55 protein-coding genes and 1 tRNA gene (1 of these 56 only partly in view) are annotated in these 55,539 nt (G+C 66.8%); 32 read left to right on the top strand and 24 right to left on the bottom strand.

Going from position 1 to position 55,539, the window contains the following annotated elements:
* Both motA and VH88_RS12385 read right to left on the bottom strand, forming a co-directional pair.
* Positions 1-704: the 5' portion of a flagellar motor stator protein MotA gene (gene motA / locus VH88_RS12390; RefSeq protein WP_039246359.1), read on the bottom strand. The gene continues 163 nt to the left of window position 1, outside the view; only the first 704 of its 867 coding nucleotides appear in the window; it begins with the start codon at positions 702-704; the stop codon falls past the left edge of the window.
* Positions 705-790: 86 nt separating this feature from the next.
* Entirely contained in the window at positions 791-2,590 is a 1,800-nt protein-coding gene (locus VH88_RS12385) for a long-chain-acyl-CoA synthetase (RefSeq protein ID WP_045811530.1), read from the bottom strand.
* A gap of 325 nt (positions 2,591-2,915) precedes the next feature.
* On the opposite strand from VH88_RS12385, the gene VH88_RS16050 reads away from it, so the two are divergent.
* Complete coding sequence (locus VH88_RS16050; RefSeq protein ID WP_156146822.1) at positions 2,916-3,479, top strand: hypothetical protein; 564 nt, start codon at positions 2,916-2,918, stop codon at positions 3,477-3,479.
* Positions 3,480-3,536: 57 nt separating this feature from the next.
* Here VH88_RS16050 and VH88_RS12375 read toward each other — a convergent pair whose 3' ends face one another.
* Positions 3,537-4,859, bottom strand: coding sequence for a sorbosone dehydrogenase family protein (locus VH88_RS12375; protein ID WP_045811529.1), 1,323 nt, complete (start codon positions 4,857-4,859; stop codon positions 3,537-3,539).
* A 12-nt stretch (positions 4,860-4,871) separates the two neighbouring features.
* Complete coding sequence (locus VH88_RS12370; RefSeq protein ID WP_052689597.1) at positions 4,872-5,423, bottom strand: lipocalin family protein; 552 nt, start codon at positions 5,421-5,423, stop codon at positions 4,872-4,874.
* 177 nt (positions 5,424-5,600) lie between these two features.
* On the opposite strand from VH88_RS12370, the gene cysD reads away from it, so the two are divergent.
* Genes cysD through VH88_RS12355 form a run of 3 tightly spaced genes read left to right on the top strand, consistent with a single transcriptional unit; the run spans position 5,601 to position 9,545 of the window.
* Entirely contained in the window at positions 5,601-6,542 is a 942-nt protein-coding gene (gene cysD / locus VH88_RS12365) for a sulfate adenylyltransferase subunit CysD (protein ID WP_045811528.1), read from the top strand.
* Positions 6,542-8,455, top strand: a complete 1,914-nt coding sequence (gene cysN, locus VH88_RS12360) for a sulfate adenylyltransferase subunit CysN (RefSeq protein WP_045811527.1) — start codon at positions 6,542-6,544, stop codon at positions 8,453-8,455. Before cysD ends, cysN begins: the two co-directional genes overlap by 1 nt.
* Positions 8,456-8,495: 40 nt before the next feature.
* A complete protein-coding gene (locus VH88_RS12355) occupies positions 8,496-9,545 on the top strand; it encodes a mechanosensitive ion channel family protein (RefSeq protein WP_052689596.1) in 1,050 nt (349 codons plus the stop codon).
* On the opposite strand, the gene VH88_RS12350 is transcribed toward VH88_RS12355, so the two are convergent.
* A complete protein-coding gene (locus VH88_RS12350; RefSeq protein WP_045811526.1) occupies positions 9,533-11,677 on the bottom strand; it encodes a malate synthase G in 2,145 nt (714 codons plus the stop codon). The two genes, VH88_RS12355 and VH88_RS12350, sit on opposite strands and share 13 nt — an antisense overlap.
* A gap of 228 nt (positions 11,678-11,905) precedes the next feature.
* Between VH88_RS12350 and VH88_RS12345 the strand changes: the two genes are divergently transcribed.
* Positions 11,906-12,280, top strand: coding sequence for a hypothetical protein (locus tag VH88_RS12345; protein WP_045811590.1), 375 nt, complete (start codon positions 11,906-11,908; stop codon positions 12,278-12,280).
* A gap of 18 nt (positions 12,281-12,298) precedes the next feature.
* On the opposite strand, the gene VH88_RS16300 is transcribed toward VH88_RS12345, so the two are convergent.
* Positions 12,299-12,445, bottom strand: coding sequence for a hypothetical protein (locus VH88_RS16300; RefSeq protein ID WP_167334160.1), 147 nt, complete (start codon positions 12,443-12,445; stop codon positions 12,299-12,301).
* A gap of 200 nt (positions 12,446-12,645) precedes the next feature.
* On the opposite strand from VH88_RS16300, the gene VH88_RS12340 reads away from it, so the two are divergent.
* From VH88_RS12340 to VH88_RS12325, 4 genes are all read left to right on the top strand, one after another.
* Complete coding sequence (locus VH88_RS12340) at positions 12,646-14,256, top strand: hypothetical protein (RefSeq protein WP_052689595.1); 1,611 nt, start codon at positions 12,646-12,648, stop codon at positions 14,254-14,256.
* 31 nt (positions 14,257-14,287) lie between these two features.
* On the top strand, positions 14,288-15,931 hold the full coding sequence (locus tag VH88_RS12335) for a peptide chain release factor 3 (protein ID WP_045811525.1): 1,644 nt from the start codon (positions 14,288-14,290) through the stop codon (positions 15,929-15,931).
* A gap of 54 nt (positions 15,932-15,985) precedes the next feature.
* Entirely contained in the window at positions 15,986-16,330 is a 345-nt protein-coding gene (locus tag VH88_RS12330; protein ID WP_045811588.1) for a hypothetical protein, read from the top strand.
* Between the two features lie 106 nt (positions 16,331-16,436).
* Positions 16,437-17,651 (top strand): hypothetical protein, encoded by a 1,215-nt coding sequence (locus VH88_RS12325; RefSeq protein ID WP_045811524.1) that lies wholly within the window; start codon positions 16,437-16,439, stop codon positions 17,649-17,651.
* A gap of 3 nt (positions 17,652-17,654) precedes the next feature.
* Here VH88_RS12325 and cysQ read toward each other — a convergent pair whose 3' ends face one another.
* On the bottom strand, positions 17,655-18,482 hold the full coding sequence (cysQ, locus tag VH88_RS12320) for a 3'(2'),5'-bisphosphate nucleotidase CysQ (protein WP_045811523.1): 828 nt from the start codon (positions 18,480-18,482) through the stop codon (positions 17,655-17,657).
* A gap of 96 nt (positions 18,483-18,578) precedes the next feature.
* Here cysQ and chpT point away from each other — a divergent pair, with 96 nt between their 5' ends.
* From chpT to VH88_RS12305, 3 genes are all read left to right on the top strand, one after another.
* Entirely contained in the window at positions 18,579-19,250 is a 672-nt protein-coding gene (gene chpT / locus VH88_RS12315) for a histidine phosphotransferase ChpT (protein WP_045811522.1), read from the top strand.
* A gap of 91 nt (positions 19,251-19,341) precedes the next feature.
* On the top strand, positions 19,342-19,719 hold the full coding sequence (locus tag VH88_RS12310; protein ID WP_017505646.1) for a response regulator: 378 nt from the start codon (positions 19,342-19,344) through the stop codon (positions 19,717-19,719).
* Positions 19,716-20,531, top strand: coding sequence for a protein-glutamate O-methyltransferase CheR (locus VH88_RS12305; RefSeq protein WP_045811521.1), 816 nt, complete (start codon positions 19,716-19,718; stop codon positions 20,529-20,531). Before VH88_RS12310 ends, VH88_RS12305 begins: the two co-directional genes overlap by 4 nt.
* A 21-nt stretch (positions 20,532-20,552) precedes the next feature.
* Here the strand turns inward: VH88_RS12305 and cckA are convergent, their stop codons facing one another.
* The 4 genes from cckA to fliQ are packed head-to-tail and all read right to left on the bottom strand — an operon-like array spanning position 20,553 to position 24,763.
* Positions 20,553-22,589, bottom strand: coding sequence for a cell cycle histidine kinase CckA (gene cckA, locus VH88_RS12300; protein WP_045811520.1), 2,037 nt, complete (start codon positions 22,587-22,589; stop codon positions 20,553-20,555).
* A gap of 51 nt (positions 22,590-22,640) precedes the next feature.
* Positions 22,641-23,717: a flagellar biosynthesis protein FlhB gene (gene flhB, locus VH88_RS12295; protein WP_045811519.1), complete on the bottom strand. Its 1,077-nt coding sequence runs from the start codon at positions 23,715-23,717 to the stop codon at positions 22,641-22,643.
* On the bottom strand, positions 23,710-24,483 hold the full coding sequence (gene fliR / locus VH88_RS12290) for a flagellar biosynthetic protein FliR (RefSeq protein WP_045811518.1): 774 nt from the start codon (positions 24,481-24,483) through the stop codon (positions 23,710-23,712). The genes flhB and fliR overlap by 8 nt, the downstream gene beginning before the upstream one ends.
* A gap of 16 nt (positions 24,484-24,499) precedes the next feature.
* Positions 24,500-24,763: a flagellar biosynthesis protein FliQ gene (gene fliQ / locus VH88_RS12285; protein ID WP_017505641.1), complete on the bottom strand. Its 264-nt coding sequence runs from the start codon at positions 24,761-24,763 to the stop codon at positions 24,500-24,502.
* A gap of 298 nt (positions 24,764-25,061) precedes the next feature.
* Here fliQ and folE point away from each other — a divergent pair, with 298 nt between their 5' ends.
* From folE to VH88_RS12265, 4 genes are all read left to right on the top strand, one after another.
* Positions 25,062-25,646 (top strand): GTP cyclohydrolase I FolE, encoded by a 585-nt coding sequence (folE, locus tag VH88_RS12280; protein ID WP_039246287.1) that lies wholly within the window; start codon positions 25,062-25,064, stop codon positions 25,644-25,646.
* A gap of 63 nt (positions 25,647-25,709) precedes the next feature.
* Positions 25,710-26,867, top strand: a complete 1,158-nt coding sequence (locus tag VH88_RS12275; protein ID WP_045811517.1) for an acyltransferase — start codon at positions 25,710-25,712, stop codon at positions 26,865-26,867.
* Positions 26,868-26,992: 125 nt separating this feature from the next.
* Positions 26,993-28,666, top strand: coding sequence for an MFS transporter (locus VH88_RS12270; protein ID WP_045811516.1), 1,674 nt, complete (start codon positions 26,993-26,995; stop codon positions 28,664-28,666).
* Between the two features lie 90 nt (positions 28,667-28,756).
* Positions 28,757-32,122 (top strand): hybrid sensor histidine kinase/response regulator, encoded by a 3,366-nt coding sequence (locus VH88_RS12265; protein ID WP_045811515.1) that lies wholly within the window; start codon positions 28,757-28,759, stop codon positions 32,120-32,122.
* Positions 32,123-32,133: 11 nt separating this feature from the next.
* On the opposite strand, the gene VH88_RS12260 is transcribed toward VH88_RS12265, so the two are convergent.
* On the bottom strand, positions 32,134-32,742 hold the full coding sequence (locus VH88_RS12260) for a response regulator transcription factor (protein ID WP_045811514.1): 609 nt from the start codon (positions 32,740-32,742) through the stop codon (positions 32,134-32,136).
* A gap of 161 nt (positions 32,743-32,903) precedes the next feature.
* Here VH88_RS12260 and VH88_RS12255 point away from each other — a divergent pair, with 161 nt between their 5' ends.
* The 4 genes from VH88_RS12255 to VH88_RS12240 all read left to right on the top strand — a co-directional run bounded on the left by VH88_RS12255 (position 32,904) and on the right by VH88_RS12240 (position 37,393).
* The gene (locus VH88_RS12255; RefSeq protein WP_052689594.1) at positions 32,904-34,256 is read left to right on the top strand and encodes a DcaP family trimeric outer membrane transporter; all 1,353 of its coding nucleotides are present in this window, start codon (positions 32,904-32,906) and stop codon (positions 34,254-34,256) included.
* Between the two features lie 4 nt (positions 34,257-34,260).
* A complete protein-coding gene (acs, locus tag VH88_RS12250; protein WP_045811513.1) occupies positions 34,261-36,216 on the top strand; it encodes an acetate--CoA ligase in 1,956 nt (651 codons plus the stop codon).
* A gap of 68 nt (positions 36,217-36,284) precedes the next feature.
* Complete coding sequence (locus tag VH88_RS12245; RefSeq protein ID WP_045811512.1) at positions 36,285-37,280, top strand: bile acid:sodium symporter family protein; 996 nt, start codon at positions 36,285-36,287, stop codon at positions 37,278-37,280.
* A gap of 39 nt (positions 37,281-37,319) precedes the next feature.
* A tRNA-Gly gene (locus VH88_RS12240) sits at positions 37,320-37,393 on the top strand.
* Positions 37,394-37,909: 516 nt separating this feature from the next.
* On the opposite strand, the gene VH88_RS12235 is transcribed toward VH88_RS12240, so the two are convergent.
* From VH88_RS12235 to VH88_RS12210, 6 genes are all read right to left on the bottom strand, one after another.
* Complete coding sequence (locus VH88_RS12235) at positions 37,910-38,296, bottom strand: copper resistance protein CopC (protein WP_231576680.1); 387 nt, start codon at positions 38,294-38,296, stop codon at positions 37,910-37,912.
* Positions 38,297-38,313: 17 nt separating this feature from the next.
* Complete coding sequence (locus tag VH88_RS12230) at positions 38,314-39,507, bottom strand: copper resistance protein B (RefSeq protein WP_045811511.1); 1,194 nt, start codon at positions 39,505-39,507, stop codon at positions 38,314-38,316.
* The gene (locus tag VH88_RS12225) at positions 39,504-41,315 is read right to left on the bottom strand and encodes a copper resistance system multicopper oxidase (RefSeq protein ID WP_045811510.1); all 1,812 of its coding nucleotides are present in this window, start codon (positions 41,313-41,315) and stop codon (positions 39,504-39,506) included. Before VH88_RS12225 ends, VH88_RS12230 begins: the two co-directional genes overlap by 4 nt.
* Positions 41,316-41,455: 140 nt before the next feature.
* Positions 41,456-42,004 carry an RNA polymerase sigma factor gene (locus VH88_RS12220; protein WP_045811509.1) on the bottom strand — a complete coding sequence of 183 codons (549 nt, stop codon included), beginning with the start codon at positions 42,002-42,004 and terminating at the stop codon, positions 41,456-41,458.
* 9 nt (positions 42,005-42,013) lie between these two features.
* The gene (locus VH88_RS12215; RefSeq protein WP_045811508.1) at positions 42,014-42,454 is read right to left on the bottom strand and encodes a Spy/CpxP family protein refolding chaperone; all 441 of its coding nucleotides are present in this window, start codon (positions 42,452-42,454) and stop codon (positions 42,014-42,016) included.
* Entirely contained in the window at positions 42,451-42,729 is a 279-nt protein-coding gene (locus VH88_RS12210) for a hypothetical protein (protein ID WP_045811507.1), read from the bottom strand. Before VH88_RS12210 ends, VH88_RS12215 begins: the two co-directional genes overlap by 4 nt.
* Before the next feature lie 128 nt (positions 42,730-42,857).
* Here VH88_RS12210 and VH88_RS12205 point away from each other — a divergent pair, with 128 nt between their 5' ends.
* From VH88_RS12205 to VH88_RS12195, 3 genes are read left to right on the top strand one after another with little or no spacing between them, the layout of a single operon-like run.
* Complete coding sequence (locus tag VH88_RS12205) at positions 42,858-44,009, top strand: acyltransferase (protein WP_231576679.1); 1,152 nt, start codon at positions 42,858-42,860, stop codon at positions 44,007-44,009.
* A complete protein-coding gene (locus VH88_RS12200; protein WP_082064483.1) occupies positions 44,006-44,482 on the top strand; it encodes a DUF411 domain-containing protein in 477 nt (158 codons plus the stop codon). The genes VH88_RS12205 and VH88_RS12200 overlap by 4 nt, the downstream gene beginning before the upstream one ends.
* Before the next feature lie 49 nt (positions 44,483-44,531).
* Positions 44,532-45,023 carry a nuclear transport factor 2 family protein gene (locus VH88_RS12195; protein ID WP_045811504.1) on the top strand — a complete coding sequence of 164 codons (492 nt, stop codon included), beginning with the start codon at positions 44,532-44,534 and terminating at the stop codon, positions 45,021-45,023.
* Between the two features lie 100 nt (positions 45,024-45,123).
* Here VH88_RS12195 and VH88_RS16295 read toward each other — a convergent pair whose 3' ends face one another.
* The 6 genes from VH88_RS16295 to VH88_RS12165 form a co-directional block, all read right to left on the bottom strand.
* Positions 45,124-45,270, bottom strand: a complete 147-nt coding sequence (locus tag VH88_RS16295; protein WP_164952583.1) for a hypothetical protein — start codon at positions 45,268-45,270, stop codon at positions 45,124-45,126.
* A 48-nt stretch (positions 45,271-45,318) separates the two neighbouring features.
* Complete coding sequence (locus tag VH88_RS12185) at positions 45,319-45,651, bottom strand: hypothetical protein (protein ID WP_045811502.1); 333 nt, start codon at positions 45,649-45,651, stop codon at positions 45,319-45,321.
* 62 nt (positions 45,652-45,713) lie between these two features.
* Positions 45,714-46,628, bottom strand: a complete 915-nt coding sequence (copD, locus tag VH88_RS12180; RefSeq protein ID WP_045811501.1) for a copper homeostasis membrane protein CopD — start codon at positions 46,626-46,628, stop codon at positions 45,714-45,716.
* 4 nt (positions 46,629-46,632) lie between these two features.
* Positions 46,633-46,995: a copper homeostasis periplasmic binding protein CopC gene (copC, locus tag VH88_RS12175; protein WP_045811500.1), complete on the bottom strand. Its 363-nt coding sequence runs from the start codon at positions 46,993-46,995 to the stop codon at positions 46,633-46,635.
* A gap of 117 nt (positions 46,996-47,112) precedes the next feature.
* Entirely contained in the window at positions 47,113-47,607 is a 495-nt protein-coding gene (locus VH88_RS12170) for a DUF305 domain-containing protein (protein WP_231576678.1), read from the bottom strand.
* 138 nt (positions 47,608-47,745) lie between these two features.
* Positions 47,746-50,109, bottom strand: a complete 2,364-nt coding sequence (locus VH88_RS12165) for a heavy metal translocating P-type ATPase (RefSeq protein WP_082064482.1) — start codon at positions 50,107-50,109, stop codon at positions 47,746-47,748.
* Between the two features lie 102 nt (positions 50,110-50,211).
* Here VH88_RS12165 and VH88_RS12160 point away from each other — a divergent pair, with 102 nt between their 5' ends.
* From VH88_RS12160 to VH88_RS16045, 9 genes are all read left to right on the top strand, one after another.
* On the top strand, positions 50,212-50,487 hold the full coding sequence (locus VH88_RS12160; protein ID WP_045811583.1) for a metal-sensitive transcriptional regulator: 276 nt from the start codon (positions 50,212-50,214) through the stop codon (positions 50,485-50,487).
* Positions 50,488-50,545: 58 nt separating this feature from the next.
* Positions 50,546-50,971, top strand: coding sequence for a DUF305 domain-containing protein (locus VH88_RS12155; RefSeq protein ID WP_052689593.1), 426 nt, complete (start codon positions 50,546-50,548; stop codon positions 50,969-50,971).
* Between the two features lie 242 nt (positions 50,972-51,213).
* On the top strand, positions 51,214-51,549 hold the full coding sequence (locus VH88_RS12150; RefSeq protein WP_045811498.1) for a helix-turn-helix transcriptional regulator: 336 nt from the start codon (positions 51,214-51,216) through the stop codon (positions 51,547-51,549).
* A 7-nt stretch (positions 51,550-51,556) separates the two neighbouring features.
* The gene (arsC, locus tag VH88_RS12145; protein ID WP_045811497.1) at positions 51,557-51,982 is read left to right on the top strand and encodes an arsenate reductase (glutaredoxin); all 426 of its coding nucleotides are present in this window, start codon (positions 51,557-51,559) and stop codon (positions 51,980-51,982) included.
* Complete coding sequence (gene arsB / locus VH88_RS12140; protein WP_045811496.1) at positions 51,979-53,064, top strand: ACR3 family arsenite efflux transporter; 1,086 nt, start codon at positions 51,979-51,981, stop codon at positions 53,062-53,064. The genes arsC and arsB overlap by 4 nt, the downstream gene beginning before the upstream one ends.
* Entirely contained in the window at positions 53,064-53,480 is a 417-nt protein-coding gene (locus VH88_RS12135; RefSeq protein ID WP_045811582.1) for a GNAT family N-acetyltransferase, read from the top strand. The genes arsB and VH88_RS12135 overlap by 1 nt, the downstream gene beginning before the upstream one ends.
* A complete protein-coding gene (gene arsH, locus VH88_RS12130; protein ID WP_231576677.1) occupies positions 53,480-54,307 on the top strand; it encodes an arsenical resistance protein ArsH in 828 nt (275 codons plus the stop codon). Before VH88_RS12135 ends, arsH begins: the two co-directional genes overlap by 1 nt.
* A 257-nt stretch (positions 54,308-54,564) precedes the next feature.
* Positions 54,565-55,332 (top strand): Hachiman antiphage defense system protein HamA, encoded by a 768-nt coding sequence (locus VH88_RS12125; protein WP_197071078.1) that lies wholly within the window; start codon positions 54,565-54,567, stop codon positions 55,330-55,332.
* Positions 55,322-55,519, top strand: a complete 198-nt coding sequence (locus VH88_RS16045; RefSeq protein WP_156146821.1) for a hypothetical protein — start codon at positions 55,322-55,324, stop codon at positions 55,517-55,519. The genes VH88_RS12125 and VH88_RS16045 overlap by 11 nt, the downstream gene beginning before the upstream one ends.
* Positions 55,520-55,539 lie beyond the last annotated feature (20 nt).

Below are 55,539 nucleotides of genomic sequence, written 5' to 3'. Positions count from 1 at the left end.
TCGTTGATGATCGCCGTCAGGCGCGCCGCGAACGGACCGACCAGACCATAGGCCAGGAACACGCCCATGAAGGTGCCGACCAAGGCGCCGCCGATCATTCCGCCCAACACCTCGGGCGGCTCGGTGATCGAACCCATGGTCTTGATGACGCCCAGCACGGCCGCGACGATGCCCAGCGCCGGCAGGCCGTCGGCCAGGTTCTGAAGCGCGTGGGCGTTTTCCAGATGCTCGTGGTGGTGCTTTTCGAGCTGCTTTTCCATCGCATCCTCGACCTGGTGCGGATCCTCCAGGTTCATCGTCATCATCCGCAGGGTGTCGCAGATGAAGTCGACGGCGAAATGGTCCTTCAGCACCTTGGGGTACTTCTGGAAGATGGTCGATTCCTTGGGCTTTTCGATGTGGCTTTCCAGCGCCACCACGCCCTTGGACTTCATCGTCTTGGTCAACTGGAACAGCAGCGACAGCAGGTCCTTATAGTCCTGCTTCTTCCACTTCGGCCCGGCGAAAGTCTTGCCCAGCCCGCCCATGGCCCCCTTGATCACCGGCATGGAGTTGGAGATCAGGAAGGCGGCGATGCCCGCTCCGCCGATCGCCATCAGCTCGTGCGGCGCGGCGTGCAGGATCACTTCGAACTTGCCGCCCGAAATGGCGTAGCTGCCGAAGACGAGGCCGAACAGCAGCACGATGCCGATGATCTGGAACATGGAGGCGAACAATCCTGACGCGAGAGGTCGGGACTATCGCCATTAATCATTAAGACGGCGTTTCGCGAACGCCGCCTTCCCAGTCGTTACAGCCGGGTTTCGCCCTTCAGAATGGCGTTGCGTCCGGCCGCCGTCAGCTTCTGATAGCCCGTCGCCCCGCCCCGCACATAGAGGGCGGCGCCGGTCTTGGACGGATCGAACCCGTCGACCACCAGATCGGCCTTGCGGTATTTGAAGGTGCCGGTCGTCTCCGCCGATTTGATCAGCCGCACAAACACCGGTTGGGCATAGGCGGGCAGTTTGGCCTCGACATGGTCGGCGAAGGCCTGGGCGTCGAACTTGCCTTCCACAACCAGGGCCGCCATGCCGGCCTTGCCGTCCTGGGCCGGCACAGGCACGCCATAGACGATGGCTTCGGTTACGCCCGGCGCGTCCATCAGCACCTGTTCGACCTCTGAGGTCGAGACGTTCTCGCCCTTCCAGCGGAAGGTGTCGCCCATCCGGTCGACGAAGTAGAAATAGCCTTCCTTGTCCTGCTTCATCAGGTCGCCGGTGCGGAACCAGCGGTCACCCTTCTTGAACACGTCGGTCAGGATCTTCTTCTGCGAGGCGGCCTTGTCGGCATAGCCCGAGAAGTCGTGGCGGATGTCGTTGCCGATCAGGCCGATGGCCTCGCCGACCTCGCCGACGCGCGCCAGGCGACACAGGCCGTCCAAGCCGCGGATCGGCTGTTCCGTCTCCACGTCGAACTCGACCAGGCGGATATTGATCTGCGACTTCAGGAAGCTCGGCACCCGACCGATCGCGCCCTGTTTGCCGTCGAAGTTGAACAGCGAGACATTGCCTTCGGTCGAGCCATAGAACTCCAGGATGTCAGGAATCTTGAACCGGCTCTGGAAGTCGGGCCAGACATCGGCGCGCAGGCCGTTGCCGAACGCCAGACGCAGCTTGTGCTTGGTCTCGTCCTCGTGCGGCGGGCAGTTGACCAGATAGCGGCACAGCTCGCCGATATAGACGAACATGGTCGCGCCCGACGAGCGCACGTCGGGCCAGAAGGTGCTGGCCGAGAACTTCTTGCGGATCACCAGCCGCGCGCCGTTCAGCAACGCCGCGCCCACCCCGACCAGGCCGCCGGTCGAGTGATACAGCGGCAGGACGTTGAAGATCCGGTCCTCGGGCGTCGAACGCGTGGCGCCGGCGAAGGCGCGCATATAGGTGCGGGCGCGCGAATGCGGGATGCGCGCCGCCTTGGGCAGACCAGTCGTGCCGGAGGTGTAGATATAAAGGGCTGTGTCGCGGTTGGTCAGGCCTTCGCGCGCCGATTTGGACGGCCGCACCGAAGACCCGCCGCGCACGGGCTTGTCCAGGCCGCGACGGTCGCTGGTCTCCAGATCTTCGGTCAGGCCCAGAACCCAGAGCGCCAAGTTGTGATCGACCAGAGGCCGCGCCTCCTCGATCTGACGCCAGCAATCCTCATCCGCGACGACGTTGAAGGCCTTGGAGATGGCCAGACAGTGGGCCAGCCCCTGCCCGTTCAGATTGGTGTTGATCAAGGCCGTGGCGATGCCGACCTTGGAGAAGCCGATCCACGCCGCCAGATACTCGATCCGGTTGGTCATCATCAGGGCGATGGTGTCGCTGCGACGCAGGCCCCGGTTCTTGGCCCAGTGGGCGAAGCGGTTGGCCATGGCGTCCAGGTCGCGATAGGTCAGGGTGCGCTGACCGTCGTCGATGGCGATGTTGTCGGCGAACTTGTCGACCGCTTCTTCGAAGTCGTCACAGAGCAGGACGTCACTGTCCAACTCGATCGGCTTGATGCGCTTCAACAGACGGAACAGGCCGCGCGCGAACCGGACATCCCTGCGGATATTGGCTACAAAACCCATGCGCGCCGTACTCCGGTCAATGCGTGTTCCACCCGGTCCGGTGATGGACGAAGGCGGCCGGTCGGGTCAACCGTAGGGTCCGCAATCCTTCGCGAACCTGACGAATTGCCGTCCGGCCGTGATCCATTTGTTCGGTTGACGCGGCGGAAATCCAGAGCGCCGCCCTGCTTTTTATTGCCGTATTGACGGCAAATGCGGCGGACGCACGCACGGTCTTCGCCGCATTCAGGGCGGAAACGGTGTTTCTTCGGGGCTCTTGCGCCTTACGCGGAACGGCGTTGCGGGACGGCGGGTTGGTTGATCGACGGCATGGAGGACAGAAACGATGTCTATGACCTATGCCAACGCCAATACCGAAGCCCGCGCTGAGGACACGACCTTCGTTCCGCGCTACGCCCGCACGACCAAGTCCAAGAAGTCGGTGAAGACTTGGATGATCCTGGCCCCGATCGGCGCGGTGGTGCTGCTGGGTAGCGGCGTCGCCATGATGATGGGCGGCGAACAGGCCGCTCCGGCCCAGCCCGCCGAGACCGCTGCACCGGCCATGCAGACCGCGCCCGCCGCGATGGCAACCGCCCAAGCGCCGGTCACGCCCGCCCCGGCCGAAGTCGCGCCCACGGCGGCTGCGGCTCCGACGCCCGCCGCCGCGCCTGCGCCGGTCGGTCGCCGCGCCGAACCCGTGGCCCGTCGCGCTGCGCCCGCCGTCGAACGGCCGGCCGCCGCCCGTGTCGAGACGCCGGCTACGCCTGCGGGTCCGCAACCCTACACTGCGCCGGCCGCTTCGACGTCGGGCACCAGCCGGTTGAACTCTGCGCCGGCCGCCTCGACCCCGGCTCCGGTCGTGACCACGCCCGCCGCTCCGGCGATCACGGTCCAGCCGCTGAACTGATCTCAGCAGAATGATGGAAAGCCTCGGCTTCGGCCGGGGCTTTTCTATGATCGAGGTTCAGGCGCCGCTGACGCGCCAGATGACATTGCCCACGTCGTCGGCCACCAGCAGCGCGCCTTGCCGGTCGACCTGCACCCCGACGGGCCGGCCCTGAGCCTGACCCCGGGCGTTGAGGAATCCGGTCAGAACATCCTGCGGCGGCCCGGCGGGACGCCCATCGACGAACGGCACGAAGATCACCTTGTAGCCGCTGCGCACGCTGCGATTCCACGACCCATGCTGGCCGACGAAAACGCCAGAGCGGAGGGCTGGCGGCAACAGGCTCGCGCCTTGTCCGAACGTCAGCCCCAGCGACGCCGTGTGCGCGCCCAGGGCGTAATCCGGCCGGATCGCGCGCGCGACCATCGCAGGATTGGCGGGCGGACGCGTATCGACCGTCTGACCGTAATAGCTCCACGGCCAGCCGTAGAAGGCGCCCGGCGTCACCGAAGTCATATAGTCGGGCACCAGATCGTCGCCGATTTCATCACGCTCGTTGACCGCCACCCACAGCTGGCCGGTCTGCGGGTTCCAGTCCATGCCGACCGGATTGCGCAGGCCCGAGGCATAGACGTGCCGTGCGCCCGTCGCGGGATCGATCTCCAGGATGGCGGCGCGGTCGACTTCCTCATCCAGGCCGTTTTCGCCGACGTTGGAGTTGGAGCCGACCCCGACATAAAGCCGCCGGCCGTCCGGGCTGGCGACAAGGCTCTTGGTCCAGTGGTGATTGCGGCCGGCGGGCAGGTCCGCGACCTTGGTCGCCACAGCGTCGATCCGCGTCTGGCCGCTCCGATACGGAAAGGCCACCACCGCATCGGCGTTGGCGACGTAGAGCCGATCGCCGACCAGAGCCATGCCGAACGGCGAGTTCAGCCCGACCAAGAAATCGGTCCTGATCTCCGCTGCGCCGTCGCCGTCCGCATCCCGCAGCAGGACGATCTTGTTGGGGCTCGGGACGCCGGCGCCGGCCTTGGCCATGACCTTGCCCATCACCCAGCCACGCAGACCGCCTTTCTTGTCTTCGGGCTTGGGCGGCGCATTCGACTCCGCGACCAGAATGTCGCCGTTGGGCAGGCGATAGAGCCAGCGCGGGTGGTTTAGGCCTGTCGCGAACGCCTGCACGCGCAAGCCCGCCGCCGCGACCGGCGTCGCGCCTTCGGGCCAGCTCGACGCCGGGGCGATGTTGACGGTGGGCAGCAAGCCCCGACGCGGCGCCGGCAGTTGCGGGTCCGGACCAAATCCCGCCGCGACGGGTAAGGCTGTCCCACCGGCGCAGGCTCCCAAACCGATCACCGTCGCGAGCAGTGTCGAGGCAAACAAGACCGTCCGTGGCGAGCGCATTGCCTTTGATCCTTACCGCGCCGGTTGGGCCGGGAACTCCAGACGGCTGACGTCGTATCCAAGGGCCCGCGCCCGTTCGGTCAAGGCGCGCACTTGCTGCTCGCTGGGCAGGTCGCGCGTATAGATGAACAGGCGATTGAAGGTCGGATCGGCCGAGATGAACCAGCTGTAGTCATCCGCCCGGTCCAGCACCCAATAGTCCCAGGTCACGAACCCGGCCAGATATCTCACCCTGAGTTTTGCGTTCATTCCGGGATCAAGGATCTCGCCTCGCCCGCCGATGGCCTTTTCCTTGCCGTCCGGCGTGCCGACCTGACAGGTGTCGCGCACATCGACGCGCGTGCCCTCCACCGGCGTATAGATCGACGCGCCGGCGACGCAGCCGTCGGTCAGCCGATCCGGCAGGCGCGCAATCTCGTGCCAGCGCCCGGACCACAGACGCTGCACGTCCACCGGCTTGGCCGGCTGCGGCGCGCGATATTCGGACGGAGAAGGCGCGGTCACGCACCCCGCCAGCGCGATCGCGGCGGCGGCGGATGCGGCGAGGGATTTCAGGCTGGACATGGGCGTTTCCGTTTTGATGCCATAAGCCGCTTTCCGCGACCCTGGTTCCTCTACGTCACAACGCTGTTCTTGGACCTCTTGCCCGTCAGATCGGAAATCTCACAGGACGTGGCAGTATCAATCGCTTGTCTTACGTCGCACATTGGCGTTGTCACCTCCGCTCGACGGAGACCCTCGGTGGATACTGCCATTCTGACTGCGAACCCAACCCTGTCCGCGCCGCGCCTGACGCACCTTCAGCGCCTGGAGGCCGAGAGCATCCACATCCTGCGCGAGGTGGCGGCCGAAGCGGAGCACCCGGTCATGCTGTATTCGATCGGCAAGGATTCAGCCGTCATGCTGCATCTGGCGAAGAAGGCCTTCTATCCGTCCAGGCCGCCCTTCCCGCTTCTGCACGTCGACACGACGTGGAAGTTCCGCGCCATGTACGCGATGCGGGAACAGGCGGCCGCCGATCTGGGCGTCGAACTGCTGGTCCACCAGAACCCCGACGCCCTCCAACGCGGCATCAATCCCTTCGATCACGGCTCGGCCCTGCATACGGACCTGTGGAAGACCGAAGGTCTGAAACAGGCCCTGAACCATTACGGCTTCGACGCGGCCTTCGGCGGCGCCCGTCGCGACGAGGAGAAGTCGCGCGCCAAGGAGCGGATCTTCTCGTTCCGCACCGCCGAACATCGCTGGGACCCCAAGAACCAGCGACCTGAACTCTGGCGGCTCTACAACACGCGCAAAAAGCCCGGTGAGAGCATCCGCGTCTTTCCGATCTCAAACTGGACCGAGTTGGACGTCTGGCAATACATCCACCTGGAGCGGATCCCCATCGTGCCGCTGTATCTAGCCGCCGAACGGCCGGTGGTTGAGCGGGACGGCGCCCTGATCATGGTCGATGACGACCGGTTCCGGCTGCGCCCCGGCGAGACGCCCCAGATGAAGTCGGTCCGCTTCCGCACCTTGGGCTGCTACCCCCTGACAGGGGCGGTCGAGAGCACGGCCGCGACCCTGCCCGAGGTCATCCAGGAAATGCTTCTGACCACCACCTCGGAGCGGCAGGGCCGGATGATCGACCACGACCAGTCCGCCTCGATGGAGAAGAAGAAGCAGGAGGGCTATTTCTGATGGCCCACCAATCGGATCTGATCGCCCACGACATCGACGCCTATCTGAACGCCCACCAGCACAAGAGCCTGCTGCGCTTCATCACCTGCGGCAGCGTGGACGACGGCAAGTCCACCCTGATCGGGCGGCTGCTCTACGATTCCAAGATGATCTTCGAGGATCAGATGGCGGCGCTGGAGGCGGACAGTCGCCGCGTGGGCACGCAAGGGGGCGACATCGACTTCGCCCTGCTGGTCGACGGCCTGGCCGCCGAGCGGGAACAGGGCATCACCATCGACGTCGCCTATCGCTTCTTCTCGACCGACAAGCGGAAGTTCATCGTCGCCGATACGCCGGGGCACGAACAGTACACCCGCAACATGGTCACCGGCGCCTCGACCGCCGACGCCGCCGTCATCCTGATCGATGCGCGGCGCGGGGTGCTGACCCAGACGCGGCGCCACGCCTATCTGGTCAGCCTGCTGGGCATCCGCCACGTCATCCTGGCGGTTAACAAGATGGACCTGATGGGCTGGTCCCAGTCCGTGTTCGACGCCATCGTCGCCGACTTCCGCGCCTTCGCCGGCCAGATCGGGCTTCAGGCCTTCGACGCCATCCCGATGTCGGCCCTGCGCGGCGACAACATCACCGAACCCAGCGCCCATTCGCCTTGGTACGCCGGCCCGCCGCTGATGAGCCTGCTGGAAGCGCTGGAGGTCGGCGACGCTCTTCAGGCCGACCCATTCCGCCTGCCGGTGCAGCGGGTCAACCGGCCCAACCTCGACTTCCGCGGCTTCTCCGGCCAGATCGCCTCCGGGACCGTGCGGCCCGGCGATCCGGTGCGCGTCCTGCCGGCCGGCAAAACCTCGACCGTCGTCCGCATCGTCACCGCCGACGGCGACTTGAGCTTGGCCGTCGCCGGCCAGTCGATCACCCTGACCCTGGCCGACGAGATCGATGTCTCGCGCGGCGACGTCCTGGCCAGCGCCGACGCCCCGCCAGAGGCCGCCGATCAGTTCGAGGCCACGGTGGTCTGGATGGACGACGAGCCCCTGCTGCCGGGCCGCCCTTACCTGCTCAAAATCGGCGCAAAGCTGGTCGGCGCCACGATCACCGAGCCCAAGCACAAGGTGAACGTCAACACCCTGGAACAGCAGCCGGCCAAGCGCCTGGAACTGAACGAAATCGGCGTTTGCAACCTGTCGCTGGACGCCCCCGTCGCCTTCACTCCCTATGCCCAGAACAAGGATTTGGGCGGCTTCATCCTGATCGACCGGATCTCAAACCGCACGGTCGGAGCGGGTTTGCTGCACTTCGCCCTGCGCCGCGCCCACAACATCCATTGGCAGGCCCTGTCGGTCGACAAGGACGCTCGAGCAGCCATCAAGAACCAGAAAGGCCGCGTCATCTGGCTGACCGGCCTGTCAGGCGCCGGCAAATCGACCATCGCCGATCTGGTGGAAAAGCGGCTGCACGCCGACGGTCGCCACACCTATCTGCTAGACGGCGACAACGTCCGCCACGGCCTGAACCGCGACCTGGGCTTTACGGAGGAAGACCGGGTCGAAAACATCCGCCGCGTCGCCGAGGTGTCGAAACTGATGGTGGACGCGGGCCTGATCGTCCTGGTCAGCTTCATCTCGCCCTTCCGCGCCGAACGCCGCCTGGCCCGTGACCTGCTGGGCGAAGGCGAGTTTGTCGAGGTCCATGTCGATACGCCCTTGGCGGTGGCCGAAGCACGCGACGTCAAGGGCCTGTACAAGAAAGCCCGCGCGGGAGAACTCAAGAACTTCACCGGCATCGACAGCCCCTATGAAGCGCCCGAACGCCCCGAGATCGTCGTGGACACCACCACCATGTCGCCCGAGGACGCCGCCGAGCGCATCGTCGCCTGGCTGGATGGGCGTTTCTCGACCGAGGACTTCGCCATCTAGGTTCGGAACCTTGACCGTTCGCCGGACGCTCTAGGAACTGATGACCAATCCGATCCAGAAGCTGGGCCTCGACACCATCGAGCAGTCGCAGATCGCCCGCATCGCCGGGATCAATCTGACGCTGGGCGGTCTGGTCAGCGCGGGCGTCATCCTGCTGATCGCCTTCGCCGCCCATTGGCTGGTGACACGATCGCTGCGCCGCGTGCGCGAGCGCTCGGACCGCAGCCGTCAGGCGATCTATCTGCTGGAGCGTCTGGCCGGCTACGGCATCATCGTCGTGGGGGTCATGTCAGCCCTGTCGGCGGCGGGGCTGAACCTGTCGTCCCTGACGGTCTTCGCCGGCGCGCTGGGCATCGGTGTCGGCCTGGGGCTACAGGGGGTGGTCAAGGAGTTCGTCTCAGACCTGTTCCTGATCTTCGACCGGATGGTGTCGGTCGGCGACTATATCGAGATCGAAGACATCGGCATTCGCGGCGCCATCATGGAGATCGGCCCGCGCGCCACCCGCGTCCGCACCAACGACAACGTCAATGTCCTGGTGGCCAACTCGCGCTTCATCGAACAGCCCGTCACCAACTGGACGATGAAGGGCGACACCCGCCGCATCCATGTCCCCTTCACCGTCGCCTATGGTTCGGACCGGGGACAGGTGCGCGACGCGGTTCTGGCCGCCGCCCGCGCCAGCCCCTTCACCCTGCCCGAGACGGAGGCCCGCAAGAGCCAGGTCTGGCTGGTGGCCTTCGGCGATCGGGGTCTGTCGTTCGAACTGGTGGTCTGGCCGACGCGCGACGCCGTCAAACGCCCGGCGGCCATGCACGCGGCCTACACTTGGCTGATCGCCGACGCCCTGGACGCAGCAGGCGTCGAGGTGCCGGTGCCCCAGACCGATCTTCGCCTGCGCACCGCCTTCGGCTTGGACGGCGAGGAGGCTTTGAAGCGCCTCGGCTACGGCGCCGGCTCACCGCCGCGACCGACCGGGCCGCAAAGTCCCGCCCGAACCGCCAACGACGCCGCCGACGACGTCATGGCCAACGATGAAGCGGAGATGCCGGAACCGCTCGCTCCGCCCAGGGCCCGTCAGACGGACTGAGCCGCCTTGGCCTTCAACCGCCAGGCATGCAGCAACGGCTCGGTATAGCCGTTCGGCTGATCGACGCCTTCGAACACCAGCGCCCGCGCCGCCTGATAGGCCAGACTGTTCTCCGGGTCCGCCGCCATCGGCCGATACAGCGGATCGCCCGCATTCTGACCATCGACCTTGGCCGCCATGCGCTGGAAGGCCGCCTCGACCTGATCGGCCGTACAGACCCCGTGCAGCAGCCAGTTGGCGATATGCTGCGAACTGATCCGCAGCGTCGCCCGGTCCTCCATCAGGCCGATGTCGTGGATGTCCGGCACCTTGGAACACCCCACCCCCTGATCGATCCAGCGCACGACATAGCCCAGTATGCCCTGGGCGTTGTTGTCCAGCTCGGCCGCCACCTCCTCCTCGGACCAGTTGGCGCCGTTCGCCAGCGGCGGGGTCAGCAAGGCCTCCAGCCCCGGCGTCTCGCGCCCGGCCACCTCCTTCTGGACCGCGAACACATCGACCGCATGATAGTGCAGCGCGTGCAGGGTCGCCGCCGTCGGCGAGGGGGTCCAGGCGGTGTTCGCGCCGGTCTTCGGATGGCCGATCTTCTGCTCCAGCATGTCCGCCATCCGGTCCGGCGCCGCCCACATCCCCTTGCCGATCTGGGCCTTGCCCGACAGGCCGCATTTCAGGCCGATGGCGACGTTTCTCGCCTCATAGGCCGCGATCCAGGCGCTGGACTTGATGTCGGCCTTTCGCACCACCGGCCCGGCCTGCATGGCCGTGTGAATCTCGTCGCCTGTGCGGTCCAGGAAGCCGGTGTTGATGAAGACGATCCGGTCCTTCACCGCCTGGATGCAGGCCGCCAGATTGGCTGAGGTCCGCCGCTCCTCGTCCATCACACCGACCTTGATCGCATGGCGCGGCAGGGCCAGCAGATCCTCGACCGCATCGAACAGCCGGTCGGTGAAGGCGGCCTCTTCCGGCCCGTGCATCTTGGGTTTTACGATATAGACCGAGCCCGTCGCGCTGTTGCCGAACCCGCCCAGACCCTTGAGGTCATACAGGGCGATCAGGCTGGTCACGATTGCGTCCATGATTCCCTCGGGCGCCTCAGACCCGTCCGCCAGACGAATGGCCGGGGTCGTCATCAGATGCCCGACATTGCGCACGAACAGCAGGCTGCGCCCCTTCAGGATCACCGAGGACCCGTCCGGCGTGGTCCACTGGCGATCCGGCTCTAGAGCGCGGGTCAGGGTCTCGCCGCCCTTCTTGAACGTCGCCGACAGGTCGCCGCGCATCAGACCCAGCCAGTTGCGATAGGCCTCGGCCTTGTCGGCCGCATCGACGGCCGCCACGGAATCCTCCAGATCGACGATGGTCGACAGGGCCGATTCCAGCACCACGTCCGCCAGACCGGCCGCATCGCTACGCCCCACCGGATGGCTGCGGTCGATCACCAGTTCGATGTGCAGTCCATTGTTGACCAGCAGGATCGAGGCGGGCGCGCTGGCCTCGCCCGTAAAGCCGACGAACTGTCCCGCATCCTTCAGCGCAGGCGACAACGCGCCGTCGATCACCGACCAGCCGGCGACATCCGTATGCGATCCCTCCGCCAGCGGCGCCGCCTCGTCCAGAAAGGCCTTGGCCCGCGCCACAACCCGCGCGCCGCGCGCCGCGTCATAGCCGCCGCCGGCCGGCAAGTCGCCCAAAGCATCCGTGCCGTAAAGCGCGTCATAAAGGCTGCCCCACCGCGCATTGGCGGCGTTCAGCAGAAAGCGGGCGTTCAGCACCGGCACGACCAGCTGCGGCCCGGCCATGCGCGCGATCTCGGCGTCCACGCCTTCAGTCCCGATCGTGAACGGCGCCGGCTCCTCGACCAGATAGCCGATCTCTTTCAGAAACGCCTGCGACGCCGCCACATCATAGGGCTGGCCCCGCCGCGCCCGATGCCAGTCGTCGATCTGCGCCTGCAAGGCGTCGCGTCGTTCCAGCAGCGCCCGGTTCTCGGGCGCGAACCGCTCGAAGATCGCCGCCGCTCCGCTCCAGAAGGCCGTCGCATCAAGCCCCAGCCCCGGCAGCACGTCCTGCTCGATCAGGGCGATCAATTCGCCCGCGACCTTCAGCCCGGCGCGATCTTCATGGGTCGTCATGACGGCCTCTCTCCGGCGCGACGCCGGCCTGTAACAATGCGTGATCAGGTAAGCCGAGGCCGGACACCGGCGCAAGGGTCACGTCGCGTCATCGCCGTCGCTTTTTGTCCAGGGCGACAGCCGGCTGGTCACAAACGCTTAACCGCGTCCGTGAACGGGACCGCAAGCGACGGCGCCTATTGTGAGCTTACGGACGAACTGGCGTCCGGTCAGTCGAGCGTCTCGCCCATGCTGTTTCTTCTGAACGACGTCGTGTTCGACCTGGACGAGGCCTGCCCGGTCACGCCCGCCGACGCGCGCCGGTTCGAGAAGCTGGGTCTGGACTATCTGCTGGAACTGGGCTGCGAACTGTTCGCCGAGGACCCACTGCTTCACCGCAACGATCCCGAACGCGCCCGTCGCTTGGCCTGGCTGATCGCCGAGCGCAGCCCCGACGTGAACGCCGCCCTGTTCGCGGCGCCGGCCGCCGCCTGCAATCCGGACCTGGTCGAGCCGCGCTTCTGCACCCTGCCCGAACAGGTGATGCGCCAGCTTCAGGCCAAGGGCCGTCGCCTCGACGCCGTCTCTGCCGACCGCGCCGTCTGGAACCGCCTGGCCGCCTGATCGCGACCTGAAACGCCGTCAGAGGACGGCGTTGAACACCACATGGACCAGCGTCGCCACGGCTACGATGAAGCCGAAGCCGACGACCAGCCCCACCGCCGGATGCAGCGGCGCCCGCTCACGCGGCGCATGGGCGATACGGTCTTGCGGATGGATGACAGCCATCGTCCTTGTCCTTTCCCTATGATCCCGGATCGATCCGGGAGGGGAGCGTCGGACTCTGACGGCCTGATCGTCTCCTCCAGAACCGAGCATGACTCCGATAGCCCTTCATGGCGAGGGGTTATTTGCTTTAGACCTATCCGCTGGACGGCGGCGCGTGGAAGTTGCACCCTTGCGCCCAAGAGATGTTCGGGACTGATTGTATGCGTTTGAGTGTTGTAACCAGCGCCATTGCGGCGCTGGGGTCTTTCGTTTTGGCCGCAACGGCCCTGCCGGCGCGGGCGGACTGGCTGCGGGCTGAAAGCGAACGCTTCATCGTCTATAGCGACGGCGGCGAGCGCGCCCTGCGCGATTACGTTCAGAAACTCGAGATTTTCGATCGTGTCATGCAGGTCCGACACGGCGGCTCGATGTCGGATGAGCCGCAGCGCAAGATGCCGATCTATCTCGTCGGCGGTCGCCGAGGTCTGACGCGTGTGCACCCGCAGAGCGGTGAAAACACGATGGGCACCTACTTCCCGACAGAAGAGGATATCTTTGCGGTCGCCATCAGGGGCGACGGCGACGGCGGGATGTCAGGCGACGACATCCTGATGCATGAATACGCCCACCATTTCATGCTGGGCAACTTCCCTGGGTCCTACCCGGCGTGGTTCGTCGAAGGCTTTGCCGAATACTATATGACCGCGGACATCGACGTCCGAGATCGGAAAGTTCAACTCGGCCAGTTCAACCAGAACCGCGCCTACTGGATCATGGCCGAAACCTGGATCCCGCTCGATGTCCTGCTGACCAAGCGTCCGGGTGAAGTTCGATCCGAGAGTCAAAAAGCGACCTACTATCCGATCGCCTGGCTGCTGACCCACTGGTTCATCAGCGATCCTGCGCGCCTGGAGCAGTTGGAAGACTATCTGAAGCGCGTTTCGGGCGGCGAGGATTCTGTGCCTGCAATGGAGGCCGCAACCGGAATGTCGTTGCGTGACCTTCAGGTCGCGCTTCGACGCTACACCCGTGGTCGCCTGATGGGCAGGACGCTCAGCGGCCAGTTTCCAACGGCCGACATCGTCGTCACGCGACTGTCGCCCGCCGCCGACGATCTTCTGCTCATCAATCAACGGCTCAAGATCGGCGTCCCCGACGAAGATCGCCAGGCCTTGGGCCAAGAGGTCGCCAGGCTGGCTGCCCAGCATGGCGACGATCCTTTGGCCTTGCTCGCCGCCGGCCATGCCGGTCTCCATTTCGGCGATCGCCCCGCCGGCGAACGTGCGCTTCAACGCCTGCTGGACATCAATCCGGACCATGTCGAAGCGTTGCAGTTCCTGGCGCAGGAGCGGCTCAAACAAGCGCGCGAGGCCGAAGACGACGACCAGGCTCAGGCGTTGCGGGTCCAGGCGCGCAGCTATCTCTCTCGCGCCTATGCAGCCGGTCAGAACGACTACCGCACCCTGATGCTGCTGTCCGAACTTCGCCGGACCCAGCCCGGCTATCCCAACGAAAACGATCTGCTGACCCTAGGCTTGGCGCTGGATCGCGCCCCTCAACTGGCGGCGGTGCGTTTCCCCTATGCGGACGCCCTGGTGAAAACCGGCAAGCCGGAAGAGGCGATCGCGGTGCTGAAACCGGTGGCGAACAATCCCCACGGCGGCGCCGCTTCCATCTTCGCAAGCGGCATGATCGCCGCCATCGAAAAGGGCCAGGCCTTGCCGGAAATTACGCAAGACGCCGAAACGCCACAGATCAGCGAACCGGAGTCGGAGCCGGAAACCCCTCCGCAAACACCGCCGGAATCCGCCCCATCTCCCGCCAGTGAGTGACTTTCGGCGCGCGGCGGGTTAGTCGCGCGCCATGTCCTCCTTGACCCTGCCTGAAGAAGCGGCGCGCCGTCGCACCTTCGCCATCATCGCCCACCCGGATGCGGGCAAGACGACCCTGACCGAGCACATCCTGTTGGCCGGCGGCGCCATTCGTGCGGCCGGCGCCGTGCGGGCGCGGGGCGAGAACCGGCGCACCCGTTCGGACTGGATGAAGATCGAGAAGGAGCGGGGCATCTCGGTCTCGGCCTCGGTCATGACGTTCGAGCACGACGGCAAGATGTTCAACCTGCTCGATACGCCTGGGCACGAGGATTTCTCGGAAGACACCTATCGGACCCTGACCGCCGCCGACTGCGCCATCATGGTGCTGGACGCCGCCAAGGGCATCGAGCCGCAGACGCTGAAGCTGTTCGAGGTCTGCCGGCTGCGCGACATCCCGATCATCACCTTCATCAACAAGCTGGACCGCGAGGCCCAGGACCCGATGGCCCTGCTGGACGACATCGCGTCGCGCCTTCAGCTGGACCCCGCCCCAATCTGGTGGCCGGCCGAGAGCGGCAATCGCCTGCGCGGCATGGTCGAGGTCGGCACCGGCCGGTTCCAGCCCTATACCCGCAAGGCCGCCGGTTCGGCCGAGGATCCCGAACACCCCGCCGCCCTGCCGCTGGACCAGGCGGCGCAGTATTTCGAGGCGGGCGAGCAGGAGAACCTCGCCGAGGCCGTCGAACTGGTCGAGGGCGGCTATCCGGCCTTTGACCGTCAGGCCTTCCTAGAAGGTCACATGACGCCGGTGCTGTGGGGCTCGGCGCTTCGCCACTTCGGCATCGACGAACTGCTGAAGGCCATCGGCGACTGGGCCCCGGCGCCCAAGGTGATGAAGGCGAAGAAGGAATCGCCGCCCGAGACCCGCAACGCCCCCGCCCCCGTCGAGACCGAGGTCGAACCGGGATCGAACGAAGTCACCGGCTTCGTCTTCAAGGTCCAGGCGAACATGGATCCCAACCACCGCGACCGGATCGCCATGTTCCGCATGGCCTCGGGCGCCTTCAAGCGTGGCATGAAGCTGAAGGTGCAGAACACAGGCAAGTCCCTGTCGGTCAATGCGCCGATCATGTTCTTCGCCTCGGACCGCGAACTGGCCGACGACGCTTTCGCCGGCGACGTGATCGGCATTCCGAACCACGGCGTGCTGCGTGTCGGCGACAGTCTGTCGGAGAGCGGCGTGGTCCGTTTCGCGGGCCTGCCGAACTTCGCGCCGGAAATCCTGCAACGGGTTCGCGTGAAGGATCCGCTGAAGGCCAAACACCTGAAGAAGGCGCTGGAAGGCCTGGCCGAGGAAGGCGTGACCCAGCTGTTCCGTCCCGAAATCGGTTCGGACTTCATCGTCGGCGCCGTGGGTCAGCTTCAGTTCGAGGTCATGGCCGACCGTCTGGGCGAGGAGTACGGCCTGGACGTGGTCTTCGAGCCGTCCCCCTACGCCGAGGCGCGCTGGATCGCTCCGGGCTCGGACGGCTCCGACGCGGACGTGGAGGACTTCAGCGGCAAATACCGTCCCCAGATGGCCCGCGACATCGACCAGGCCCCGGTCTTCCTGGCCAAGTCGAGCTGGGAGACCGGCTATGTCGGCGAACGCTTCCCCAAGATCGCCTTCACCAAGACGAAGGAACGCGGCTAAGGCCGGCGCCGCAAACGACTTCCTTTGGTCACGCGGCTGAGCCATTCTGAAGTCATGTCGACGCTTCTCGCCCTCGCCAGCACCGTCTTTATGCTGCAGGCCGCCCCTTCCGTGGGGCTGGTTTCGTATGAGGAGGCGGTGCGCTGTGCGGGCCTGACCCAGGCCGCGTCGGAGCTAGAAGGCGGAGAGAGCGCGCAGGGGCGTCGGCTATATGACGCCGCGCTCTACTGGTCCCTGGCGGCCATGCAGGCCGCGACGGCGGCGGGCAAGGCGGCGCCGACCGCCGAGGCCGATCAGACCCGCGCGCGCATCACTGCGGTGCGTCAGCTCAACGCCGAGGCGCCCGAGGCGCGCGCCAATCTGCAACGCTGCCAGCAGAAGACGCCGAAACTCGATTAGGGCGCCGGCTTAAGGCCAAGCCGAACCGCATTCCCGGCGCTGCGTTTGCATTGGACGCCGCAGGTGACGCAGTCTGCGTCCCGAAGCGGGATAACCGAGGTCCAGCATGTTCGAATTCGGCCGTGATCTTCGAAAACTCTTCGCCCAGGCGAGAGAGAGCGAAGACCTGGGCTGGGTCGAACTGATCGGCGCGGATCTGCTGCGCGCCGAGGCGCGACGCGAGGCTACGGACGCCGGACGCGTCTCCTGCGCCCGTCCCTTCGAGACCGAGAACCGCGCCTGCGCCCTGTGGCGCGAACACGCCCGGCGCACCGGCGCCGCCGACAGTCTGGACCGGGCCGAACGCTGCGCCGACAGCCTGGTGCGTTCAGCCGTGGGCGAGGATCAGGTCGCGCGGGCCGCCATGGCCAAGGCGGCGGTTCTGATGCTGCGCTTTGATCTGTGCGGCGATCCCGCCCGTCTGGACCGCGCGGCGACGACCCTTGCGGCGGTCGGACAGCCGCGCAGCCGACGCATCGCCGTCGGCATGGCCGCGCTTCACGCCCGGCTGACGGTCCGCACGGCCAGGCTGAGCGGCGACATCGCCCGCCTTCATCAGGCGGCTGCCTTGATCGATGAGGCGGTGCGCAGGGACGACGCCGAGGACATGGATCTGCGCATGGATCGCGCGGCCCTTTCGCTGGAGATGGGCGTGGTCCAGCGCGACGTGCATCTGCTGGATCAGGCCGGCCGCGACCTGGGCGCCCTGGTCGAGGCCGCCTCCCCCGACCATCGCCCCCTGACCCGCGCCCGCGCCCTGGCCCTGTGCGGCGCCGGCCTGTCGGCCTTGGCGGCTATCGCGGGGCATGACGAGGCCCGCAGTCAGGGGCGGATCATGTTCGACGCCGCCGCCGATCAGTTCACCCCGGATCACAGCCCGCTGGACTGGGCCGCGATCCAGGTGCTGCGCGTCGGCGACGACGCTCAGCCGCTGATGCTGCTGACCCAGGCCGAAACCCTGACGCAGGGCGGCGAGCTGATCATCGGCGCCCTGGCGCGCGAGCGCCGCATCACGCGTGAGGTGGCGCTGGCCGAGGCGGTCAAGAATCTGACCGCCCTGATGACGCTGGAGACCCGCCTTCGCGCGCGCATGGCGACGGCGACGCCGCTCGACTGGGCCGCCGACCAGATCGGCATGGCCGAGATCATGTTGGCGCGGCATCGGTTGGGCGGCGTCGTCCCGACCGATCTTGGGCTGATCCTGGGCGAGGCGGCGATGACGGCGCGGGAAATGGGCGTCGACGCCCTCGCCGATCGCGCCGAGGCGCTCCTGAGAGCCTAGACTTCAGCCGCCCATGGCGACGAAGGCGCCGTTCAGGAACCGCGTCTTGCCATAGGCCATCCGCTGCCCGTCATCGGCCAGCACCCGACCGCCGGCGGACTCCAGCACCGCCTGGCCCGCTGCGGTGTCCCATTCCGAGGTCGGCCCCGTGCGCGGATAGGCGTCGAACCGCCCCTCGGCGATCAGACAGAACTTCAGCGATGAGTCCGTCCCCTGCCAGCGCGAGCAGCCGTGACGGGCGGCCAGACGCGTCGCCTCTTCGTCGGTGACGCTGTGGCTCAGCAGGGCCATGCCTTCCTGCGGCCGGTCGCGCACCCGGATCGGGCGCCAGTCCTCGCCCGAATGGGCCTCGCCGGCCTGAAGGGCGCCGAACTGACGCCGGAAGGCGCCGCCCTCGGGCTTGTCGGTGCGCCAGGTCGTCGCCGTCGCCGGCGCCGTCACCACGCCCGCGACCGGATAGCCGTCATGGATCAGGGCGATATTGACGGTGAAGGCCTCGCCGCCGCGCACGAAGCCGCGCGTGCCGTCCAGCGGATCGATCAGCCAGAACCAGTCCTCGGCCGCCTCAGGCGCGCCGTCGGCCGACACGGCTTCCTCCGCTACCGTCTGCACGCCCGGATACAGGGCCGCCAGCCGTTCCAGGATCAGGGCCTCGGCCGCCCGGTCGGCCTGGGTCACCGGGCTGTCGTCGGACTTTACCTCGACCGCCGTGCCTGCGCGCCAATAGGGCAGGATCAGCCGCGCGGCCTCCTCTGCGATCTCGGCGATGGCCAGGGACAGCGCGCCGGACGTCAGATCGCGCTCTAGAGCGGGTGTGGAGGAGGTCGTCATTGGCGGGTCGATAGACCATCCGGGCGGTTCCATGAACCGGCAAATCACTCCAACTTCGCGCGCGACACGAACTGTGACCTGAGCGCGCCAGACATCATGACCTCCCCCCACGACACAGACGCCGCTCCGCTGGACCTCCCGGTCGATGGGACGGAGCTGGCGACCTACATCGCGGCCAAGCTGTGCCATGACTTCATCAGCCCCTCGGGCGCCATCGTCTCCGGCCTGGACCTGATGCAGGACCCGACGGCCCAGGACATGCGCGACGATGCCCTGGCCCTGATCGAACAGAGCGCCAGGAAGATGGTCGCCCTGGTTCACTTCGCCCGCGTCGCCTTCGGCGCCGCCACGACCAGCGAGACGTTCACCGCCCGCGAGATCGAAGGCCTGGTGTCCGGCATGGTCCAGGGCGGCCGAGCTTCGCTGGACTGGCGCATCGCCGACGGCGAGTTCACCAAGCCCCAGGCCCGCGCCCTGACAAACCTCGCCTATCTGACCGTCGGCGCCCTGCCGATGGGCGGCGTCGCCACCATTCAGTCGCGGGTGGAAAACGGCCTGCTCTATCTGGAAGGCTTCGCCGAGGGCGCCCGCGCCCGGCTGAAGCCCGAGGCCGTCACGGGTCTCGCCGGCGAACGCCTGGTCGAGGGTCTGGCCGGCCAGTGGATCCAGCCCTACTGGCTGTGGCTGACCGTGAACGAGGCCGGCGGCGCTCTACGCGTCAAGGTTGAAGACGGAAAGGTCTCACTGGTCGCGCGAATGCCCGCCTGAAGCGTTTCCAAACGACTCATTAACTGGCGTTTGAGATAAAAACAGTCCATGCGCCACGGGCGAAAGCCGTCGTGTCATTGAGGGATCGACCTTGGACTTCCGAACCTGCCTGATCGTCGACGACAGCCGCATCATCCGCAAGGTTGCGCGTCGCATCGTCGAGGGTCTGGGCTATGAGGTCGATGAGGCGGCGGACGGCTCCGAGGCCCTGGCCTATTGCACCGGCGCCATGCCCGACGTCCTGCTGGTGGACTGGAACATGCCCGTGATGGACGGGATCACCTTCCTGCGTCGTCTGCGCGCCATGCCGGGCGGCAAGCAACCCAAGGTGCTGTTCTGCACGATCGAGACCCGCCCAGAGCGGATCGCCGAAGCCCTGGCCGCCGGCGCCGACGACTATGTGATGAAGCCGTTCGACGGCGAAATCCTGCAGTCCAAGCTGACGGAGGTCGGAGCGATCGCCGCATGACGCCTGAGGACTTCGACAAGCTGCAGTCCCTTCTCGCCACCCGCGCCGGCTATCGCCTGTCGCGGGATCGCATCCATCTGGCCGAACACCGGCTGGGTCCGATCGCGCGGCGCGAGGGCTACGCCAATGTCGAGGCCTTGCTGACGAACCTGTGGGCCAATCCGGTCGCCTCGCTGGCCTGGTCGGTGATCGAGGCCCTGCTGAACGCCGAGACCTGGTTCCGTCGCGACCGCACCCCTTTCCGCATTCTCGAAACGGAACTGCTGCCGGCTCTGTCCAAGGCGCGGCCCGACGGACGGATCAAGATATGGTCGGCCGGCTGTTCGACTGGCCAGGAGGCCTGGTCCATCGCCATGGCGGCCAGGGAGATCGGCGTCGATGTCGATCTGGTCGCCACCGACCTGTCGCAGCGCGTGATCGAGAAGGCGCGCTCGGGCCTCTACACCGGCTTCGAAATTCAGCGCGGGCTCACGGCCAAGACAATGCTGCGCTGGTTCGAACCACGGGAAGACCAGTGGATCGTCAAGGCCGAACTGGCCGACGCCGTGCGTTTCGGTCGCGCCAACCTGCTGGACGAACCGACCGATGACGCCCGTTTCGACGTGATCTTCTGCCGCAATGTCATGACAGATATGGACCCGTCGCGCCGGGCGCGTCTGCTGGACGGACTGGAGCGCCGCCTGGTCGATGACGGCTGCCTGCTTCTGGGCGTGGACGAAAGTCTGGAAGGCGAGACGGTCGCCTTCCGCGCCGTGAACGGCCGCCGGGGCCTTTATGTCAAGGCGCCGTCCGCGCTTCGCCGCGCCGCCTGAAACCGCCCTTCATGCGGGCGATCAGCCCGCGTGCAGCTCCTGCTTCACCCGTTCCGCCAGCGTCTTGATGTCCAGCGGCTTGGGCAGGAAGGACACGCCCGTCTCGTCCTGCAATAGGTCCGAGAAGTCGCTCTCGGCATAGCCCGAGATGAACATGACCGGCGCGTCGCCCAGATATTTGCGCGCCTTCTTCAGCAAGGACGGCCCATCCAGCCCCGGCATGATGACGTCCGAGATCATCATGTCGATCTGGCCGGCGTGTTCCTCGGCCAGCAGCAGAGCCTCCTCGCCGTCGGCGGCCTCGATGACCTCATAGCCGCGCTGGCGCAGCAGCCGGGCGGCGATGCCGCGCACGGCGTCCTCGTCCTCGACGAACAGGATGCGGCCGGCGCCCGACAGGTCGCGCGGCGCCTTGGCCTTGACCTCGACCGGCTGAACCTCGGCCAGTTCCGCCTCGCCGGCCGCCGGCAGGAAGATGCGGAAGGCGGCGCCTGCCCCCTCGATATTGCTCACGGTGATATGGCCGCCCGCCTGCTGCACGATGCCATAGACGGTGGCCAAGCCCATGCCGGTGCCCTCGTTCACCGCCTTGGTGGTGAAGAAGGGTTCGAAGATCTTGTCCGCCAGTTCGGGCGGCACGCCGGGTCCGGTGTCCGACACCTCGATCAGGGCCACCTCGTCCGTCGGCGCATCGACCCAGCCCAGCGCCCGCGCCTCGTCGCCCGTCAGGCGCCGCGTGGCGATGGTGACGACGCCGGCGCCCGGCTCGACCACGCCGCGCATGGCGTCGCGAGCGTTGACGGCCAGGTTCATCACCGCCGTCTCCAGCTGAGACTTGTCGGCCAGCACGACCGGCAGATCGCGGCCGTAGTCGGTCTCCAGCCGCACGTCCTCGCGCAGCAGCCGCCGCAGCAGGATGGCGAACTCGCCCACCAGTTCACCCAGGTCCAGCCGCTCGCGCCGCACCGTCGACTTGCGCGAGAAGGCCAGCAGCTTGCGCACGAGATCGGCCGCGCGAATGGCCGTCTGACGGATCTCGTTCAGCCCCTCGTACGACGGATCGCCCACAGGGTGCCGTTCCAGCAGACCCGACAGCTGAAGCTGGATCGCCGTCAGCAGATTGTTGAAGTCGTGCGCCACGCCCCCGGCCAGCTGGCCCACGGCCTGCATCTTCTGGGCCTGGTTGAGCTGCAGTTCCATCGACTTCTGGCCCGACACGTCGAACAGCCAGATGCGCCGCTTGTCGCCTTCGGGCGCCACATACAGATGCAGCATCTTGTCGGGGTAGGCCCGCGCGACCAGTTCGATCGGCCCCGACGATCCGCCCGCCAGCTTCAGCCGCGCCTCGGCGATGCCGCCCGGATCGAACAGATGCCCAAAGGCCGCATCGCGCGCCGCCCCCGGTCCGGTCAGGACCGCCAGCGCCGGATTGGCCTCTTCCGCCCGGCCGGAAAACAGGTCGTCGCCAGCGATCACCGCCGAGCCGAACGGCGCCCCGGCGGCCATGGCCCGCGCCTCGCCGGTCGCCGCAGCAGCGGGCGTGTGCACAGGCGCGGCGGCGATGGGCAGGACGGCGTCCCGCGCCGCGCGCATCAGGAACCGGCCCTCGCCCGCCTGGCCGATCACGACCTCGACCTCGCGCTGGCCGATCATGACGATGGCGCGGCCTGGCTCGCCCTTGCGCGCCTGGGCGAAGGCCATGTATAGCGCTTGCGCCGACTTGCCGCGCGGCAGGGCGCCGGTCGCGCCGTTGGCCTCGGACCAGGCGGCGTTGAAGGCCAGGATCTGCCCTGAATCCCACACTAGCGCCGCCGGTTCGGCCATGGCGTCCAGCACCTCGATGGCCGCGTCGCTGCTCGGCTTGGCGTCCGCCGCCCGGCGGAAGCCGAATAGACCGATCAGGGCGATCGCGCCGACGGTCAGGATCAGCACCAGCCCCGGCGCCGAAATCGGATTGTCCCGAAACGCCGGATAGGCCAGGGCCGCGATCGCAACGACGACCCCGAACGCCATCACGCCGGACAAGAGGTCGAACGAAGGGCGGCGGGTGGACGTCATACAGCCTCGCGAATCAGTGTTGCGATCATACGCCCAAATCCTGACGCCGCCTTACCGGCGCTTGCGGGACTGGAAGACGAAGCCGATGATCTTGGCGGCGGCGTCGAAATGTTCGCGCGGAATGACCTCGTCCACCTCGACGGTCGCGTACAGCGCGCGCGCCAGCGGCACGTTCTCGACGATCGGCACGCCGTGCTCGGTCGCCACTTCGCGGATGCGCAGGGCCAGGGCGTCGACGCCCTTGGCCACGCAGATCGGCGCCCCGTCGCCCTGATCCGGCTCATAGCGCAGGGCGACGGAATAGTGGGTCGGGTTGGTCACGATGACGGTGGCCTTGGGCACATTGGCCATCATCCGCTGGCGGCTGCGCTGCATGCGGATCTGCTTCAGCTTGGCCTTGATGTGCGGGTCGCCTTCGGACTGTTTGAAGTCTTCCTTCAGCTCTTCCTTGGTCATGCGCATCCGCTTGGCGAAGCGCATCTTCTGCCAGATGAAGTCGGCCCCGGCCGTGGCGCCCAGCAGGATAATCGAGGCCACGAACAGCGAGATGGCCATGTCGCGCGCCAGCGGCAGGATCGCCAGCGGGCTGATCGAGGCCATATTCTCGAACTCACGCAGATGCGGCTTCAACACCATCCAGCACACGGCGCAGACCGCGATGAGCTTCAGGAGGGTCTTGACGAACTGCGCCAGGCCGTCGGGGCCGAAGATGCGTTTGAACCCCTGCATCGGACTGACCGCCGACCATTTGGGCTTCAGCTTTTCGGCGGTGAAGATCAGGCCGGACTGGGCGACATTGCCCCCGACCCCGCCCAGGATCGTCGCCAGCATGACCGCCCCCAGGAAGGGCGCCACGGCCCAGGCGGCGCGCACCATGATCTGGTTGCCCGCGCCCGAGTTCAGCACGCCCAGCATCTCGTGCGGGGCGGCGATAAAGGGCACCATCTGTTCGGCGATGGACGAGGCGAACCAGCCTCCCCCCATCAGGATCACCGCCGCCGCCCCCGCCAGCGACAGCACCTGGGCGACGTCGGGCGACTTGGCCGCATCGCCCTTCTTTCGGGCGTCCTCAAGCTTTCGCGGGGTCGCCTCTTCGGTTTTCGACTCGGGATCCGCGCCTTCAGCCACCAGGGCCTCCCAGCACGAAATACTCCGCCAGACGGCGGTAGCGGTCGATGAAGAGGGTGCCGAGCGCACCCAGGCTCAGGGCGAAGATCGACAGGCCCAGGATCACGCTCAAGGGCGCGGCGGCGAAATAGACCTGGAACGACGGCATGACCCGCGCCACCAGTCCGGACGCCAGGTTGAAGATCAAGGCGAAGACCAGCACCGGCGCCGACAACTGCACGCCCAGCAGGAAGCTGTCGCCCAGGGTCCGCACCGCCATCTGGGTGAAGTCGGCCATCATCAGCGGCTGGGCCGGCGAGATCAGCCGATACGAGCCCACCATGCCGGCGATGAACAGGTGATGGGTGTCGGTGGCGAACAGCAGCGTCACCCCCAGCAGGGCCAGAAAGGCGGCGATGGTCGAACCGGGCTGGGCCTGCATCGGGTTGGCGGTCTGGGCGAAGCTCAGCGTCGTCTGCAACGACACGATCTCGCCCGCCGTCGCCAGGGCGCTCATGAACATGCGCAGCAGCAGGCCGATCATCAGGCCGACGACCACCTCGCGGATGATCCACCCGACCATCAGCCCCATGCTGTCCGGCAGGCCCGGCAGCGATGCGCGCACCACCGGCCACAGCGCCAGACTGATGACCAGGGCCAGCGACAGTCGCACGCGCGGCGGCACATAGGCCTCGCCGAAGCCGGGGATCAGCATCAGGATCGCCCCGATCCGGGCGAAGATCAGCCCGCCGGCCCAGACCTGATCGGCGGTCGCCCACGAATCCATGTCTAGAGTTTGTCCACTACATCCCCGCGATGCGGGCCGCGATCTGGCGCATGAAGCCGCCCAACAGGGCGCCCATCAGCGGCAGGAACAGGATCAGTGAAACGAAGATGGCGATGATCTTGGGCGCATAGATCAGGGTCTGTTCCTGAATCTGCGTCAGGGCCTGAAACAGGCCGATCACCACGCCGACCACCAGGCCGACCAGCAGCACCGGCAGGCACAGCTGGATCGTCAGCCAGATGGCGTCGCGCCCGACGTCCAGAACTTCCGCGCCGTTCATCGGCCCACTCCAGCAACTACTGGGCAGAAAATGCCGACAGGATGGTTAACAGGCCGCTAACCAGACGCGTCTTCGTCTAGACCTTACAGCGGAAAAATCTCGTCAGCGGCCTTGAACGGCGCCGCTTCGATGCCGACTTCCCCGCCTTCGCCTTGGGGAGCGCCAGCCATTCGATTTCAGACGAATTAGACGAACTAGACTCTCTTTTTTCGACTTCGCCGTCTGAACGCGCGTCCGCCTCGTAATGGGACGGCTGACCCTCTCCCCTTCCCTCAAGCGCTCCGCTATCTAGGCCGCCATGACCGACGCCCCCGCCTCCAAAGTCTCCCAGGCCGACGCCGAAGCCGCCGTCCGCACCCTGATCGAATGGGCCGGCGACAACCCGGACCGCGAGGGTCTGCTGGAAACCCCCGCCCGCGTCGCCAAGAGCTACCGCGAGCTTTTCCAGGGCTATGAGGTCGATCCCCTCTCCTATCTGGAGAAGACCTTCGAGGAGACGGGCGGCTACGACCAGTTGGTCGTGCTGAAGGACATCCGCTTCGTCAGCTTCTGCGAGCACCATATGCTGCCGGTCGTGGGCAAGGCGCACGTCGCCTATCTGCCGACGGACCGCGTCGTCGGCATCTCCAAACTGGCCCGGGTCGTGCGCGGGTTCGCGCGGCGCCTGCAGATCCAGGAGAAGATGACCTCCGAGATCGCCGAGGCCATCCAGACCGTCCTTCGCCCGCACGGCGTCGGCGTGGTCATCGAGGCCGAACACAGCTGCATGACCCTGCGCGGCGTCAATGCGCCCGGCGCCAGCCTGTCGACCAGCCACCTGATCGGCGTCGTCCGCGACGATCCCCGCACCCGCGAGGAGTTCATGCGTCTGGTGCTGTCGTGATGTTCGCCTGACAGGCGAACTGGCCCGACGCTTGCGGTGAAGGGATCAAAGGAGGCGCTGACGATGCCCTGGTCCCTGATTTCGACCCGCAATGAGACAGTTCAGATCGCCCGCGGCGGCTGGCTGGACGCGCTGCGTTTCATCGTGGCCTTCCTGATCATCCTGCATCACTTCCAGGCCGCCGGTCCCGAGCCGCTCGCCCATCTGATCAATCCGATCTTCGAACGCGGCGGCTTCCTGCTGACCAACTTCTTCCTGATCGACAGCGGCTATGTGCTGATGCGTGTCTACGGCGCGGCGGTGGACAAGGGTCGGATGTCGCCCGGCGACTTCTTCCTGAAGCGGTTCCTGCGCGTCGTGCCCGCCCACCTGATCATGGGTCTGTCGCTGGTCGGCTTCGTGCTTCTGGCCACCGCTGCGGGCTCGCCGCCCCGCAATCCCGAATGGTTCGAGTGGGATCAGCTGCCGGCCCAGCTGCTGCTGCTGCAATCCTATGGCGTGCACGGCGGCTTGGGCTGGAACGCCCCGACCTGGTCGATCTCGGCCCTGATCGGCTGCTATCTGGCCTTCCCCTGGATCATTCGCGGCCTGATGCGTCTGGGTCCGTGGTCGGCCCTGGCCGTCGGTGTCGGCGTCTATTTGGTCGCCAACCAGCTGTGCTGGTCGTTCCTCGGCTATCCCGTTTATCAGATGCCGATGCGCTACGGCATCATCCGCGCCCTCCCGCTGTTCTTCCTGGGCATGTGCCTGGCCTGGTTCGCCCAGAAGGTCTGGATCGCGCCGCGTCTGGCCGGCTGGGCCGGGGTGCTGGCCGCCGTCGGCTTCTTCGCGCTTCAGCTTCACGACAAGCACGCCCTCGTCGCCCTGACCCTGATCTCGGTCATCATCCTGGCCGCCGGCGCCGTGCCTGTGACCAAGCCCTCGAAGTGGGTCGAGACCGCCGCCATGGTCTCCTTCTCCATGTTCATCTCCAACGAGGTGGTCCGCATCGTCTGGTTCGGCGTGGTCAATGCGGTGGAAGCCCGCGTCGGCTTGCCCCTCTTCGTTCAATGGGGCCTGTGGGGCCTAAGCGTCATGGCGGCGGTCGCCTTCGCCTTCGCCTTCCACTTCGCGATCGACAATCCGATCCAGACCCGCATCCGCGCCTGGCTGAAGCGTCGCAGCGCCCGGCGCGGCAAGGCGCAACCCAAGCTCGGCGCGGTCATCTCCATCGACGGCTGATCGACCGACGATCCTCGACCAAAGTCGCTCTCTCCACCCGCCCCGCTCTCGGTCAATGTCGGCGTCCACGCATCCTGAAGGATGTGCAGAACGGCCGATAACGGCGACACGGGAGGAAATGGATCATGGCAACCGACGCACCCCTTGCGTCCGGAGGAGAGGAGCACACCGTCGATCGCAGCGATCGCCTGGTCATCCTCGCCTCATCGGTCGGCACCGTCATCGAGTGGTACGACTTCTATCTCTACGGCTCGCTGGCGGCGATCATCACCGTCCAGTTCTTCTCCGGCGTCAACGAAACGACCGGCTACATCTTCGCCCTGATGGCCTTCGCCGCCGGCTTTGCGGTGAGACCCTTCGGCGCCATCGTCTTCGGGCGGCTGGGCGACCTGTGGGGGCGCAAGAACACCTTCCTCGTCACCATGCTGCTGATGGGTCTGTCGACCTTCGTCGTCGGCTTGTTGCCGCCCTGTGCGGTCATCGGCATCGCCGCGCCGATCATCCTGGTGCTGATGCGCCTGATCCAGGGCCTGGCCTTGGGCGGTGAATACGGCGGCGCCGCCACCTACGTCGCCGAGCACGCCCCGCAGGGCAAGCGTGGCTTCTACACCTCCTTCATCCAGATCACGGCGACCGCCGGCCTGGTGCTGAGCCTCGTGGTGATCCTGAGCGTTCGCTACACGCTGGGCGAGGAAGCCTTCGCCGCCTGGGGCTGGCGCATTCCGTTCCTGGTCTCGATCCTGCTCCTGGGCGTCTCCCTGTGGATCCGTCTGAAGCTGGCTGAGAGCCCGTCGTTCAAGCGGATGAAGGCTGAGGGCAAAGGCTCCAAGACCCCGCTAAAGGACAGCTTCGGCAAGTGGCCCAACCTGAAGCTGGTGCTGATCGCCCTTCTGGGTCTCACCGCCGGTCAGGCCGTCATCTGGTACACGGGTCAGTTCTACGCCCTGTTCTTCCTGGAACGGGTCATGAAGGTCGACGCCACCCTGGTCTATGTGCTGCTGACCATCGCGCTTCTCGCGGCGTCGCCCTTCTTCATCTTTTGGGGCTGGCTGTCGGATAAGGTGGGGCGCAAGCCGATCATCCTGGCCGGCTGCCTGATCGCGGCCCTGACCTATTTCCCGCTGTTCAACGCCCTGACCCAGGCCGCCAATCCGAAACTGGCCGCCGCCGCCGCCTCGGCGCCCGTCACGGTCTATGCCGATCCGGCCGACTGTAATCTGCAGTTCGATCCGGTAGGCAAGACGGTGTTCAACCACTCCTGCGACGTGGCCAAATCCTATCTGGCCAAGGCGGGCGTGACCTACACCAACGTCGCGGCGCCGGCGGGCACGGTCGCCGAGGTCCGCATCGGCGATCAAGTCGTCATCCCCAGCTTCCGGGGCGACGCCATGGCCCCGGCCGATTTCGCCGCCCAGAAGAAGACCTGGGACAAGAGCCTGGGCGAGGCGCTGACCGCCGCCGGCTATCCGGCCAAGGCCGACAGCGCCCTGGTCAACAAGCCGATGGTGGTGCTGATCCTTTTCATCCTCGGCTTCTATGTGACCATGGTCTACGGACCAATCGCGGCGGCCTTGGTCGAGATGTTCCCGACCAACATCCGCTACACCTCCATGTCCCTGCCCTATCACATCGGCAACGGCTGGTTCGGCGGCTTCCTGCCGACCACCGCCTTCGCCATCGTGGCGGCGACGGGCAATATCTACTCCGGCCTCTGGTACCCGATCGTGGTGGCTTTGGGGACAGTCGTTCTGGGCTTCCTGCTGGTCAAGGAAGGCAAGGACGTCGATCTGAACGCCTGATCCTGCTTTCAGGCGCAATGGAGGGCGGGTCGTCGCAGGACGGCCCGCCTTTCGCTTGTGAAACACCCCTTGCCCGGTTCAGATGCCCCGATGTTCAGCCTGACGATCCTCGGCCTGGTCGCCGCCTATATGGCGGTGCTGTTCGCCGTCGCCTGGTCTCAGGAACGGCCGTCGGCGCGCGCGCGCGGCAAGGGCTTGGGGCCGTCGGTCTACGCCCTGTCCTTGGCCATCTACTGCACCTCATGGACCTACTACGGCGCGGTCGGCACGGCGGCGCGCGACGGGTGGGAGTATCTGCCCATCTACATCGGCCCGGTGATCGGCCTGACGCTGCTGTTCCCGCTATGGCGGCGGATCGCGGCGGCGGCCCGGCGCGAGAACGTCGGCTCCATGGCCGACTTCGTCGCCTCGCGCTACGGCAAGAGCCAGACCCTGGGCGCGGCCGTCACCATCGTCGCCATCCTGGGGTCGCTGCCCTATATCGCGCTGCAGCTGAAGTCGCTTTCGATGGCCGGCGCCCTGCTGACCGCCGGCACGCCGGTGGCGGGGTCCGAGGGTCTGACGGTTCTGGTGCTAGCGGGCGTTCTGGCCTTCTTCGCCATCCTGTTCGGCGCGCGCCGTCCCGACCTGACCGAGCACAATCGCGGCCTGATCCAGGCGATCGGGCTGGAGTCGATGGTCAAGCTGGGCGCCCTGCTGTTCGTCGCCGTCTTCGCTTTGGTCCTGCTGCTGAACGAAGGATCGCCCCCGCGCATCATAGAGGGCCTGGGCGCCCTGGCCGCACCGCCCGAGGTCACGCCGCGTTTTACCGCTATCACCCTGCTGTCGACCCTGGCCATCTTCTGCCTGCCGCGCCAGTTCCACGTCGCCTTCGTCGAAGGCGGTCAGCCGTCGGACGTGAAGCGGGCGAGGTGGATCTTTCCGCTCTATCTGCTGCTGACCAGTCTGGCGGTGCTGCCCCTGGTGGCGGCGGGCGCCCTGTTCGCGCCGTCGGTCAATCCGGACCTGCTGGTGCTGGCCCTGCCGTTCCAGCGGGGCGAGACCCTGCTGACGGCCGTGGTCTTCGTCGGCGGCTTCTCGGCCGCCACCGCCATGGTCATCGTCGAGGCCGTCGCCCTGTCGGCCATGGTGTCCAACAGCCTGATCCTGCCGTTCCTGGCGCGCGAGCGTTGGCGGGTGCGCGGCGACGCCTCGGACATGGCGGGGACCATTCTTCAGGTCCGGCGCGGCGCCATTGTCGCCGTCCTGCTGCTGGCCTGGCTCTATTATCAGGCGACGAACCAGTCGCGCGGCCTGGCGGCCATGGGGCTGGTGTCCTTCGCGGCGATGGCCCAGCTGGCGCCGGCCCTGTTCGGCGCGGTCCTGTGGCGGGGCGGCCATGCGCAAGGGGCGCTGGCGGGCATGACGGTCGGCATGGGCGTCTGGATCGTCATGCTGGCCATGCCCCAGCTGTCGCCCGGCGCGCCCTGGCACCTGCACGTCATGATGGGAGTCAAGGATCCGCTGGCGCTCGGCGTCTTCGTCAGCCTGGCGCTGAACCTGGCGGCCTATGTCGGCGTGTCGCGCTTCGCCCAGCCCCGCTTGATCGACCGGGTTCAGGCCCGCGCCTTCGTGGATCGGCTGGGACCGGACTGGATGGAGGCCCGGCCCGCGCCGTCGGGCGCCTCGGTCGGCGATCTGCGCGCCCTGGTCGCCCGCTTCATCGGCGACGAACGGGCCGAGCGCGCTTTCACCGCCTGGGGCGATGAGACCGACACAAAGCTCCGCGACGCCGATCCGGCCGATGCGGCCCTAGCCCGCGCCGCCGAGCGGATGCTGGCGGGCGCCATCGGCGCGGCCTCGGCCAGGCGGGTTATCGCCGCGGCGCTGGCCGGCGTTGGACGCGCGCCCGAGGACGTGGTGCGGATGCTGGACGAGGCGTCCCAGGCCGTCCAGTTCAACCGCGACCTGCTGCAGACCACGCTCGACAACATCGACCAGGGCGTGATCGTGGTGGACGAGGATCTGCGCGTCACCGCCTGGAACCGGCGCTACGTCGCCATGTTCGACCTGCCGGCCGGCTTCGTCCACGTCGGTCTGCCCATCGCCGTCATCTATCGCCTGAACGCCGAGCGCGGCGAAAGCCCGGACGACATCGAGGCCTGGGTCGAGCGGCGGCTGGAGGCGCTGAGCCGCCGCATCTCCCACGATCACGAACGCCAGCAGCCCGACGGCCGGGTGCTTCGCTCCTCCGGCGCGCCGATCCCCGGCGGCGGCTACGCCACCAGCTACACCGACATCACCGCCCTGCGCCAAGCCGCGCGTGAGCTGGAAGAGGCCAACGAACGGCTGGAGGCCCGCGTGGCGGACCGCACCGCCCGACTGGATGAGGCCCGGCGCGTGGCAGAGGACGCCACGGCCTCCAAGACCCGGTTCCTGGCCGCCGCCAGCCACGACCTGCTGCAACCGCTGCACGCCGCCCGGCTGTTCATCGCCGCCCTGAAGGAGGAGCCGGCGCTTGAGGATGCGACCAGCCGCACCCTGGCCGTCAACGCCGACCGCGCCATCGACAGCGCCCACCGTCTGCTGACGGCCCTGCTGAACCTGTCAAAGCTGGAGGCCGGCGGCGTGCGGACCAATGTCGCGCGGCTGTCGCTGGGCGGGCTGTTCGACGAACTGCGCCGCGAGTTCGCGCCTGTGGCCGAGGCCAAGGGTCTGGATCTGACCGTGATGCCCAGCCGCCTGTGGGTCGCGTCCGACCGCGATCTGCTGCGCTCCATGCTGCAAAATCTGGTGGCCAACGCCATCCGCTATACGGATGCCGGCCGGGTGCTGGTGGGGGCGCGTCGGCGGGGCGGGACGGTGCAGTTGTTCGTCTGCGACACAGGGCGCGGCATTCCCGACACCGACCATGAAACCGTCTTCGGCGAGTTCGTGCGTCTGCCGGGCGCCGTGGACGAGCCGGGCGCGGGCCTGGGCCTGGCCATCGTACGCCGCCTGTCCAGCCTGCTCGATCACCCGCTGGAGCTGAGCTCGCGTGTGGGGCGCGGCACGACCTTCCGGATCACCGTGCCGCGCAGCGCGGCCGACCGGCCCGCCGAGGCCGCGCCGGTGCGCGAGGCGCGCCTGCCGCTGGCGGGCCTGCGCGTGCTGTGCGTGGACAATGAGCCGGTGATCCTGGACGCGCTGAACGCCCTGCTCACCCGCTGGGGCGCGCGGCCGACGCTGGTCGCCAGCGTCGAGGCGGCCAAGGCGGCGGTCGGCCCGTTCGACGCCGCCGTGGTCGATCTGCATCTGGGCGACGGGCCCGAAGGGTTCGCCGTCATCGACTGGCTGAGGCCCCAGGGCGTGCGCCGTATCGCCCTGGTCACCGCCGACACCCGCGACGGACTGAACGAGCAGGCGACCGCGGCCGGCGCCGTCCTTCTGCCCAAGCCGATAAAGCCGGCGGCGCTAAAGGCCTTCCTGTCGAGCTAGGAGTTGGCGCGTTAAGCCGGGTCCAGCGACTTGGCCAGGATCACCGCCTGGGTCCGGTTGTGAACGCCCAGCTTTCGAAACACGCTGGTCAGATGCGCCTTGATGGTGGCTTCGGAAACACCGAGGTCGAAGGCGATCTGCTTGTTCAGCCGCCCGGCCTTCAACCCTTCCAGGATGCGCAGTTGCGACGGCGTCAGGCTGGCGACCCGGGCGGCCAGATCGTAGTCGGTCTTGGGCACATCCGGGGCCCAGCTGTCGCCGGCCAGAATGGCGGCGATCGCCTCGACCATCTGCGGCAGGGACGAAGATTTGGGAATGAAGCCAGCGGCGCCCAGACCCAGGGCGTGGCGCACCACCGGCGCGTCCTCGCTGGCCGAGACCACCGCCACCGGCACGGTCGGCTGCTCGGCCCGCACGGCGGCGAGCCCCGCCATGCCCTCGCTGTCCGACAGCTTCAGATCCAGCAGCAACAGATCGACCGGTCCGGCGACCATCGCGGCCTTAGCCTCGGCAAGGCTGGCGCATTCCACCACCTCCGCGCCCGGCGCCGCCTTGTCGACGGCCGAGCGCAGGGCGGCGCGAAACAGGGGATGGTCGTCGGCGACGACGATGCGATCCATGGGCGTCCTTCCGTGCGCGGCGTCTGACCGGCCGCGTCGTCGCCATCATGGCGCGGTTCGACTTTGGTCGAAATTAGACCAATGGCCAATGGCTCCCCGAGGCCGGAGGCGGAAAGGTCGCCAAAGGGACGCCCGCGCCAGACGGGCGCGGGAGGTTCATCATGATCAAGACAAGCCTGATGGCGGGAGCCGCCGCCGTCGCGCTGATGGCGACGCCCGGCCTGGCCTCGGCCCAGGACCAGGCCGCGCTCGAGGCGCGCATCGCTCAGCTAGAAGCCCAGTTGAACGCCCTGAAGTCCGAGATCGTCGCCGCCCGAACCCAGCAGGCGGCGCAACAGCAGGACATCATCCGCCTGGAGACCCGCCCCGCCGCGCCCGCCCCGGTCCAGCAGTCGTCGGCGCTGGCGGCGCCCGGCGAAGGGTTCCGCATCGGCGACCACACGGTCAAGTTCGGCGGCTTCGTGAAGGTGGACGCCTACGCCAGCCGCTACTCGGGCGGCGACTCGGTCAACGGCGACGCGCTGCGTGAATTCCACATTCCCGGCTCCATCCCCATCGGCGGGACCGATGAGGATACGGCGACCGACTTCAACGCCCGCCAGACCCGGTTCTGGCTGACCACCGACGGCATGGTCGGCGGCCACAAGATCGGCACGCGGATGGAGATGGACTTCCAGACCCTGCCCGGCGCCGGCGACCAGCGCACCACCAGCCCGGCCAACCCGGCCCTGCGTCGCGCCTTCATCACCATCGACAACTGGCTGATCGGCCAGGAATGGACCAACTTCCAGAACACCGCCGTCCTGCCCGAATCCGCCGACTTCATCGGCGCGGCCGAGGGCACGGTCTTCGCCCGTCAGGTCCAGGTTCGCTACACCCGCGGGCCCTTCTCGGTCTCGGTCGAGAACCCCGAGACGACGGTGACTCCGTCCGGCGGCGGCGCGCGCATCGTCGCCGACGACAGCACCCTGCCGGACTTCACCGCCCGCTATGCGGTGTCCAAGCCCTGGGGCGACGTCCAGATCGCCGGGCTGCTGCGCCAGCTGAAATACCAGAGTCCGGCCAGCAACATCGATTCCACCGCGACCGGCTGGGGCCTGTCGGCCTCGACCAAGATCAAGGTCGGCGCCAAGGACGACCTGCGCCTGATGGTGACGGGCGGCGAGGGCATCGGCCGCTATGTCGGTCTGAACTTCTCCAACGACGCGGTGCTGAACGGCGCGGGCGATCTGGATGCGATCGGCGTGGTCGCCGGCTTCGCCGCCTATCGCCACGTCTGGGCGCCCGGCTGGCGTTCCAGCCTGATCTGGTCGGCGCAGAAGGTGGACAACGACCTGGCCTTCACAGGCCTGACCGCCAACAGTTCGGCCCAGAGCTTCCACGCCAACTTGATCTGGTCGCCGGTTACGGCGTTTGATGTCGGGGCCGAGCTGATGTTCGCGGACCGCGAGATCGAAACCGGCGCCAGTGGCGACATGACCCGTCTGATCCTGTTCGCCAAATACGGATTCTGATGTGATGCCGGAGACGTCTCGCGTGCCTGATCCCGCCCTCTATCCCGCCCCCGCCGACTGGTCCGCCAAGGCCCATATGGACCGGGAGGCGTATGAGGCGGCGCGGATCGCCGCGCGCGAAACGCCCGACGCCTTCTGGGCCGAACAGGCCAGACGTCTGGACTGGATCACCCCGCCGACCCGGATCAAGGACGTCTCCTTCAACAAGGAAGATTTCCGCATCCGCTGGTTCGAGGACGGCGTCCTGAACGTCTCGGCTGAGTGCATCGACCGTCACCTGCCCCACCGCAATGACGAGACGGCGATCATCTGGGAAGGCGACGATCCCGCCGACAGCCGCCATATCACCTTCGGCGAACTGCACGCCGAGGTGTGCCGCATGGCCAATGTGCTGAAGGCGCATGGGGCCAAAAAGGGTGACCGGATCACCCTGTATCTGCCCATGATCCCCGAGGCCGCCTACGCCATGCTGGCCTGTGCGCGGATCGGCGCGGTGCATTCGGTCGTCTTCGGCGGCTTTTCGCCCGACAGCCTGTGCGGCCGGATCGAGGACTGCGGTTCCAACCTGGTCATCACCGCCGACGAAGGTCTGCGCGGCGGCAAGCACATTCCGTTGAAAGCCAATGTCGACGAGGCCCTGACGAAGGTGAAGGTCGACACCGTCCTGGTCATCCGTCGCACCGGCGCGGACGTGCCGATGATCGAGGGGCGCGACTTCGACTATGGGCTGGAGGCCGCCAAGGCCGACGCCGACTGCCCGCCCGAGCCGATGAACGCCGAGGATCCGCTGTTCATCCTCTACACCTCCGGCTCGACGGGTAAGCCCAAGGGCGTGCTGCACACCACGGGCGGCTATCTGTTCTGGGCCGCCTGGACGCACGAGATCGTCTTCGACTATCGCCCCGGCGAGGTCTTCTGGTGCACCGCCGACGTGGGCTGGGTCACCGGCCACTCCTACATGGTCTATGGGCCGCTCGCGAATGCGGCGACGACCCTGATGTTCGAGGGCGTGCCCAACTATCCCGACGCCGGCCGCTTCTGGCAGGTGGTGGACAAGCACAAGGTCGAGATCTTCTACACCGCGCCCACGGCCCTGCGCGCCCTAATGCGCGAGGGCGATGCGCCGGTGAAGGCCTCCTCGCGCGCCTCGCTGCGGCTGCTCGGCACGGTGGGAGAGCCGATCAACCCCGAGGCCTGGCGCTGGTATCACGAGGTGGTCGGCGACGGTCGTTGCCCCATCGTGGACACTTGGTGGCAGACCGAGACGGGCGGCCATCTGATCACCCCCCTTCCGGGCGCCACCGACCTGAAGCCCGGATCGGCGACCCTGCCCCTGCCCGGCGTCGAGCTTCAGATCGTGGACGCCGAGGGCCAGCCGCTGGAGGGCGCCGTCTCCGGCAACCTGTGCATCACCGACAGCTGGCCGGGCCAGATGCGCACCGTCTACGGCGACGATCAGCGTTTCTTTGACACCTATTTCTCGACTTATCCGGGCCGCTACTTCACCGGCGACGGCTGCCGCCGGGACGAGGACGGCTACTATTGGATCACCGGCCGGGTGGACGACGTCATCAACGTCTCGGGCCACCGGATGGGTACGGCCGAGGTCGAGAGCGCGCTTGTCCTGCACGACGATGTCGCCGAGGCGGCGGTCGTCGGCTATCCCCACGACATCAAGGGCCAGGGCATCTACGCCTATGTCACCCTGAACAAGGGCGCCGAGGCGACCGAGGATCTGAGAAAGGCCCTGGTCGCCCACGTCCGCCATGAGATCGGCCCCATCGCCGCCCCCGACGTGATCCAGTGGGCGCCGGGCCTGCCCAAGACCCGGTCGGGCAAGATCATGCGGCGAATCCTGCGCAAGATCGCCGAGAACGAGATCGGCGCTCTGGGCGACACCTCGACCTTGGCTGACCCGTCAGTCGTGGACGATCTGGTCAAGAACCGCGCCGGGGCCTGAAGACGCGGGTTCAATGCGCGGGCTGATGCGCCTATCAGTGCATCAGCCCGCCGCAGCCTGAGCCGTCCATGCCTCGTTTCCTGTCTCGCCTGCCGATCGACGGCTATCTGCTGGCCCTGATCGGCATGGTGATCCTGGCGGCGCTGTTCCCCGCCAGCGGACAGGCGGCGGTCGTCATGGACGGGGTGGTCAAGGCCGCCATCGCCCTGCTGTTGTTCCTGTACGGCGCGCGGATGTCGCCGGCGGCCATCGGCGCGGGGCTGCTGCACTGGCGGCTTCAGGGCACGGTCTTCCTGTCGACCTTCCTGCTGTTTCCGCTGTTGGGACTGGGCCTGGTCCTCCTGATGCGGGGGTCGCTTCAGCCCGATCTGCTGACCGGGATGCTTTATCTGTGCCTGCTGCCGTCCACGGTGCAGTCGTCCATCGCCTTCACCTCCATCGCCGGCGGCAATGTCGCGGGCGCCCTGACCAGCGCCAGCCTGTCGAACCTGCTGGGCGTGATCGTGACGCCGCTGCTGGTCGCCCTGCTGATCGGCGGCGCCAACGGCGGCATCCATCTGCAGTCCATCCTGGACATCGGTCTGCAGATCCTGGCCCCCTTCGCCGTGGGCCAGCTGTGCCGCCCCCTGCTGAAGGACTGGCTGACGCGTCACGCAAAACTGACCGGCCTGGTGGACCGCGGCTCCATCCTTCTGATCGTCTATGCCGCCTTCAGCGAGGGCGTCGTCGCCGGCGTCTGGTCCCAGGTCGCGCCGCTGGATCTGGCCAAGGTCATCGGCCTGAACATCGCCCTGCTGACCATCGTCCTGGCCCTGACCCTTTTCGCCGGCCGCGCGCTGAAGTTCGACCGGCCCGACCGGATCGTCATCCTGTTCTGCGGCTCCAAGAAAAGCATGGCCACCGGCATCCCCATGGCCGGCATCCTGTTCGCCGGTCACGCGGTCCCGCTGATCGTCCTGCCGATCATGCTGTTCCACCAGATCCAGCTGTTCGCCTGTACCATCATCGCCCAGCGCTATGCGCGTGAGAATGAAGCGCGCGCCCAGAGTCCGGTCTTACCTTGAGCGCCGGTCAGCCTTGAGATAGACCGGCCTCAGGCCATCGCGGGCATGATGTAGTGGTAGCCTGAAAGCTTCCCAAGCTTTTCGTGCGGGTTCGATTCCCGCTGCCCGCTCCAGCCTCTCGGCGAATGTCGGTTTTCAGACGAACTGATTCAAATTTCGTTCAAACCGATTCCCAGGCCGATTTGCTTCGGCGGTCCTAGCGCATAGCTACAGGTCGAATTTATCGGGATTGACTATTTGGCGACTCCGGGAGCGTCCGCTTTCCGTTGTGAGCCAAAGTTTGTTCTGGGGTATTGCAGCCTCGACCTTAGCGCGCTCGACCGATGGTCGTCGGCGGTTGGGCGGAGAGTTCCTGCCAAAATCGTAGAAGTGTCGCTTAGGTTGGTGAACGCTGCTGATTGTGGTTCACGGCCTCTGACGAAGGCCTCGCAGGCGCGCTGTCAGGTGCCAGTGAATGAGCGGGAGCCGAAGACGCATCATTCTGCATCTCGTCGCAGCACGTCATAGCCGCGTCCGCAGCCATGTCCTTGCAACAATCGCAGCCTTCGGCCGCCAGAGCCGCGCCCGCGCTCAGGGTCAGGATCGCGCCGGCGGCGGCCAGCAGGTTGGAAACCCTGATCGTAGTTCTCCTAGTGAACCATGAAGCTGACGGAGCCGGACATCTTGTGGCCGTCCGGGCCTTCGGCGGTCCAGGCGGCCGTGTAGTTGCCCGGCGCGAGGCGCGGAAGAACCACGCCGACGGTGGCGGCGGCCGGCGCGGCGGGCACAGTGACGTCGACCGGAGCCTGCCCCTCGGCGGAGAGGGCGACGGTCTTGAGGACCATGGCGTGGGGGAAGGTGACGCTGAACCGCTCGGGCGAACCCTGGGTCATCGCGCCATTCGCAGGAACGGTCGTGATGCCGGATTGGGGCGCTGCGGCCTGGGCCGGCATAGCGTGACCCGCATGCGGGTCCTGGGCGGCGGCGGTGCCGGCGAACGCGAGGGCGGCGGTGACAACGAGAGTGCGGATCATCATGGGGTGGTCTCCTTCGGTTAGAACCAGGCCTTGAGGCCGACGACGAAGCGGGTGTCGTCGGTCTCGCCGCTTCGGGCCTCGATGTAATCGGCGGTATCGCCGAACGCGCGGCTCCACTCGATGCCGACATAGGGGGCGAACTCCTTGCGGAATTCGTAGCGCAGTCGCAGGCCCGCCTCGATCGAGGACAGGCCCGAACCGATCTCCAGTTCCGGAATGTCGCTGGCTGAAGCGTCGATTTCGAGGCGGGGCTGAAGGATCAGGCGCTGGGTGATGCGCTGGTCGTATTCGGCCTCGACGCGGGCGGTCAGGTCGCCGTCTGTCGACAGGAAGGCGGCGGCGTCGACTTCCCACCAATGGGGCGCCAGGCCCTGCAGGCCGAGGACCAGATGCGTGGTGTCCTCGCCGTCGGGCCGGAAGTCCTGACGCACGCCGGCCTGAACGTCCCAGAAGGGCGTGACCGCGCGGCTGTAGAGCGCCTGGACTTCAGCCTCCTCGAGCTCGCCGCCGAAGTCGCCTTCGCCCTCGGACTTCCACCAGAAGCGATTGATGTCGCCGCCCGTCCAGCCCTGGACGTCCCAGAGGTAGGTCTCGCCGTCGTCGCCGAAGCCGGCTTCGAGGCGATCGAGAATGACGGCCGTGGTGCGGACGTCGCCGTTTTCGTGAATCAGGGTCCGGCGAGAGGCGGCCATGGCCTCGGCGCCGAAGACGAGATCGGCGGCGTGGGCAGGGCCGGCCAGGGCGGCGGCCGGGAGCGGGTCCTCCGGAGGACGGCCGGGATTGTCGGAGCTGGTCGCCACATCGGGCGGCCCCATGCTCATGGTCGACATGTCATGCCCGGCGTGAGGGTCGGTCTGCGCGGGCGACATGGCCGACATGTCGTGGCCCGCGTGCGGATCGGCCTGGCCGGGCGCCGCCGCCGGCATCTGGTGTCCCGCGTGCGGGTCTACGGGCGCGGGCTGCGCCGGCATCTGGTGGCCTGCATGCGGATCCGCGGCGGGCGGCGTCTGCGCGGGCGGCATGACGTGACCGGCGTGCGGATCCTGCGCCGGTTGGGCCGGCGCCTGTGGCGTGGGCCGCGGTGCTGGCGCGGGGCGCGTCGGCGCCGCGGTCGCCGGCATCGTGTGGCCCGCGTGAGGGTCCTGGGCCTGGGCGCTGAAGGCGCTGGCGGCGAGCACCAGCGGGGCGAGGGCGACGGCGAGGCGGTTCATGACGCAGCTCCGTCCATGGGCCGCACCGTCACAACATTGAACATTCCCGCATGCATGTGCATCAGCATGTGGCAGTGGAAGGCCCAGTCGCCGGGCGCGTCTGCCGTCAGATCGAAGGTCACCTTGCCGCCGGCCGCGACGTTAACGGTATGCTTCAGCGGCTGATGTCCGACCGGGCCGCCCGTCACCAGTTCGAAGAAATGGCCGTGCAGGTGGATCGGGTGAGCCATCATGGTGTCGTTGACCAGGGTCACCCGCACCCGCTCGTTGCGCTCGAAGCGGATCGGCTCGACGAGTTCGCTGAACTTGCGGCCGTCAAAGCCCCACATGAACCGCTCCATATTGCCGGTCAGGTGGATTTCCATCGTCCGCGACGGCGGGCGCTGGTCCTTGTTGGGCTGTAGCGACACCAGGTCGGTATAGACGAGGACGCGGTGATCGACGTCCGTGAGACCGATAGGACGCTCGCCGAGCCGGTTGGCGGGGTCCATGGCGATCGCATCGACCCCGACGCCAACCGCCATGTCCGGCGGGGCGTTCTCGGGGTCGCGCATGTTCATGCCGGCCATAGACATGCCGGCCATTTCCCCCGCCGGGGCCGCGTCCTGGCCCGGGGCTCCATGATCCATGCCGGCCATCGACCCATGATCCATCCCGGACATATCGCCCATAGAGCCGTGGTCCATTCCGCCCATGCCCATGTCGCGCATGGTCAGGTTCGGAACCTCGCGGAGCGGCGGGACCTCGGCGGTCATGCCCAGGCGGGGCGCCAGAGTGGCCCGTCCCATGCCGGAGCGGTCGATAGCTTCGGAGACGATGGTATAGGCGCGATCCTCGGTCGGCTGGACGATCACGTCGTAGGTCTCGGCCACCGAAATCTGGAACTCGTCGGTCTCGACGGGGCGCACGTTCTCGCCGTCGGCCTGGACCACGGTCATCGGCAGGCCGGGAATGCGGACATTAAAGATGGACATGGCCGAGGCGTTGATGATGCGCAGGCGCACCCGCTCACCCGGCCGGAACAAGCCGGTCCAGTTTTCCTCTGGTCCATGGCCGTTGATCAGATAGGTGTAGGTCGAGCCGTTGACGTCGAGGATATCGCGCGGGTCCATCCGCATCTGGCCCCACATGCGCCGCTCCTCCAGGCTCATGCGGTCGCTACCATCCATGAGGCCCGCCAGGGTGGTGCGCTGCTGGTTGAAGTAGCCAGGGCTCTTCTTCAGCTTGGCGAGGATTTCGTGCGGATGCATGAAGCTCCAGTCCGACAGGACCAGCACATGCTCGCGGTCGTAGGCGACCGGATCGACGCCCGCCGGGTCGATCACGATCGGCCCGTAGTGGCCCATCGCCTCCTGCAGGCCAGAGTGACTGTGATACCAGAAGGTGCCCGACTGCTTGATCGGGAACTCATACACGAAGGTCTCGCGGGCCTTAATCCCGGGGAAGCTGATGCCAGGCACACCGTCCATCTGGAACGGCAACAGCAGGCCGTGCCAATGAATCGAGGTGTCCTCGTTGAGGCCATTGGTCACGGCCAGGCGGACGTTCTGGCCTTCCCGCAGGCGCAAAAGCGGGGCCGGCAGAACGCCGTTGATGGTCACCGCATGGCCGGTGCGACCCCCCACCGTGAAGGGTGAGTGGCCCACGGTTAGGTCGATGTTCGGTCCCGTCAGGGTCGGCAGGTCAGCCCGCAGCCCCGCCGAACCCGTCTGCGCCCAGGCCGGAAGCAAGCCTTGCAGTCCCAGCAATCCACCGCCGATGGCGGCGCCCCGGAGAAGCGTTCGGCGATCAAGGCGAGCGGTCGACATCAGAGAAGTTTTCCTTGGTCGGCAAGTGAGCCGTTCGTTCAGATACGCATCTGAGCGGCGCATCCCTTGCGTCAGGTCGCCACAGTCTTCGAGATAACGCTCTTGCGCGCGCGCTCGGCACCGCGACGCCGAACCGGCGCTCAAGCCAAGGCGTCGACCAGCTTTTTTCGCGCGCGGGCGATCCGCGTTTCCACGGCCTTCGGCGTGATGCCCAATATGGATGCGACCTCCGCATGAGAGCGCCCTTCAAGCGTGGCCAACAGGAGTGGGGCCTTCAGGGCGTCGGGAAGCTCAGACAGCGCGTGTTGCAGGTCCTGGGCCCTGCGCTGATCGTCCAGCCTAGCTTCAGGCATGGGTACGTCTTCCCCCACCGCCGTCGCCTCGGGAGCATCGAGCCCCATCACGCCGCGCACGACACGGCGAACGGAGCGCCGCCGGCTCCAGTCCCGACACTTGTTCAAGGCGATGGAACGCAGCCAGACATCGAAAGGCCGCGCCGGATCATATCGCCGCATGGCGAGCCACGCTGAGGCATAGGTTTCCTGAAGCACGTCATGCGCTTCAGCCTCGTCGCCGACGTAGCGGCGAATGAACCGGTAGAGGTCGGCCTTGGTGGCGGTCATCAAGGCAGTGAAAGCGGCCCGGTCTCCACCCGCCGCTCGGACCTCGATGCTGGCTTCAACCCCCACGCGCCGCGCTTAGCCGGCTTCGTAGCGTACGGCGTCGACGACGGCCGCGTCGAACACCTCGGCCTGTGCCGGGGTCAGAACGGATCGCATCTCGAACACATGGGTAATCGTCGCCTTCTGCAGATCGCCCATGGCGGTATGGAAGTGATCGACAGCCGCCTGGACCTGCGGCGTATCCCCGTCGCTTGCGGCGATGGCGGCCGCGAGTTCGCGATTGGCGGCACGAACCTCTGCCTCCAGTGCCGGGCGACGCACGGCGAAGCGGGCTTCAATGACGTCTAGACGGCGGTCCTGCTCCTCGCTGAGGTCGAGTTTTTCATGGACGACGCTGTGCAGGCTCGGCGGCTGGCGCTCGCGCATGATCCAGGTCGCGCTCGCCCAGGTCGCTGCCCCGCTGGCGAGCGCCGCCAAGATCGCCGTGGCGACGATCGACTTCCACGTCGCCCTCATCCCCAAACATCCAGGCTGGCCATAGGTGACAGGCCGGCTGACACCGTGAAGATACGCAGCTCTGAAGGCTCTGGCCGTGGGGTCATGAGCATCAGACCGCCGTTCGCACCGCCGACGACAAGGGCGATCGCCACGGCGGCGATCCGCACCTGACCCATTCGGGCGCGATCCCGGCGCTCGCCAATCCGGGACCAGACGGCGTCCTCCACGCCCGCAAGCCGTGAAGCGTCGCCGGGCGCAGCCGCTCCGATCAGTCTTTCGATGTCGTCAGTCATTGCGCACCTGCCTCACGCCCCCCCCTCCATACGCGCCGGTTTGAGCTTCCCCTCATGAGGGGAAAGGTCCGGCCCCGCGTAGATACCAGAGAACGACCGGAATAGCCGTGTCGTCCAGGGGGATCGATGTGAGCGACAGGTCCCCCGCCCGGGCTCCCTTCCCGGACGTGCTCGATCCCCTCACCAGCGTGAGGTTTTTCCTCGCGCTCGGCGTCGTGCTCTTCCATTTCCAGCTTTACTGGACCTTGCCTGCGGAGAGCGCGGGCCTGCTGAACCGCGCCCGGCTCGGCGTGGATGTCTTCTTCATCCTGTCGGGCTTCATCCTCACGCACGTCTATCTGCAAGGGAACGGCGCGCCCGACTACAAGCGGTTTCTGGCAGCTCGGTTCGCCCGAATCTATCCGGCTCACCTGTTCATCCTCCTGGCCATGCTCGGGCTTGTATTGATCGCCCCGATGGTCGGCGTCGGTCTGGAGCCAGGCCGATTCAATCCCGCCGATTTCGCGGGCACTCTGCTGCTCGTTCAGGCCTGGTTTCCGCGCGAAACCGTGGCGCTCTGGAACGGACCAGCCTGGTCGCTGTCTGCCGAATGGTTCGCCTATCTGGTCTTCCCGGCCTACGCTGCTGTCGCCCTCCGCCTGCGGTCGAGGCCGTGGGCTCTGATCGCACTCTCCGCGCTGCTGTTCGTCGCGCTTGACGCCTTTTACCGGACGCAGTTCGGGCGGGTCCTGCCACGGGCGGAGGACAGCCTGGGCATCCTGCGCATCATTCCCGAATTCCTCTACGGCATTGGCCTCTACTATCTCGGTCAGCGCTGGACGCCTTCGCCGCGAATGTCCCTCATGGGCGCCCTGGTCGCCACAACCCTGCTGCTGACCCTCATGCAGATCGGCGCTGACGACCGGGTCATCGTGGCGGCGGCCGGTCTCTTCATCCTGTCGCTCGCCCTGTTGGCCAAGGCTCCGGTCCGGACCTTCCTGTCTCACCCCGTCCTTCTGTTCGCCGGCGAAGCGTCGTTCGCCCTCTATCTCGTCCACATCCCCATCCTGATGGTGTGGCGCAATGCGGCGCAGGCGTTCTCCGGCTGGGGTGCGGACTATCGAATGGGCCTGGTCGAACTGGCCGCCATGCTTGTGTTGACGCTCGCCGCCGCGGCCGCCATCCATGTCTTCGTCGAGCAGCCTGGCCGACGGTGGTTGCGGGCGCGGCTGGCGCCGCAGCGCGCCGACCCTGTCGAGGCGCAGCGATCCGTCCACAGCGATCAGGGAGAACCCTTTTGAATCCCGCCAATCTGAACCGTCGTCTACTCATGGGCGCGGCCGTCTTCATCGGCATGGGCGGGTCCGCCTGCGCCAAGACCCGTCCGTCCAGAAACCTCACGGTCTTCAAGACGCCCACCTGCGCCTGCTGCGACGCCTGGATCGCGCACATGCGCCAGGCGGGCTTCACCACCACCATCACCATCCTTCCAAGCCTTCAATCGGTCCGGAGCAGCCGGGGCATGCCGGACGCGCTCGCCTCCTGTCATACCGGTCTGATCGATGGCTATCTGGTCGAGGGTCATGTGCCGGCCCCGGACGTCATTCGACTGCTGACCGAGCGACCGGCGGCGGTGGGCGTCGCGGTCCCGGGCATGCCGCTCGGTTCGCCCGGCATGGAGACGCCGCAGGGGCGCAAGGAGCCCTACGACACCCTGCTGGTGCTTCGCTCGGGCGCGACCCGCGTGTTCGCCCGCCACAACCCGCCGGCCTGACGCAGATCGCGCTCAGCCCGTTCAGATCACCCACAATCCGGAGTTCGCCATGTCCCGCACCTCTCTCGCCCTCGTCCTGTCGCTCGCCGTGCTTTCGGCGACACCCGCCTTCGCCCAGGACCACGCCCACGGGCATGCCCAAGCCGCCGGCTCGGTCGCCGCGGAAGCTGCGGACGCGGCGGCGGCCGTCGACGCCTTTCACGTCGCCCTGAAGGCCGGCGACACGAACGTCGCCCTGGCAATTATGGCGCCGGATGTGATGATCTTCGAGGAGGGTGGCGCGGAGCGATCGCGCGACGAGTATGCGTCCCATCACCTGGGCTCGGACGCCGCCTTCGCCGCCGCCTCTGAAGCGACGGTGACGCGCAGATCGGGATCGGCCGACGGGGACATCGCCTGGATCACCAGCGAAGGCCGCACCACGGGCCAATTCAAGGGCCGCGCCGTAGACCGCCTGACGACCGAAACCATGGTCCTCAAACGCCATGCCGACGGCTGGCGCATCCACCACATTCACTGGTCGTCGCGCGCGCCCGGCTGACGCTCAGGCCCGCGCCAGCGGGTCGCCGGCCCTGCGACGTCGGTGAGGAACATCGGGAAGACGCCCGCCCTCGCGGGCGGGCGTCTTCCCGATAATACGATCAGCAGCAGGTGCAGGCTTCCGCGCAGGCTGCGATAGCGTCGCAGCAAGCGCATACGGCCTGCGCCACGGCGTCCGGCGCGGCCGCGAAGGCGGCTGAACCGGAAGCCAGCAGCACCAGGGCTGCGAGGGTGAGAGTGCGTTTCATGGTTTTGATCTCTGTTTGATTGAATGAGTCCGGTCATCTTCAACAGGATCAGCGTCGTGGGGGCGGGTCGTCCGCCTCCACGGTGAAATCGGCATGCCGCGCATCAAGGGATGGATAAAGGACAGACGCATAGACCCGTGCGGGGGTGGATTCACCGCCTTGGGGGACAAGGCCCTGGCAGATGGCCAGACACGCCTTATGGCACGAGATCCTGACGGTCTTCGGCTCGCACGGGACGCCGTCGCCGCTCATCGACATGGACGCCATATCCTGATCGACCGGAGCTTCGCAGGCGATCGAAGCGGTGGACACGAACAGCACGGCAAACGCCGCGAGCAGCGCGGTCGTCAGTCGGAGGAGGTCATGACGCAGGAACGGCATTGTCTGATCATACTTCAACGGTCGGCGGAGCGACGATCTCATTTTGATCATCGCAATCGAGCCTACAGAGACGCCGGGGGCGGCAGGGTTCCCATGACCGCCACGACGCCAATCAGGGCGAGTCCCAGACCCGTTTCGATCAACAGGCTGCGCCGGAGCGCGCTCATGGCGGCGACGGAGGGTTGGCCCGTCTCCAGCGCATAGCCCAGTGTCGGCGTCAGCCGGAACCGGTTGCTCGCCGCCAGCGCAAGCATCAAACCGAAGAGGACGAGCTTGGCGACCAGAAGCTGGCCGTAGAGGTTGCCCGCGATCGACGCCACGCGCTCGGGACCGATCAGGAACCAGCTGTTCACGAGACCGGTCAGCACCAGCAACAGGACCGCGAGCGTTCCAAGGCCGGCGAAGCCATGCAGGGCGCGATGGATTGCAAAGTCGTCCGGACCGGCTCGGCGCAGAAGCAGGGCCGTCAACGCCGCCAGGGCGCCCAGCCACAAGGCCGCTGCCACCGCGTGAATGATGTTGGCGACAAGATGGATGGGCCCGCCCGGACCCTCGGTGGCCGCGCCGTGACCCGTCCATGCGAAGCTGGCGGCCACGATCAGACCCAAGGCGGCCGTCACGCTCCAGAGCCCGCGACCGGGTTTCAGGGCGACCAAGGCGACAAGCCCAAGCAAGGCGGCGGCGGCCCGCACGACCATCGCCATGCCCAGGGCTGTGCCGGTGACCATAAAGGACAGAGACGCGGGTTTCACGGCTTCGCTCAGCGACCCCGCCAAGACGGCAGTCTGGGCCACCAGGGCGGCGAGCGAGCCGAGCGCGACGATGATCGCCGCGAGGCGCAATGTCGGTCGCGACCATTCCAGGTTCGGCGCGTCGGCGTATTTAAAGCTGTAGAGAAGGAACAGCGGCGCGCCGAGAAGGACGACGCCGCCGCCGTATTGAAGCCAACGAAGCGCGATGACCGCGACTTCCAGCACGGCGTCAGCGCACCGTGAAGGTGTAGGATCCCGTCATGCGGTGGCCGTCGCTCGAGGCGATACGCCAGTCGACACGGTAGGCGCCGGCGGCCAGCGGGCGAGCCAGCGCGCCCGTGAGGGTCCTGCCGTCCTCGGCGACCGAGGTGCGGATCGCGATCTTCTCCTCCGCCGCATTGACGACGTCGAAGCCGGAAAAGGCGGGAACGCTGCGTTCGCTGAAGGTCAGGGTCAGCGTCCGGGTCGCGGCCACGGTGGAGTCGGGCGCCGGGGTGGCGCTGACCAGGCGAGCGTGGGCCGCCGCCGGTCCGGCGGCGAAGGCCACGACCGCCGCGACGGCGATGAAGGGTGCGGGGTTGAAGTAACGCATACTCAGTCTCCAGACGTTTGGCCGGTCCCGGCCTTCTGCTTCTCTACGCGCCACACGACCGCGTCCCTCATGAAGAGGAAGCGGGGGGCGGCTGAGGCCTTCCCCCGCACGCCGGGGTCAGCGGCGACGCTTCTCGAGGAGCGCCTGCATCTGGGCGATCTCCTCCTGTTGACCACGCACGATGCCGTCGCACAGGGCGATGATCTCCGGATCGGTCAGGGAGGCTTGCTCGCACATCAACACAGCCCCGGAATGGTGCGGGATCATCGATCGCAGGAATTCGTCGTCGCCAACGAACGCCTGGGTGCGCATGCCGACGAAGCTGCCGACGAAGATCACGACGGCGACCGCTCCAATGACCAGGTTCGTTTTGCGCGACGGGTACATGGACCGCATGAAGACGAGCATGAGGACCGCCATCGGCGCGACCATCATCAGGGTCATGTAGACGTTGTTCAAATTGAGATAGAAGTGACCGAGCGTGACGATCATCGTGTACATGACCAGGTACATAATGACGAAATCGAGCGCCAACTCGAGGTACAGGCTCCGATAAGGGCCGAGTCCACGAACGTTGCCTTGCCCGCCGTGGTCCATCTGTTGATGAGACATCGTCCGTATCCTCTTCAGAAATTTCAGTTCGTCTTCGCCTGCCGCTGCGAAAGCCTGGAGACTGCGGTCAGCGTCTGAATCAATCCGGCCCGTCACAGCCGGTTCCTCCCTTGGGTGGGTGGGCGGACTGTTGATTGCCTATCCTGAATAAAGCCTCACCGCGCGCAGTCTCAGCGCATTGCCGATGACGCTGACCGAGGAGAGCGCCATTGCGAGCGCCGCAAGGGCAGGCGAGAGAAGCCAGCCGAAGACGGGATAAAGCAGGCCAGCCGCCACGGGGATGCCAAGGGCGTTGTAGCCGAAGGCGAAAACGAGGTTTTGGCGGATGTTGCCCATCACCGCGCGGGACAGACGCCGTGCGCGCACGATGCCTTGCAGATCTCCGCCCAGCAGGGTGACGCCGGCGCTTTCGATGGCGACGTCCGAACCCGCCCCCATGGCGACGCCGACATCGGCTGCGGCGAGGGCAGGGGCATCGTTGACGCCATCCCCCGCCATGGCGACGATCCGACCCTGCGAACGAAGCTGTTGAACCACAGACGCCTTATCCTGCGGCAAAACCTCCGCCTGGACTTCGTCGATGCCGAGGCGCCGCGCGACCGCTTCGGCCGTCGTCCGGTTGTCCCCGGTCATCATCACCAGCCGCAGACCGGCCGCTTTCAGCGCGAGGATCGCAGCCGGCGTGGTGGCCTTGATGGGATCGGCGATGCCGATGACCCCGGCCGCCTTTCCGTCGATCGCCACGAATATGGCGGTGGCGCCGTCGTGGCGAAGGGCCTCCGCCTTCGGCTCCAGCGCGGAGACGTCGATCGAAAGCTCGCCGAGAAAACGGGTGTTGCCCAGGGCGACCTGGCGGCCCTCAATCGTCCCGCGAACGCCGCGACCGACCGGGCTGTCGAAGTCCGCGGCCTCGGTAAGGGGGATGTCCCGGTCCTTGGCTGCCCGGACGATTGCGTCGGCCAAGGGATGTTCGCTGCCCCGCTCGAGGCTGGCCGAAAGACGCAGGATGTCCGTTTCCACGAAGCCGAGGGCGGGCAGGATCGCCGTCACCGACGGACGGCCCTCCGTCAGGGTGCCGGTCTTGTCCAGAACGAGAGTGTCGACCTTCTCGAAGCGTTCGAGCGCCTCGGCGTTCTTGATCAGGACGCCGGCGTGGGCGCCACGTCCCACCCCGACCATGATCGAGATCGGCGTCGCCAGACCCAACGCACAGGGACAGGCGATGATGAGCACCGAAACGGCGGCGACCAGGGCGTAGGACAAACGGGGCTCGGGACCGACCAGGCCCCAGACGACGGCGGCGAGCAGGGCGATCGCGATCACCGTGGGAACGAACCATCCGGAGACCGTATCGGCCAGCCGCTGGATCGGGGCGCGACTGCGCTGGGCCTGGGCCACCATCTGGACGATCTGCGCCAGCAGGGTGTCGGCGCCCACCTTGTCGGCGCGCATGATGAAGGATCCGGTCTTGTTGAGCGCGCCGGCCACGACGCGGTCGCCGACATCCTTGGTCACCGGCATGGACTCGCCGGTCACCATGGATTCGTCGACAGCGACCCGACCCTCCAGGAGTTCGCCATCGACCGGGATCTTCTCTCCGGGCCTTACCCGCAGGCGGTCGCTGACGGCGATCTGGTCAAGCGAGACATCTTCATCGATGCCGTCCGCCCGGATTCGGCGCGCGGTCTTGGGCGTGAGGTCCAGCAGGGCGCGGATCGCGCCCGACGTCTGTTCGCGGGCGCGCAGTTCCAGAATCTGCCCGACGAGGACCAGCACGGTGATGACCGCCGCCGCCTCGAAATACACCGGCGCACTGCCGTCGGCCTTCAGGAAGGCGGGCGGAAACAGGGTTGGCGCGACGACGGCCACGACGCTGTAAAGCCATGCCACGCCGACCCCCATGGCGATCAGGGTGAACATATTCAGCCGCCGGGTGCGCAGCGATGTCCAGCCGCGCTCGAAGAAGGGCCAGCCGCACCAGAGAACCACGGGGGTCGCCAAAGCGAACTGGATCCAGTTCGACATCTGGCCCGGGATGAACATGTGGAGATTGGCCAGGTGTCCGCCCATTTCCAGGGCGAAGACCGGCAGGGTCAGGACCAGACCGACCCAGAAGCGTCTGGTGAAGTCGATCAGCTCGTGGTTGGGCGGGGCCTCCGCCGTGACCGTCTCCGGCTCAAGCGCCATGCCGCAGATCGGGCAGGAGCCTGGGCCTTCCTGCCGGATCTCGGGGTGCATCGGGCAGGTGTAGATGGCGCCGGGAACGGCCGGCTCGGCCTCCACGGGAGGGTTCAGGTAACGCATCGGATCGCCGATGAATTTGGTCCGGCACCCCGCCGAGCAGAAGAAATAGTTTTGACCGTCATGACTGGCTCGGTGAGCGGTGGCCGTCGGATCGACCGACATGCCGCAGACGGGATCCTTGACCGTTGCCGCGCCATCCGAGGCCTTCGCCCCACAGCAGGCGTGACCCGAGGCATGATTGTGAGGATGCGTGGACATGTCGCTCTCTCCGGCTGACCGAAGAGCTAACATATACCCATGCGGGGTATAGCGCAAGATACCCGTCTGGGGTATATGGGGGTGCTCAGGAGAACAGGCCCCATGCAAACCGACACGAAACCCAAAGTCCTCAACAGGCTCAGCCGGATCGAAGGCCAGGTGCGGGGAATCTCCCGCATGGTTGAAGATGACCGGTATTGCGTCGACTTGCTGACCCAACTTCAGGCCGTTCGAGCCGCGCTCCATCGCGTGGAGACCGAAGTGCTACGGGATCACCTCGACCACTGCGTCATGGGCGCTATGACCGGCGACGATCCCGAGGATCGCAAGGCAAAGGCCGGCGAGCTGATCGAGCTCTTGGCGCGGACCGGACGGTAGAGTTGGCGGAACGAATGGGCCCTCCTGGTCGCTAACGTCGGGATCCCAAGGAGCCGTCATGAAACGCATCAGCCTCGTCCTCTCCGCCTGCGCCTTGGCTACGGCCTGTTCCCCGCAAGCCGAAGAGCCCGCCGTAGCCGCGCCTGAGGCCCCCGCAGCGGCGGACGCCCATGGCGGAATGGAGGGCGGCATGGCTGCGCCTGCGCCCGGCGACTCCGTCGCCACCCAAGGCTACAAGGCCTCGATGAACACGATGATGGAGGCGATGCCCGCCTTCACCGGGGACGCGGACATCGACTTCATGAAGCAGATGCGAGGTCACCACGTCGCCGCCGTCTCGATGGCCCGTGTGGAGCTCGCGCAAGGCAAGGACGCCCAAGCGCGGAACCTGGCCCAGGAGGTGATCACGGCGCAGGAGCGCGAAATCACCCTGATCGACGCCTGGCTCGCCCAGAAGGGAGCGTCGGCGGCTCCCGCCGCCTGATCGCGAGATCAGCGCACCGCGTCCGGACCGACAGACGTGCGAAATCGGCCAACTGTCGACCTCGTGGCCAAAGTCCATGGTCTCGACGGAGAGTATAGCCCAGCGACCCTTAAACTCGGCTGTCGCTACTCTGCGATCTTTTAGGCGGCAGTCGTCAAAGATCAGGTCGTCACCGATGCTTGAAATGCCGCACCCGCAGACGAGCGGCTTGAACATTTCCATATTTCGACTAATTTGGAAATATGGAAACCGAAGTTTCGATTCTCGCTCTCGCCGCCTTGGCGCAATCGACGCGGCTGGAGGCGTTTCGCCTCCTCGTGCGTCACGAACCCGACGGTCTGCCTGCCGGTGACATCTCCAACCATCTGGCGATTCCGGCCAACACCCTGTCGTCCCATCTCGGCGTGCTGACCCGGGCGGGACTGATCAAGTCGGAGCGCCGCAGCCGGTCGATCATCTACCGGGCCGACCTGGACCGGCTTCGCGACCTGGTCCTCTTCCTGCTCAAGGACTGCTGCGGGGGCAGGGCGGACCTCTGCGAGCCCTTGCTGGCCGAACTCGCGCCCTGTTGCCCCTGAGGATCCCGTGGACATCGTCATCTATCACAACCCCGCCTGTGGGACGTCGCGCAACGCGCTCGACCTCATCCGCCACGTCGGCATCGAGCCGCATGTCGTCGAGTATCTGAAGACGCCGCCGTCGCGGACCATGGTCGCTTGGCTGGCCGAACGGGCCGGCAAGCCGCTGCGCGACCTGCTGCGCGAGAAGGGCACGCCCTTCGCCGAACTAGGCCTCGCGGACCCGGGCCTGACGGACGATCAGTTGCTCGATGCGATCGAGGCCCATCCGATCTTGCTCAATCGCCCGATCGTCGTCAGTCCGCTTGGCGTCGGTCTGTGCCGACCGTCCGAGGCCGTTCTGGACCTCCTGCCCGCCGACGACCTCAAGCCTTTCACCAAGGAGGACGGCGAGGTCGTCATCGACGCCGCCGGCCAGCGGGTGAGGCGATGATCGACACCCCCGTGGCGGGCGCTGCGCCGCGTCGCCTGTCCTTTCTCGACCGCTGGCTGACGCTGTGGATCTTCGTGGCCATGGGCCTGGGCGTGGCTCTGGGGATGCTGGCGCCGGGCCTGCCGACTTGGGTCGACAGCCTCTCGATCGGCACGACCAACATCCCGATCGCCATCGGTCTGATCCTGATGATGTACCCGCCGCTGGCCAAGGTCCGGTATGAGGAGCTGCCGCGCGTCTTCGCCGACAAGCGGGTGCTGGCCCTGTCCCTGTTCCAGAACTGGGTGCTGGGCCCGGTGCTGATGTTCGCGCTGGCGGTGATCTTCCTGCGCGATCAGCCGGAATACATGACCGGCGTCATCCTGATCGGCCTGGCGCGCTGCATCGCCATGGTGCTGGTGTGGAACCAGCTGGCGCGGGGCGACAACCAGTATGTCGCCGGCCTCGTCGCCTTCAACTCGATCTTCCAGATCCTCTTCTTCAGCCTCTATGGCTGGATCTTCCTCACCGTCCTGCCGCCCCTGTTCGGCCTGCAGGGCAGCGTGGTGGACGTCAGCGTCTGGACCATCGCAGGCGCGGTGCTCGTCTACCTTGGCCTGCCGTTCTTGGCCGGCTTCCTGACCCGTCGCAGCCTGATCGCGCGCCGTGGCGCCGACTGGTACGAGCGGCGCTTTCTGCCGCGCATCGGACCGATCACCCTGATCGCCCTGCTGTTCACCATCGTGGTGATGTTCAGCCTCAAGGGCGGCGAGGTTGTGGCCCTGCCGCTGGACGCCCTGCGCATCGCCATTCCCCTGACGATCTACTTCCTCGTCATGTTCGTGGTCAGCTTCCTCATGGGCAAGCTGATCGAGGCCGACTATCCGCGCACCACCGCCCTGGCCTTCACCGCGGCCTCCAACAATTTCGAGCTGGCCATCGCGGTGGCCATTGCGGCGTTCGGCCTGACGTCGCCCGTCGCCTTCGCGGCGGTCATCGGCCCGCTGGTCGAGGTGCCGGTGCTGATCCTGCTGGTGTCCGTCGCGCTGTGGATGGGCCGACGCTGGTTCCCGGATACGGCTCCGCCGGCGGACGCCGTCTGATGGTCGTCCTGCATTTCCTGGACGCGGATGACGCCGGCCTGATCGCGACCCTGCGCGGCGCGGGTCTGCCCGAGCCCGGCGCCGGTCGCTATTTCAGCGCCGATCACTACGGCGCGGTCATCGGCTACGTCGGGCTGGAAGGGGAGGGGCGCGACCTGCTGCTGCGCTCCCTGGTCGTACTTGCCGACCAGAAGGCCCGCGGCCTGGGAAGTCGGGTGCTGGCCGCCGCCGAGACCGCCGCCGGCGACCTGGGCGCTGCACGTCTGCATCTGCTCACCACGACGGCCGAGCGCTTCTTCACCCGGCGCGGCTTCGTCGTCGCTGATCGGGCGTCTGCACCGGCCGCGATCCGGCGAACCCGCGAGTTCGCGGATGTCTGCCCGGCGTCGGCCGCCTATCTGACCAAGGACCTCTGATGACCTTCGCCCGCCTGCGTTCGCTGCCGGATCCGGATCACCTGCCGGCTCTGGACGCGGCGTATCTGTCCGCCGAACCCGCCCGGGGACTGGGCCCGACCGACCCGGCGCCGCGGATCCTTCTCTTGTATGGATCGCTGCGCGAGCGGTCCAATTCGCGGCTCTGCGTCGAGGAAGCTGCGCGCCTGCTGCAACGGATGGGATGCGAGACCCGCATCTTCGACCCCTCCGACCTGCCTCTGCCGGGCTCGCCCGGCGACGAGGACCACCCGGCGGTGCGCGAGTTGCGCGAGCACGCCTTCTGGTCGGAGGGCATGGTCTGGTGCAGTCCGGAGCGGCATGGCCAGGTCTCCGGGCTGATGAAGCTGCAGATCGATCACCTGCCATTGAGCCAGGGCGGCATGCGCCCGACGCAGGGCCGGACCCTCGCCGTCATGCAGGTGTCGGGCGGGTCGCAGAGCTTCAACGCCGTCAACACCCTGCGCCTTCTGGGCCGCTGGATGCGGATGATCACCATCCCCAACCAGTCGAGCGTGGCCAAGGCCTTCCAGGAGTTCGACGGGGCCGGCCGGATGAAGCCCTCGGCCTACTATGAGCGGATCGTCGACGTGATGGAGGAGCTGGTGCGCTTCACCATTCTGGTCCGGCCCCACGCCGTCCAGCTCGTCGATCGGTATTCCGAACGAAAGGCGGAGGGCGTTCCGGTCGACGCCGCGTCCGATTTGTCATCCATCGCCATCGCGGCACAATCAGGTGCCGGGATCGGCGCAGTTAAGCTCGGTCATCGAACCCAAGCTCATGTCTGGTTCTCGCAACTTCGCCAATGACCGCTGTTGGCGCTTCAAAGACATTGTGAGGTGCAGCTGTTCGTGACTGTGAGCGAAAATTGTCAACGTCAGCTTTCGAGCTGGCACTCGGAAAGGCTTCCGCATTCACTGATAACGCTCGATATCCGTGTCCGAGGTCCCACAAACACTGGAAGCGGCGGAGCTCAGGCGCGCAGCTATGAAGAGCGTGCGTTCCGACCTAAGTTCGATTTACGGTAGCGCTTACGATCGCGCGCAAGACTGTCAGGGAGGCAGGTTTGGCCAACATCAACAACTGGTGTGACGTCGCCTCGAGCAAAGTCGGCACCCACGACCTGCATCAGATCACCGTAAAGGCGGGCCGGCTCGCCGAGGGGGTGGAAGAAGTGGCCGCGACCATTCCTGACCACTACGTCGCCGCTCACCAGCTCGCTCGGGTCCTTCGCCGACGGGGGAAGCCCCAAGCTGCAGCCCTGATTGAAGCCCGCTTACCGACCAGCAAGCAAATCCGATCCGGCGATCTCGGCGAGATACTGGGTACCGCCTACGTCAACGAGTTCACCGTGTACGACATCGGTGTCTATCGTCTGCAATGGAAAGACCATCGCAACATGGCGATGCGCGGCGATGATCTCATCGGCATCGCGGAAGCCGATGACGGTCGACCACTTTTCCTGAAAGGCGAAGCCAAGAGCGGGGCCGCGATGGGAACAGCCGTCATTACAAACGCGCGCGAAGCGCTCGCCTCGGCGGATGAGCGCCCAACCCCCCATGCTCTTCTGTTCATGTCGGAAAAATACCTGGCGGCTGGCGACGAGCACACCTGTGACCTGATCGAAGACGCAACGCTGGAAGGCGGCATCGCTCTCAACCAGGTGCAGCATCTGCTCTTCACCTTCACTGGAAACGCCGCCGCCAATTTCCTCACTACCGACCTGGAGAACTACGCGGGCGGTGTGAGCCAAATGGCCGTGAACTTCCGTATCCCGGCGCACCAAGAGTTCATCCGCAACGTTTTCGACACGGTCATCGCGAATGCCGTCTAATATCGATGCGATCACCGCCGCAGTAAGACGCGCTACCGAACAGGGCTTCCGCGATCAATTGCTCGCAAAGGGTCAGGCCCGCTCCATGGTCTGGCGTAATGGCCGGGTTCCCGCAGGCGGTCCCCGCTTCGCGCGCGGTCTGAGCTACGACCTGCTGGCCTATGGCTACAGTCTGCTGATCCAGTGATCCTCCCTCGGTTTGGTGGA

The sequence above is a fragment of the Brevundimonas sp. KM4 genome (genome assembly GCF_000964075.1).
GTDB lineage: Bacteria > Pseudomonadota > Alphaproteobacteria > Caulobacterales > Caulobacteraceae > Brevundimonas > Brevundimonas huaxiensis.
This window is presented reverse-complemented; position numbering and strand designations above follow the sequence as displayed.

Coding starts and splice junctions, on each gene's coding strand:
- VH88_RS12165 (WP_082064482.1), bottom strand. CDS start 50,109: ATGTCCACGCATCCTCACAATCATGCCTCGGGTCACGCCTGCTGTGGG.
- VH88_RS12345 (WP_045811590.1), top strand. CDS start 11,906: ATGCTGTTTCTTCTGAACGACGTCGTGTTCGACCTGGACGAGGCCTGC.
- VH88_RS12160 (WP_045811583.1), top strand. CDS start 50,212: ATGCAAACCGACACGAAACCCAAAGTCCTCAACAGGCTCAGCCGGATC.
- copC (WP_045811500.1), bottom strand. CDS start 46,995: ATGCGTTACTTCAACCCCGCACCCTTCATCGCCGTCGCGGCGGTCGTG.
- VH88_RS12235 (WP_231576680.1), bottom strand. CDS start 38,296: ATGATGATCCGCACTCTCGTTGTCACCGCCGCCCTCGCGTTCGCCGGC.
- VH88_RS12350 (WP_045811526.1), bottom strand. CDS start 11,677: ATGACGACCCATGAAGATCGCGCCGGGCTGAAGGTCGCGGGCGAATTG.
- VH88_RS12270 (WP_045811516.1), top strand. CDS start 26,993: ATGGCAACCGACGCACCCCTTGCGTCCGGAGGAGAGGAGCACACCGTC.
- arsH (WP_231576677.1), top strand. CDS start 53,480: ATGACCTTCGCCCGCCTGCGTTCGCTGCCGGATCCGGATCACCTGCCG.
- VH88_RS12150 (WP_045811498.1), top strand. CDS start 51,214: ATGGAAACCGAAGTTTCGATTCTCGCTCTCGCCGCCTTGGCGCAATCG.
- VH88_RS12385 (WP_045811530.1), bottom strand. CDS start 2,590: ATGGGTTTTGTAGCCAATATCCGCAGGGATGTCCGGTTCGCGCGCGGC.
- VH88_RS12230 (WP_045811511.1), bottom strand. CDS start 39,507: ATGAACCGCCTCGCCGTCGCCCTCGCCCCGCTGGTGCTCGCCGCCAGC.
- cysN (WP_045811527.1), top strand. CDS start 6,542: ATGGCCCACCAATCGGATCTGATCGCCCACGACATCGACGCCTATCTG.
- VH88_RS12245 (WP_045811512.1), top strand. CDS start 36,285: ATGCCTCGTTTCCTGTCTCGCCTGCCGATCGACGGCTATCTGCTGGCC.
- VH88_RS12185 (WP_045811502.1), bottom strand. CDS start 45,651: ATGCCGTTCCTGCGTCATGACCTCCTCCGACTGACGACCGCGCTGCTC.
- VH88_RS12255 (WP_052689594.1), top strand. CDS start 32,904: ATGATCAAGACAAGCCTGATGGCGGGAGCCGCCGCCGTCGCGCTGATG.
- VH88_RS16045 (WP_156146821.1), top strand. CDS start 55,322: ATGCCGTCTAATATCGATGCGATCACCGCCGCAGTAAGACGCGCTACC.
- VH88_RS16295 (WP_164952583.1), bottom strand. CDS start 45,270: ATGAAACGCACTCTCACCCTCGCAGCCCTGGTGCTGCTGGCTTCCGGT.
- VH88_RS12335 (WP_045811525.1), top strand. CDS start 14,288: ATGTCCTCCTTGACCCTGCCTGAAGAAGCGGCGCGCCGTCGCACCTTC.
- cysQ (WP_045811523.1), bottom strand. CDS start 18,482: ATGACGACCTCCTCCACACCCGCTCTAGAGCGCGATCTGACGTCCGGC.
- acs (WP_045811513.1), top strand. CDS start 34,261: ATGCCGGAGACGTCTCGCGTGCCTGATCCCGCCCTCTATCCCGCCCCC.
- VH88_RS16300 (WP_167334160.1), bottom strand. CDS start 12,445: ATGGCTGTCATCCATCCGCAAGACCGTATCGCCCATGCGCCGCGTGAG.
- VH88_RS12210 (WP_045811507.1), bottom strand. CDS start 42,729: ATGACTGACGACATCGAAAGACTGATCGGAGCGGCTGCGCCCGGCGAC.
- VH88_RS12260 (WP_045811514.1), bottom strand. CDS start 32,742: ATGGATCGCATCGTCGTCGCCGACGACCATCCCCTGTTTCGCGCCGCC.
- fliQ (WP_017505641.1), bottom strand. CDS start 24,763: ATGAACGGCGCGGAAGTTCTGGACGTCGGGCGCGACGCCATCTGGCTG.
- chpT (WP_045811522.1), top strand. CDS start 18,579: ATGACCTCCCCCCACGACACAGACGCCGCTCCGCTGGACCTCCCGGTC.
- folE (WP_039246287.1), top strand. CDS start 25,062: ATGACCGACGCCCCCGCCTCCAAAGTCTCCCAGGCCGACGCCGAAGCC.
- VH88_RS12355 (WP_052689596.1), top strand. CDS start 8,496: ATGACCAATCCGATCCAGAAGCTGGGCCTCGACACCATCGAGCAGTCG.
- VH88_RS12215 (WP_045811508.1), bottom strand. CDS start 42,454: ATGAGGGCGACGTGGAAGTCGATCGTCGCCACGGCGATCTTGGCGGCG.
- VH88_RS12275 (WP_045811517.1), top strand. CDS start 25,710: ATGCCCTGGTCCCTGATTTCGACCCGCAATGAGACAGTTCAGATCGCC.
- VH88_RS12370 (WP_052689597.1), bottom strand. CDS start 5,423: ATGTCCAGCCTGAAATCCCTCGCCGCATCCGCCGCCGCCGCGATCGCG.
- VH88_RS12305 (WP_045811521.1), top strand. CDS start 19,716: ATGACGCCTGAGGACTTCGACAAGCTGCAGTCCCTTCTCGCCACCCGC.
- VH88_RS12135 (WP_045811582.1), top strand. CDS start 53,064: ATGGTCGTCCTGCATTTCCTGGACGCGGATGACGCCGGCCTGATCGCG.
- VH88_RS16050 (WP_156146822.1), top strand. CDS start 2,916: ATGTCTATGACCTATGCCAACGCCAATACCGAAGCCCGCGCTGAGGAC.
- VH88_RS12265 (WP_045811515.1), top strand. CDS start 28,757: ATGTTCAGCCTGACGATCCTCGGCCTGGTCGCCGCCTATATGGCGGTG.
- VH88_RS12325 (WP_045811524.1), top strand. CDS start 16,437: ATGTTCGAATTCGGCCGTGATCTTCGAAAACTCTTCGCCCAGGCGAGA.
- VH88_RS12155 (WP_052689593.1), top strand. CDS start 50,546: ATGAAACGCATCAGCCTCGTCCTCTCCGCCTGCGCCTTGGCTACGGCC.
- cckA (WP_045811520.1), bottom strand. CDS start 22,589: ATGACGTCCACCCGCCGCCCTTCGTTCGACCTCTTGTCCGGCGTGATG.
- VH88_RS12340 (WP_052689595.1), top strand. CDS start 12,646: ATGCGTTTGAGTGTTGTAACCAGCGCCATTGCGGCGCTGGGGTCTTTC.
- VH88_RS12225 (WP_045811510.1), bottom strand. CDS start 41,315: ATGTCGACCGCTCGCCTTGATCGCCGAACGCTTCTCCGGGGCGCCGCC.
- arsB (WP_045811496.1), top strand. CDS start 51,979: ATGATCGACACCCCCGTGGCGGGCGCTGCGCCGCGTCGCCTGTCCTTT.
- VH88_RS12375 (WP_045811529.1), bottom strand. CDS start 4,859: ATGCGCTCGCCACGGACGGTCTTGTTTGCCTCGACACTGCTCGCGACG.
- VH88_RS12330 (WP_045811588.1), top strand. CDS start 15,986: ATGTCGACGCTTCTCGCCCTCGCCAGCACCGTCTTTATGCTGCAGGCC.
- VH88_RS12170 (WP_231576678.1), bottom strand. CDS start 47,607: ATGTCTCATCAACAGATGGACCACGGCGGGCAAGGCAACGTTCGTGGA.
- VH88_RS12195 (WP_045811504.1), top strand. CDS start 44,532: ATGTCCCGCACCTCTCTCGCCCTCGTCCTGTCGCTCGCCGTGCTTTCG.
- fliR (WP_045811518.1), bottom strand. CDS start 24,483: ATGGATTCGTGGGCGACCGCCGATCAGGTCTGGGCCGGCGGGCTGATC.